Here is a 56674-nt window from a genome sequence, read left to right on the forward strand (position 1 = left end):
CGCGCCGGCGCGCGCCACCGGGAGCGCGTGCTGCGCGCCATCGACCTCACCCGGGCGACCGGCACGGCGTTCCAGCGCGTCCGTTCGCCCCGGCTGTCGCCGGGCGCGCTGGTGTACGTCCTGGCGACGTTCCTCGACGACCAGCCCGCGACGCTGGCCCTCACCTGGCGCGCGGCCGGGCACCGGGTGATCGCGGTGGATGTGCTCCCGGCGCGCGATCCGGGCGACCTGGCCCCGCGCGACGTGCTGGCGCTGCGGACCATCGAGCTCGAGCGCCGGCTGCGGCTCGACCAGCTGCAGGGCGGAGGCGTCGAACTGCTGCGCTGGCAGGACCCGGCGGCGCGCGAGGCGGCCCTCCGCGCGCTGACCGCGGGACGGAGACGCCGATGAGCGCGGCGCGCGACCACGACGCCCTCTCGGGCACCGTCCCCGGCTGGTCGCTGCGCGCGCTCTTCGCGGCGATCGGGCTGGTGCTCGTCTTCGTCGGGGTTCCGGACGGCCCGTGGACCGCTATCGCCGCCCTCCTGATCGGCGTCGCGGTATGGCGGCCGCGCTGGCTGACGGCGTGGGTGGTCATCGGGGTGCTGATGCTGTCCGCCCTGGTGGAGCCCGGGACGTTCACCCCGCGGCTTCTCGGGCTCATCGCGGGCGTGCACGCGCTGCACCTCGTCGCCGCCTGGATGCTCACCGTCCCGGCCGCCGCCCGGCTGCAGCCCGCCGTGCTGCTGCCGTCGCTGAAACGGTTCGTCCTCGTCCAGCTCCCGGTGCAGGCGGCGGCCGTTCTGCTCCTGCTGCCGGGCGCCCGAGCGTCCGTCCCCGCTCTGGCGATCCTCTCCGGGATCGCGCTGGCCGGACTGGTCGGCATGTTCGTCCCGCCGCTGCTCCGGCGGCCGCGGCGGACGGACCAGCGATGAATGTCGGAGGTCGCGCTTAGACTCCGGCGTGCGGGAGAGCCGCATCCCGGGCAGGATAGAATCGAACAGACGTTCGACGGCTCGGGCGTGGTGCGCGGTGGGCGAACAGCCCCCGGAATCCCAGCATGGATGGCGGAGAATAGAGCGAGTGAGCAGCGGGCGAGTGAACAGCGAACGAGTCGGGGACGACCGCACCAGGGGCGAGGTGGGATCGATTAGCAGAGTGACGACGGGCTCGCACCTCAGCGTGCGCGGAGCACGGGTGCACAACCTCCACAACGTCGACCTGGAGATCCCGCGCGACTCCATGGTCGTCTTCACCGGCCTCTCGGGGTCGGGCAAGTCGTCGCTGGCGTTCGACACGATCTTCGCGGAGGGGCAGCGCCGCTACGTGGAGTCGCTGTCCGCCTACGCGCGGCAGTTCCTCGGCCAGGTCGACCGGCCGGACGTCGACTTCATCGAGGGCCTGAGCCCTGCGGTGTCGATCGACCAGAAGTCGACGAACCGCAACCCCCGTTCGACAGTCGGGACGATCACCGAGATCTACGACTACATGCGTCTGCTCTGGGCGCGCATCGGCGTGCCGCACTGTCCGATCTGCGGTGAGCGCATCCAGCGCCAGACCGTGCAGCAGATCGCGGACCAGCTCATGGAGCTCGAGCCCGGCACGCGCTACATGGTCGTCAGCCCCGTCGTGTCGCAGAAGAAGGGCGAGTTCGTCGACCTCTTCAAGGAGCTCGCCGCGAGCGGCTACTCGCGTGCGCTGGTCGACGGCGAGCAAATTCAGCTCTCCGACCCGCCGACGCTGAAGAAGCAGTACAAGCACGACATCTCGGTCGTGGTCGACCGCCTCGTGGCCGGCCCCGACATCCTGGGCCGCCTCACCGACTCGCTCGAGACGGCGCTCCGCCTCACGGACGGTCTCGTGCAGGTCAACTACGTCGACCGTGAGGGCTCGGCCGCGTGGCAGAACTTCAGCGAGAAGCTGTCGTGCCCGAACGGCCACCCCATCCAGCTCACCGAGATCGAGCCGCGGACGTTCTCCTTCAACGCGCCGTTCGGCGCCTGCCCGGAGTGCTCCGGTCTCGGAACCCGCATGTCGGTCGATGACGAGCTGCTGCTCGGCGACGACGAGCTCAGCATCGCCGAGGGCGTCATCGTCCCGTGGACCACGCAGGGCAAGGGCCTCTTCAACTACTACGAGAAGCTGCTCGACGGTCTCGCCCGCGACCTGAAGTTCTCGCTCAAGACGCCGTGGAAGAAGCTCCCGGAGAATGTCCGCGACGCGGTGCTGCACGGCGACAACTTCGAGGTCAAGGTGCGGTGGAAGAACCGCTACGGCCGCGAGATGTCGTACACCTCCGGCTTCGAGGGCGTCGTGCCCTACATCGAGCGCCAGTACCTGCAGGCCGAGACCGACACGCAGCGCGCCCGCTGGGCCGAGTACCTGCGCGAGGTTCCGTGTCCCGTGTGCGGCGGCAAGCGACTCAAGCCCGAGGTGCTCGCGGTCCTAGTGCACGGCAAGAGCATCGCGGACGCGTCCCTGCTCAGCCTGAGCGACGCGCGCTCGTTCATGGAGAAGCTGCACCTGACCGAGCGCGAGCAGAAGATCGGCGCGCAGGTGCTGCGCGAGATCAAGATCCGCCTCGACTTCCTCATCCAGGTGGGCCTGAGCTACCTCGACCTGGCACGCGCCGCGGGGACCCTCTCCGGCGGAGAGGCCCAGCGCATCCGCCTGGCCACGCAGATCGGCTCCGGCCTGACGGGCGTGCTCTACGTGCTCGACGAGCCGAGCATCGGCCTGCACCAGCGCGACAACCGACGCCTCATCGACACGCTGGTCGCCCTGCGCGACCTGGGCAACACCCTGATCGTGGTCGAGCACGACGAGGACACCATCCGGACCGCCGACTGGATCGTCGACATCGGCCCGGGCGCCGGCGTGAACGGCGGCCACGTCGTCCACTCCGGCTCGTACGACGACCTGCTCAAGAACACCGAATCGCTCACCGGCGACTACCTCGCAGGCCGCCGCGAGATCGCGATCCCGGCGAAGCGCCGCAAGATCGACAAGAAGCGGGTGATCCGGGTCGTGGATGCGGAGGCCAACAACCTGAAGAAGGTGACGGTCGACTTCCCGCTCGGCGCGTTCGTGGCGGTCACCGGCGTCTCCGGATCCGGCAAGTCCTCGCTGGTCAACGACATCCTGTACCGGGTGATGGCCAACAAGCTCAACGGCGCCAGGAAGGTGCCGGGCAAGCACCGCTCGGTGACCGGCCTCGAGAACCTCGACAAGGTCGTGCACGTCGACCAGGCGCCGATCGGCCGCACCCCGCGGTCCAACCCGGCGACCTACACGGGCGTCTTCGACCGCATCCGGACGCTGTTCGCGGAGACGCCGGAGGCGAAGACCCGCGGCTACCTGCCCGGCCGGTTCAGCTTCAACGTCAAGGGCGGCCGCTGCGAGGCCTGCTCGGGCGACGGCACGATCAAGATCGAGATGAACTTCCTGCCCGACGTCTACGTCGCGTGCGAGGTGTGCGGGGGAGCGCGGTACAACCGCGACACGCTCTCCGTGCACTACAAGGGCAAGAACATCGCCGAGGTGCTCGACATGCCGATCAGCGAGGCCGCCGAGTTCTTCAAGCCGATCTCGGCCATCCACCGCTACCTGCAGACTCTCGTCGACGTCGGGCTCGGCTACGTCCGACTCGGGCAGAGTGCGACCACGCTCTCCGGCGGCGAGGCGCAGCGCGTCAAGCTCGCGACCGAGCTGCAGCGCCGCTCCAACGGCCGCAGCGTGTACGTACTCGACGAGCCGACCACGGGTCTGCACTTCGAAGACGTGCGGAAGCTCCTGCTGGTGCTGAACGGCCTGCTCGACAAGGGCAACACCGTCATCGTCATCGAGCACAACCTCGACGTGATCAAGTCGGCCGACTGGATCATCGACATGGGTCCCGAGGGCGGCGCGGGCGGCGGAGAGGTCATCGCGACCGGCACGCCGGAGCAGGTGGCCGAGGCGCCGGGCAGCCACACGGGCTTCTTCCTCAAGGAGATCCTGCAGGGCGAGTCGGCCCGGGGCGCCGCGTAGCACCGTGGCCGACACCGTCAGCTACCGGCCGAAGGCCGGCGAGATCCCGACCCAGCCGGGGGTGTACCGGTTCCGCGACAAGAACCGGCGCGTGCTCTACGTGGGCAAGGCGAAGAACCTGCGCGCGCGGCTGAGCAACTACTTCCAGCCGCTCCGCAGCCTCCACGAGCGCACGCGCCGCATGGTCACCACGGCGTCCAGCGTCGAGTGGACGGTCGTCGGCACCGAGTACGAGGCGCTCCAGCTCGAGTACACGTGGATCAAGGAGTTCAACCCGCCCTTCAACGTCAAGTTCCGCGACGACAAGACGTACCCGTACCTCGCCGTCACCCTCGGCGACCGTGTCCCGCGCGTGATGATCACCCGCAACCGCAACATCAAGGATGCGCGCTACTTCGGGCCGTACACGAAGGTCTGGGCCATCCGCGAGACGGTCGACCTGATGCTCAAGGCGTTCCCGATGCGCAGCTGCTCGGACGGCGTCTACCGCCGCGCCGAGCTGACGGGCCGGCCGTGCCTGCTCGGCGACATCGGCAAGTGCGCCGCGCCGTGCGTCGGCCGCATCACGCCGGAGGACCACAAGTCCCTCGCCATCGACTTCGCCTCCTTCATGGCGGGCAACGACAGCGGCTACCTGCGCGACCTGACCGACAAGATGAAGCAGGCCGCCAGCACGATGGACTATGAGGCCGCCGCCCGGCACCGTGACGCCATCCAGGCGCTGGAGGGCGTGCTCGGCAAGAGCGCGGTCGTGCTCACCGAGAGCGTGGACGCGGACGTGTTCGGCATCGCCCACGACGAGCTGGCCGCGGCGGTCACCCAGTTCATCGTCCGCGGCGGCCGCGTGCGCGGTGTTCGCAGCTGGGTGGTCGACAAGGAGCTCGACGTCGGGCTGGGCGAGCTTGTCGAGACGGTCGTGCAGAACGCCTACGACGGGCCGGATGCGCCGCCGCGCGAGATCCTCGTTCCGGAGCTGCCGGAGGACACGGCCGAGCTGGAGCAGTGGCTCACCCAGCGCCGCCGCGAGACGCCCGATCCGTCGGCGCCCCGCGGCCGGCTGACCGGCCGCGTCGAGCTGCGCACCGCGCAGCGCGGCGAGAAGGCGGCCCTCGCGCAGACGGTCGAGATGAACGCGAAGAACGCGCTCGTGCTCTACAAGACCCGGCGCAGCTCCGACTTCGTCGCGCGCTCGCAAGCGCTCAACGACATCCAGGACGCCCTCGGCATGGCCGACGCCCCGCTCCGGATGGAGTGCTACGACGTCTCCCATCTCAGCGGCACGAACATCGTCGCCTCGATGGTGGTGTTCGAGGACGGGCTGCCGCGGAAGGACCAGTACCGGCGCTTCAGCATCCCCGAGTCGACCGACGACACCGAGTCGATCTACCAGGTGATATCGCGCCGTCTGGCCTACCTCAAGGAGACGCCGGCACCTGCGGACCCGGCTGCCGACGCGCTCGACGAGGAGACCGCGCTCGACGCCGAGGGCGCGGCCGGAGCCGACGAGGTGGTGGATGCCGCCGAGCGGCGCCGGCGCAAGTTCTCGTATCCGCCGAACCTGCTGATCGTCGACGGCGGCCAGCCGCAGGTCGCGGCGGCCAAGCGCGCGCTCGACGAGTCGGGCGTGACGGGCATCCAGCTGGCCGGCATCGCGAAGCGGCTGGAGGAGATCTGGCTGCCCGACTCCGACTTCCCGGTCATCCTGCCGCGCAACAGCGACGCCCTGTTCCTCATCCAGCGCCTCCGCGACGAGGCGCACCGCTTCGCGATCACCTACCAGCGGGCGCGCCGCAAGCGCGACATCGGGACGGTTCTGGGGGAGATCCCCGGGCTCGGCCCGTCGCGGGTGAAGGAGCTGCTGAAGCATTTCGGCTCGGTCGCCCAGCTCCGGAAGGCGACGCCCGAGCAGATCGCGGAGGTGCGCGGCGTGGGGCCACGGCTCGCCGCGGCCGTCTACGAGCGGCTGACGGATACGGCGCGCAGCGACGACCAGGCGGCGGAGGCGCAGCCGGAAGGCGGGCGGGAGGCCGGCGTCAGTCGCTAGGCTGGGTGCACACAGGAGCAGCGGAGGAGACCGGTCGATGGCCACCGACGGCGACACAGTCGCAAGCGCCGAGCAGCAGGAAGTGCTCATCGTCACCGGGATGTCGGGCGCCGGGCGCTCGACCGTCGCGAACGCCCTGGAGGACCTCGACTGGTACGTCGTCGACAACCTCCCGCCGCAGATGTTGCGCCCGCTGATCGAACTCGCCAACCGTGCGGAGTCCGGGCTTCCGCGCATCGCGGCGGTGGTCGACGTGCGCGGCCGCAACTTCTTCGTCGACCTGCGCGAGATGATCCAGAGCCTGCGCGAGGGCACCAAGGTGCGCGTCCTGTTCCTCGAGGCGTCCGACGCCGTGCTGGTGCGCCGCTTCGAGCAGGTGCGCCGCCCGCATCCGCTGCAGGGCGACGGCACGATTCTCGACGGCATCTCGGCCGAGCGCACGCGGCTCCGCGAGATCCGCGAGGCGAGCGACATCATCGTCGACACCTCCGACCTCAACATCCACCAGCTGGCGACGAACATCACGGACACCTTCGCCGCGGAGGACGCGGCCGGCGTGCAGGTGACCGTGATGAGCTTCGGGTTCAAGTACGGTCTGCCCGCCGACGCCGACCTCGTCGCCGACGCCCGGTTCCTCCCGAACCCGTTCTGGAACGCCGAACTGCGGCCGCACACCGGCCTCGAGGAGGTCGTCCGCGACTACGTCCTCACCCGCGACGGCGCCGAGGAGTTCATCTCCGGCTACGTCTCGGCGCTGCGCCCGATCATGGCGGGCTACCAGCGTGAGAACAAACGGCACGCGATGATCGCGATAGGCTGCACTGGCGGAAAACACCGGTCCGTCGCGATTGCGGAAGAGCTCGCGGCACGGTTGCGCAGTTTCCCCGGTCTCGCGGTGAACACCAAACACCGAGACCTCGGCCGTGAATGATCCCGGCCCATCCATCCACGGCACCACCCCCGCCTTGAGACAGTAAGGAATCCGATTGGCTCTCACCTCCGACGTCAAGGACGAGCTCACGAAGGTCGAGGTCAGCAAGACCACGGTCCGCGCTGCAGAACTGGCCACCATCCTCCGGTTCTCGGGCGGACTGCACCTGATCGGCGGGCGCATCGCGGTGGAGAGCGAGCTGGACACGCCCGAGCTCGCCCGCCGGGTGCGCAAAGACCTCGCGGAGCTCTACGGGGTCCGCAGCGAGGTGTCCGTGATCTCCGCGTCCGGGGTGCGCCGCACCAGCCAATACCTGGTGCGCGTGCTCGACGGCGGCGAGACGCTCGCGCGCCAGACGGGCCTGCTGGATGCGCGCCGCCGGCCGATCCGCGGCCTCCCGAACCGCCTGACCACGGGCTCCCGCGACGAGCTCGCCGCCGTCTGGCGCGGCGCGTTCCTCGCGAACGGCTCGCTGACCGATCCCGGCCGCTCCGCCGCGCTCGAGGTGACCTGCCCGGGCAACGAGGCCGCGATGGCGCTCGTCGGCGCGGCCGGCCGCCTCGGTATCGCCGCGAAGGCCCGCGAGGTGCGCGGCGTGCACCGTGTGGTCATCCGCGACGGCGAGGCGATCAGCGCGATGCTCGTCGCCATGGGCGCCGCGCAGACGGTCGCGAACTGGGAGGAGCTGCGGCAGCGCCGCGAGGTCCGCGCCAACGCGAACCGGCTCGTGAACTTCGACGACGCCAACCTGCGCCGCTCCGCGCAGGCCGCCGTCGCCGCCTGCGCCCGCGTCGAGCGCGCGCTCGAGATCCTCGGCCCGGAGGTGCCCGAGCACCTGCGTTACGCGGGCGAGCTGCGCCTCGCGCACCGCGACGCCAGCCTCGACGAGCTCGGCCACCACGCCGACCCGCCGATGACCAAGGACGCGGTCGCCGGCCGCATCCGCCGCCTGCTGGCCATGGCCGACAAGCGGGCGAGCGACCTGGGCATCCCCGGCACCGAAGCGAGCCTCCCGGCCGATCTCGACGAGGTGTAACTTCGGGAGGGGACTTGGGGCCGCAGGAAGCATCCGCGGGCCGCTCGGGTTGCTGTAAACGACTCGACGAGTCGCTCGAATCACAACAACAGTGGAGATGAGTAATGGCTGACTACACGCTGCCGGACCTTCCGTACGACTACTCGGCCCTCGAGCCGAACATCAGCGGCCGGATCATGGAGCTGCACCACGACAAGCACCACAAGACCTACGTGGACGGCGCCAACACCGCGCTGGCGAAGCTCGCGGAAGCCCGCGACGCCGACGACCTGACCTACGTCAACAAGCTCGAGAAGGACCTGGCGTTCAACCTCGCCGGCCACGTCAACCACACCGTGTTCTGGAACAACCTCTCCCCGGACGGCGGCGACAAGCCGGTCGGCGAGCTGGCGGCCGCGATCGACGAGTTCTTCGGCTCGTTCGACAAGTTCCGCGCCCACTTCACGGCGTCGGCGCTCGGCATCCAGGGCTCCGGATGGTCGATCCTCGCCTGGGACTCGCTGGGCCAGAAGCTCATCATCGAGCAGCTGTACGACCACCAGGGCAACCTCGCAGCGGCTACCGTCCCGCTGCTCATGCTCGACATGTGGGAGCACGCCTTCTACCTGGACTACGTCAACGTGAAGGCCGACTACGTCAAGGCGTTCTGGAACATCACCAACTGGTCCGACGTCAACGACCGCTTCCTCCGGGCGCGCGAGAAGACCGCGGGTCTGCTGCTACTGTCGTAATCAGGCCGGCGTCCCGGGAGGATGCCTCCCGGGACGCCGTCGTCCGCAACAACCACCCACCACAGTGCGCCGTGCGGCGCCCATCGAGTAACTGGAGACATCTGTGTCCGTAAAGATCGGAATCAACGGGTTCGGTCGCATTGGTCGGAACTACCTGCGCGCGGCCCTCGCCAAGGGCAGCGACCTCGAGGTCGTCGCTGTGAACGACCTCACCGACAACAAGACGCTGGCGCACCTGCTGAAGTACGACTCCATCACGGGCCGGCTGGACGCCACCGTGGAGCTCGACGGCGACAACATCGTCGTCAACGGCAACCCGATCAAGGTCCTCGCGGAGCGCGACCCCGCCAACCTCGGCTGGGGCGACCTGGGCGTCGACATCGTGATCGAGTCGACCGGCCGCTTCACGAAGGCCGACGACGCGCGCAAGCACATCGAGGCCGGCGCCAAGAAGGTCATCATCTCGGCCCCCGCCACCGGCGAGGACGCCACCTTCGTCATGGGCGTCAACGAGCACCTGTACGACCCGGCGTCGCACAACATCATCTCCAACGCCTCCTGCACCACGAACTGCCTCGCGCCGCTCGCCAAGGTCTTCAACGACGAGTTCGGCATCGAGCGCGGCCTCATGACCACGGTCCACGCGTACACCGCCGACCAGAACCTGCAGGACGGCCCGCACTCCGACCTGCGCCGCGCCCGCGCCGCCGCGATCAACATCGTCCCGACCTCCACGGGCGCCGCGAAGGCCATCGGCCTGGTGCTCCCGGAGCTGAAGGGCAAGCTCGACGGCTTCGCGCTCCGCGTTCCGGTCCCCACCGGCTCCATCACCGACCTCACCGTCACGGCCTCGCGCCCGGTCACGGTCGACGAGGTGAAGGCCGCCTACAAGAAGGCCGCCGAGGGTCCGCTCAAGGGCATCCTGAAGTACACCGAGGACGAGATCGTCTCCAGCGACATCGTCTCCGACCCGCACTCCTCGATCTTCGACTCGGGTCTGCTGCGCGTCATCGGCGACCAGGTCAAGCTGTCGAGCTGGTACGACAACGAGTGGGGCTACTCCAACCGTCTCGTCGACCTCACCGAGTACGTGGCCGAGCGCCTCTAAGCACAGGGAACCGACGTGACGCTCCGCACACTCGACGCACTCGGTTCGCTCGCCGGCAAGCGCGTCATCGTCCGCTGTGATCTGAACGTGCCCCTCGAGGGCTCGAAGATCACGGACGATGGCCGTGTGCGAGCGTCGATTCCCACCCTCAACGCCCTGATCAACCAGGGCGCGAAGGTGATCGTCATCTCCCACCTGGGCCGCCCCGACGGCGCGCCCGACGCGAAGTACAGCCTGGCGCCGGTGGCCCAGCGGCTCTCCGAGCTGCTGGGTCAGCCGGTGACCTTCGCCCAGGACACGGTCGGCGGCGGCGCGCAGTCGGCCGTCGACGGGCTGAAGGACGGCGACGTCGCCCTGCTCGAGAACCTCCGGTTCAACCCGGGGGAGACCGCGAAGGACGAGGGCGAGCGCCGTGCCTTCGCCGAGAAGCTGGCCGCTTTCGGCGACGCCTTCGTCTCGGACGGTTTCGGTGTCGTGCACCGCAAGCAGGCGAGCGTCTACGAGCTCGCCCAGCTGCTGCCGAGCGCCGCGGGGACGCTGATCCAGGCCGAGCTCGAGGTGCTCGACCGGCTGACAGAGAACCCGGAGCGTCCGTACGCGGTCGTGCTCGGCGGCTCGAAGGTCTCCGACAAGCTCGGCGTCATCGGCCACCTGCTGCCGAAGGTGAACTCGCTGCTCATCGGCGGCGGGATGCTGTTCACCTTCCTCGCGGCCAAGGGCCTCAAGGTCGGCTCCAGCCTCCTCGAGGCCGACCAGATCGACACCGTGAAGGGCTACCTGGCGAAGGCCGAGGAGCTCGGCGTCGACCTGGTGCTCCCGCGCGACGTCGTCGTGGCCTCGAAGTTCGGCGCCGACGCGGAGCACGTGGTGCGCCCGGTCGACGCGATCGAGGACACCGACTGGGGCGAGAAGGGCCTCGGGCTCGACATCGGCCCGGAGACGGCGGAGCTGTTCTCCGAGTACGTGCGCGGCGCCAAGACGGTGTTCTGGAACGGCCCGATGGGCGTGTTCGAGCTCGCGCCGTTCGCAGCGGGTACCAAGGCGGTCGCCCAGGCCCTCACCGAGGTCGACGGCCTGAGCGTCGTCGGCGGCGGCGACTCGGCCGCGGCCGTGCGTGCGCTCGGCTTCCGCGACGACCAGTTCGGTCACATCTCGACGGGCGGAGGCGCGAGCCTCGAGTTCCTCGAGGGCAAGCGACTCCCCGGACTGGAGGTCCTCGGATGGCAGCAGTGAGCCCCACAGTGCGGCGCGTCCCGCTCATCGCCGGCAACTGGAAGATGAACCTGGACCACCTCCAGGCGATCGCCTTCGTGCAGAAGCTGGCGTGGACGCTGAAGGACGCGAACCACGACTTCTCCGCGGTGGAGGTGGCGGTCTTCCCGCCGTTCACCGACCTGCGCAGCGTGCAGACGCTGATCTCTGCGGACAAGCTGCCGCTCGCCTTCGGCGGGCAGGACGTCTCGGAGCACGAGTCCGGCGCGTACACCGGCGAGATCTCGGCCGCCTTCCTCGAGGCGCTCGAGACGCGCTACGTGATCATCGGCCACTCCGAGCGGCGCACGCTGCACGGCGAGACCGACGAGCAGGTGGCCGGCAAGGTGGCGGCCGCGGTGAAGCACAACATCGCGCCGATCATCTGCGTGGGCGAGACGGCGGAGGACCTCGAGGTGCACGGCGCGAGCGCCGTCCCCGTGGCCCAGCTCCGTGCCGCACTCGCCCGGGTGGACTCCGCGGCCGACATCGTCGTGGCGTACGAGCCGGTCTGGGCCATCGGCTCCGGCCAGGCCGCCACGCCCGAGCAGGCGGAGCAGGTCGCCGCGGCGCTGCGCGGCGTGATCGCCGAGGTGCTCGGCCAGGACGTCGCGGCCAAGACGCGCATCCTGTACGGCGGATCCGTGAAGTCCGGCAACATCGCGGGCTTCATGCGCGAGCCGAACGTCGACGGCGCACTGGTGGGCGGCGCCAGCCTCGACGTGAACGAGTTCGCGGCCATCGTCCGGTATCAGAAGCACGTCGGTCTCTGACCGGCGCCTCAGGTTATACTGAACGTTGGCTTTCCCCGGGCCCGGCCCGGTCGCTTCCCGAAAGGTTCCCCGTGCTCATTCTCCAGGTCGTCCTGCAGGTGCTGCTGGGCATCACCAGCCTGCTGCTGACGCTGCTCATCCTCCTGCACAAGGGTCGCGGTGGCGGTCTGTCCGACATGTTCGGCGGTGGCGTCACGTCCAACCTCGGTGCGTCCGGCGTCGCCGAGCGCAACCTCAACAGGATCACCGTCATCCTCGGGCTCATCTGGATCACCTGCATCGTCGTGCTGGGCCTGATCACCAAGTTCAGCGCGTAAGCGCGTCACTGTAGAAGGAGAACAGCATGGCTTCCGGAGGCAGTGCAATCCGCGGCTCGCGCGTCGGCGCGGGTCCCATGGGCGAGCAGGACCGCGGTTTCCACGCGGACCGCATCGCCGTGTCCTACTGGGACGCGCTCGGCAACGAGACCGTCCGGTACTTCGCGGCGAACCTGCCCGAAGAGGAGATCCCCGACGTCATCGACTCGCCGTCGACCGGTCTGCCGGCCGGGCGCGACAAGGAGAACCCGCCGTCGGTGGCGAAGACCGAGCCGTACAAGACGCACCTCGCGTACGTGAAGGAGCGCCGCAGCGAGGAGGAGGCCGAGCAGCTGCTCGAAGACGCCCTCAACCAGCTGCGCGCCCGCCGGGGTCGCCCCACCAGCAACTGAGCGTTCGCGCCCGAAGGCCGTCCACCGCGTGGTGGGCGGCCTTCGTCGTTGCCCCCGCCCCCGTCTGCACGATTTGTGCCAAATCGTGGTTATCGCGCCCCCATAACCACGATTTGGCACAAATCTCCGAGCGCGGGGGCGGCTACACTGCGAGTCAAGCAGGAGGTGGGGGATGCGCGGAGCACGGGACGACCGGGCGGACACGCCGCGCGCCCTCGGCCACGAGGTCGGCAGGCTGAGCCTGCTGGCGCTGCTGGAGGAGGCCGTCACGGCCGCCGAGAAGGCCGACGTGCTCCTCGCCCGCTGCGACGACATCGACGTGACGACGGCGGCGGATGCGCGGCTCGCGCTACGGCTGCGCGTCGCGTTCGCCGATCTGCAGCGCTGGGCGGACGACCTCGAGCTCGACGGCAGGGAAGCCGAGCTCCGGGACGAGGCGGCCCGGCTCTGCGCGTTCTACCTGCACCTGCTGACGCACGCATTCGACCGACGTATCGCCTCGGCCGGCCACGACCGCCGCACCATCCGCAGCCGCGGACCGCTGACCGGCGCGCCCTGCGCGCGGCTCGCGCTCCTGCGCGACCGCCTCCGCTCCCTCAGCGCCGACTGACCAACCCCGGATACGCGACTGCGGCCGTCCGTCACGTCTGCTGCGCGGCGCGCAGGCGCAGACGTGACGAACGACCGCAGTCAGTCCCCGCAGGGACGGGGTCAGTAGCTCGGCGCGATGAGGTTCTCGGGCACGTCGACCGCCGCTTCCTTGTCCACGAAGAACACGGTGCGCTTGCGGCCCTTGGCGCCCGCGACCGGCACCTCGGTGTAGCTGGCGCCGGCGAGGGCGAGGCCGAGGGCGCTCGCCTTGTCGCTGCCCGCCAGCACGAGCCAGATGCGGTCGGAGGAGTTGATCACCGGGCGGGTGAGGCTGAGCCGCTCGGGCGGAGGCTTCGGCGAGTTGCGTTCGGCGATCACCGACAGCTTCTCCTCGCGGATGCCCGCACGGTCCGGGAACAGCGACGCGATGTGGCCGTCCGGGCCGACGCCGAGGAACGTGATGTCGAACTTCGGCACCGGCCAGCCCTCGGCTCCGAACGCCTCGAGCTCGGCCGCGTACACGCGGGCGGCCTCGTCGATGTCCGGAATCTCGTCCGACGACGGGAAGGGGTGCACGTTCTCCGGCGGCACCGCGATGTGGTCCAGCAGGGCCTCGCGGGCCTGGCGCTCGTTCCGGTCGGGGCTGTCCCGCGGCACGAACCGCTCGTCACCCCACCAGAAGTGCACCTTCGACCAGTCGATGGTGTCGCGGGCGGGGGAGGCGTTGACCGCCTCCAGCACCGCGATGCCCATCGTGCCGCCGGTCAGCGCGATGTTCGCGCGGCCGAGGTCGTCGAGGATGTCGATCGTCTTGGTGAGGAAACGCGCGGCCACCGATGCGGTCAGCGCCTCCTTGTCCGGGTGGACGAGCACCCGCCGTTCGTTCGTCATGCCCTGGCGCCTGCTCCTTCGTCGGAGGTCTCCAGCAGTGCGAGACCCTTCGTGATCACCTCGCCGTAGAGGTCGTCCGGGTCCAGCCTACGCAGTTCCTCCGCCAGGCAGTCGCGCAGACTGCGGCGTGGCAGGGAGAGGTCGTGCGACGGCTGGCCCGGCTGCGACAGGCGGGCGACGTTCGGGATCTCGCGCTCCAGCTCGATGACGCCGCTGGCGCGCTCCATCTTGACGCCGTGGATGCCGCCGGAGCCGATCGCGCGCGACGCGAGGTCGTACTGCACCGGCACCTGCAGCTGCAGGCGCAGCCACGCGGCGAGCAGGAGGGTCGACGGGGAGTCGGCTGCGCCGGCCACGTCGACGCCCGTGATGGGCTCGTACGGCGGCTGGTCGAGCACCGCGGCGAGCTGGGCGCGCCACAGCGTGAGCCGCGTCCACGCGAAGTCCGTGTCGCCCGGGGCGTAGGTCTCGCCGAGGTGGAACAGGAACTCCTGCGGGTTCGGCTGCGCCGACGCGTCGGTGATCCGCCGGGTCGCGATGCGGCCGAGCGGCGAGGTGGAGGCCTTCTCCGGCGCGATGCCGGGCCACCAGACCACGACGGGCGCGTCGGGGAGCAGCAGGCCGGTGACCAGCCCCTCCTCGTCGCTCGCCGTCTCACCGTAGGCGCGCAGCACGATGACCTCGCTGGCGCCCGCGTCTCCGCCCACGCGGATCTGCGCGTCGAGGCGCGCGTCGCTCGCCTTGTGGTCGCGGTGCTCCTCGGTCGACACCACGATGACGCGCATCGGGTGCTCGCGGGAGGCGTCGTTGGCGGCCTCGATGGCCTCCTCCTCCTGCCCGAGGTGGGTGGCGATGATCAGGGTCAGGACCCGGCCGAGGGCGACCGCGCCGCCCTCCTCACGGATCTTGACCAGCGCCTTCGAGATGTTGCTGACGCTCGTCGCGGGAAGATCGACGATCATGGACGCCTCCAAACGCGGCCGTCACGGGCGAGGAGCTCGTCGGCCGACTTCGGGCCCCAGGTTCCGGGGCGGTACTGCTCGGGCTGGCCCTGCGTGGCCCAGAAGTCCTCGATCGGGTCGAGGATCTTCCAGGACAGCTCGACCTCCTCGTGCCGGGGGAACAGCGGCGGGTCGCCGAGCAGCACATCCAGGATGAGCCGCTCGTACGCCTCGGGGCTGGCCTCGGTGAAGGCGTGGCCGTAGCCGAAGTCCATGCTGACGTCGCGCACCTGCATGCCGGCGCCGGGGACCTTCGAGCCGAAGCGGATAGTCACACCCTCGTCCGGCTGCACGCGGATGACGAGCGCGTTCTGGCCGAGCGCGCTGGTCTGCGACTCCGCGAAGAGCTGCTGCGGGGCGCGCTTGAACACGACCGCGATCTCGGTGACGCGACGGCCCAGGCGCTTGCCCGCACGCAGGTAGAACGGCACGCCGGCCCAGCGGCGGGTCCCGATCTCCAGCTTGATGGCCGCGTAGGTCTCCGTGGTGGAGTGGGGGTTCATCCCGTCCTCCTCCAGGAAGCCGACGACCTTCTCGCCGCCCTGCCAGCCGCTGCCGTACTGGCCGCGGGCGGTCGAGGTCGCCAGGTCCTTCGGCAGCCGCACGGCGGCGAGCACCTTCTCCTTCTCGGCGCGGAGGTCCGCGGCGTTGAACGAGATGGGCTCCTCCATCGCGGTGAGCGCGAGGAGCTGCAGCAGGTGGTTCTGGATGACGTCGCGCGCCGCACCGATGCCGTCGTAGTACCCGGCCCGGCCGCCCACGCCGATGTCCTCGGCCATGGTGATCTGCACGTGGTCGACGTAGTTGGCGTTCCAGATCGGCTCGTACAGCTCGTTCGCGAAGCGCAGCGCCAGGATGTTCTGGACCGTCTCCTTGCCGAGGTAGTGGTCGATGCGGAACACCGAGTCCGGCGGGAACACCGTCTCGACGACCGCGTTCAGCTCGCGCGCCGACTGCAGGTCGTGCCCGAACGGCTTCTCGATCACGACCCGCCGCCAGCCCTCTCCGGACTGGTCGGCGAGCCCCGAGCGCTTCAGCTGCTCGGTGACGATCGGGAAGGCCTTCGGCGGGATGGACAGGTAGAACGCGTGGTTGCCCATGGTGCCGCGCTCCACGTCCAGCTGCTCGACGGTCTCCTTGAGGCGCTGGAACGCCTCGTCGTCGTCGAACTCTCCCGGGACGAACCGGATGCCCTGCGCCAGCTGCTGCCACACGTCGTCGTCGAACGGCGTGCGTGCGTACTGCTTGACCGCGTCGTAGACGACCTTCTCGAAGTCCTGGTCCTCCCAGTCGCGCCGGGCGAAGCCGACGAGGGAGAACCCGGGCGGCAGCAGGCCGCGGTTCGCGAGGTCGTACACCGCGGGCATCAGCTTCTTGCGGGACAGGTCGCCCGTCACGCCGAAGATGATGAGGCTGCTGGGCCCCGCGATGCGGTTGAGGCGGCGGTCGGAGGGCAACCGCAGCGGGTTGAACTCCGGGGTGATCTCCACCGGTGACAAGTGTTGGTCTCCTTTATCGATGGCTCAGTTGACGGCCTCGAACAGCGAGACGACATCCGCCTCGGGGTTCGTGAGCGTCAGAGTCAGCACCGGGCGCCCGTGCTCGCCGAGGACGCTCGCGTCGCCGGCGGCCTGAGCCTGGATGAGCTGCCCGAAGGTGAAGGGACGGCCCGGGATCTCGAGGTCCTCGGACGGCGTCGCCGTGATCTGCAGGAACACGCCGACCGCCGGTCCGCCCTTGTGGAACTGACCCGTGGAGTGCAGGAAGCGCGGGCCCCAGCCGAACGTGACCGGGCGTCCCGCCTTCGCCGCCAGCAGGTCGCGGATGCCCGCGAGCTGGGGGAGTGCGAGACGGTCGACGTAGGCCTGCACCGCGACGTAGCCGTCCGGTCCGAGCTGTGCGAGCAGCGCGTCCACGGCGGCGTCGAGGGTGCTCGCGTCGCCGAGGAAGGACCCGGTGGTGCGCACCTCGATGCCGCCGGCGGTGAACGCGGGGGAGACGGGCTCCGGCCGGTTGTCGAGCAGCGAGCGGGCGGCCACCTTGGCGGCCTCCACGTCCGGCTGGTCGAACGGGTTGATGCCGAGCAGGCGTCCGGCGACGGCCACCGCGTACTCCCACACGAGGAGCTGCGCGCCCAGGCTGCCCGAGACGAGGATCTCGCCCTCGTGGCGGTCGGCCGGGAACAGGTGGTGCGCCTCCGCGTTCGCGACGAGGCGGACGACCTGCAGGTCGGCCGGCTTCGACTCGAGCTCGGGGGCGAGCTTGTCGAGCACGACCGGCAGCAGGCCGGTGCCCTCCTTGCCGGTGGACTCGGCGATCAGCTGCTCGGCCCAGTCGGCGAACCCGACGATGTGGGTGCCGTCCGCGACGATGCCCAGCTTGTCCTTGAGCGGGTTGGTGCCGGCGATCGCGGCGCCCAGCACGAGGCCCGGGTTCTGCTCGTTGTCGACGGCGAGCTCGATGGACGTGGCGTCGGCCTCGTCGAGCAGCTCCTGGATGTCCACGCCGGCGAGACCGGACGGCACCAGGCCGAACGCGGTCAGCGCCGAGTAGCGGCCGCCGACGTTCGGGTCGGCGTTGAACACGCGGTAGCCGGCCTCACGGGCGGACTGGTCGAGCGGGGAACCGGGGTCGGTGACGACGACGATGCGCTCGCGCGGGTCGATGCCCGCATCCTGGAACCACTTCTCGTAGACGCGCTTCTGGCTGTCCGTCTCGAGGGTGGAGCCCGACTTGGACGAGATGACGACCGCGGTGGCCTCCAGCCGGTCGCGCAGCGCGGAGAGCACCTGGCCCGGGTCGGTCGAGTCGAGCACGGTGAGCTCGGCCTCGGCCGTCCGGGTGATGACCTCCGGCGCGAGCGAGGAGCCGCCCATGCCGCCGAGGACGATGTGGTTCACGCCCTTCGCGTGCAGCTCGTCGCGCAGCGCGACGATCTCCGGAACCAGCGGGCGCGAGATGGAGACCGCCTCGGTCCAGCCGAGGCGCTTGCTCGCCTCGGGCTCGGCGGCCGGGCCCCAGAGGGCCGGGTCCTGGGCGGTGATGCCGGACGCCACCTTGTCGGCGACGAGCTGCGGCACCACGGTGCGGACGGCCTCGGCCGCCGCACCGGTGACGTGGATGCGGAACGTCACTTGGCCGCTCCCTCGAGGGCGTTCTTCACGGTCTCGACGAGCTCGCCCCACGAGACGACGAACTTCTCGACACCCTCGCGCTCGAGGGTCTCGGTGACGTCGTCGTAGCTGATGCCGAGATCGGCGAGCTTGTTGAGCACGTCGTTCGACTCGGCGTAGGTGCCGGTGACGGTGTCGCCGGTGATGTTGCCGTGGTCGAAGGTCGCGTCGAGCGTCTTCTCCGGCATCGTGTTGACGACGTTCGGGGCGACGAGCGCCTCGACGTACAGCGTGTCGGGGAGGCTCGGGTCCTTGACGCCGGTGGAGGCCCACAGCGGGCGCTGCTCGTTGGCGCCGGCCTCGACCAGGCGCTTGGCGCGCTCGGTCGCGAACTCCTTCTCGTACACCTCGTAGGCGAGGCGGGCGTTGGCGATGCCGGCCTTGCTCTTGAGGCCCTCGGCCTCGTCGGTGCCGATCGCGGTGAGGCGCTTGTCCACCTCGGTGTCGACGCGCGAGACGAAGAACGAGGCGACCGAGTGGATGCCGGACAGGTCGATGCCCGCCTCCTGGGCCTTCTCGAGACCCGTGAGGTAGGCGTTGATGACATCGCGGTAGCGCTCGAGGCTGAAGATCAGGGTCACGTTGACGCTGATGCCCGCGGCGATGGTCTCGGTGATGGCCTCGAGGCCCTCGACCGTTGCCGGGATCTTGATCATCACGTTCTGCTTCTGGATCTTGTCCGAGAGCTTCTTGGCGGCGGCGATGGTCGCCTGGGTGTCGTGCGCGAGCCCCGGGGCGACCTCGATCGACACGCGGCCGTCGACGCCGTTGGAGCGCTCGAAGACCTCGTGGAAGATGTCGCTGGCGTTCGCGACGTCGTCGGTGGTGATCTCGAAGATCGCGTCGTCGACGTCCACGCCGGCGGCCGCCAGCTGGCGGACCTGCTCGTCGTAGGACTCGCCCTTGGAGAGGGCGGCGGCGAAGATCGTCGGGTTGGTGGTCACGCCGACCACGTTCTTCTCGGCGATCAGCTTCTGCAGGCCGCCGCTGTTGATGCGCTCGCGCGACAGGTCGTCCAGCCAGATGCTGACGCCCGCGGCGGACAGCGCCGCCGTGGGGGACTGGGTGGTGGAGGTGGTGTCGGTCATCTTCTTCTTCTCTTCTCTTCTGCCCGCGCTCAGAGCGACGCGAGCGATTCCTTCGCGGCGGACACGGCGTGCTCGGTGGTCATGCCGAACTCGCGGAACAGCGTCTTGTAGTCGGCCGAGGCACCGAAGTGCTCGATCGAGACGCTGCGTCCGTGGTCGCCGACGATCTTGTCCCAGGCGAGGGCCAGGCCGGCCTCGATGGAGACGCGGGCCTTGATCGCGGCGGGGAGCACCTTCTCCTGGTACTCGGCGGGCTGCTCGGCGAACCACTCGAGGCTCGGGGCCGAGACGACGCGGGCGTTGATGCCCTCGCCGCGCAGCTCCTCGCGGGCCTCGAGGGCGATCTGCACCTCGGAGCCGGTGGCGATGAAGATCACGTCCGGCGTGCCGCCCGGCGCCTCCGCCAGGATGTACGCGCCCTTGGCGACGTTCTTGGCCGAGGCCAGGGTGTCGCCCTCGGCGTCGCCCTCGCCGCGCTCGAACACCGGGATGTTCTGGCGGGTCAGCGCGATGCCGGCCGGGCCGTTACGACGCTCCAGGATGGTCTTCCAGGCCCAGGCGACCTCGTTGGCGTCGCCGGGGCGGACCACCGTGAAGTTGGGGATGGCGCGGAGCGTCGAGAGCTGCTCGATCGGCTGGTGCGTGGGGCCGTCCTCGCCGAGCGCCACGGAGTCGTGCGTCCAGACGAAGATCGACGGGATGTTCATCAGCGCGGACAGGCGGAGGGACGGCCGCTGGTAGTCGCTGAAGATCAGGAACGTGCCGCCGAACGGACGCGTCGGGCCGTGCAGCACGATGCCGTTCAGGATGGCCGCCATGGCGTGCTCGCGGATGCCGAAGTGCAGCACGCGCCCGTACGGGTTGCCGGTCCACTCGTGGGTGGAGCGGTCCGACGGGACGAAGGACGCGGCGCTCTCGATGGTCGTGTTGTTCGACTCCGCGAGGTCGGCCGAGCCGCCCCACAGCTCCGGCATGACCGGGGCGATCGCGTTGAGCACCTTGCCGCTCGCGGCGCGGGTGGAGACGTCCTTGCCCGGCTCGAACACGGGGAGCGCGCTCTCCAGCTCCTCCGGGGCGGCGCCGCTCAGCAGGCGGTCGAGCAGCTGCTTGCGCTCGGGGTTCGCCTCGGCCCAGGCGTCGAAGCCCTTCTGCCACTCGGCGCGCTCCTCGGCGCCGCGCTGGATCGCCTTGCGCGTGTGCTCGATGACCTCGTCGGCCACCTCGAAGGTCTGCTCGGGGTCGAAGCCGAGCACCTCCTTGACGGCGCGCAGCTCGTCGGCGCCCAGGGCGGAGCCGTGGATCTTGCCGGTGTTCTGCTTCTTGGGGGACGGCCAGCCGATGATGGTCTTGAGGATGATCAGCGACGGCTTGTCGGTGACGGCCTTCGCGTTCTCGATCGCCTGGTAGAGCTCCTCGACGTCCTCCTGGTAGACGCCGGTCTTCTTCCAGTCGACGACCTGCACGTCCCAGTGGTACGCCTCGTAGCGAGCCTTGACGTCCTCCGTGAAGGCGATGTCGGTGTCGTCCTCGATCGAGATCTGGTTGCTGTCGTAGATCGCGATCAGGTTGCCGAGCTCCTGGTGGCCGGCGAGCGACGAGGCCTCGGAGCTGACGCCCTCCTCCAGGTCGCCGTCGGACGCGATCACGTAGACGTGGTGGTCGAACGGGCTGGTGCCGGGGGCGGCGTCCGGATCGAACAGGCCGCGCTCGAAGCGCTGGGCATAAGCGAAACCGACGGCGGAGGAGATGCCCTGACCGAGAGGTCCGGTGGTGATCTCCACGCCGTCGGTGTGTCCGTACTCGGGGTGGCCGGGGGTGAGGGAGCCCCACGTGCGCAGCTTCTTGAGGTCGTCGAGCTCGAGGCCGTAGCCGCCCAGATAGAGCTGGATGTACTGGGTCAGGGACGAGTGGCCCGCCGAGAGGATGAAGCGGTCGCGACCGAGCCAGTGCTGGTCGCGCGGGTCGCGGCGCATCACCTTCTGGAAGAGCAGGTAGGCCGCGGGGGCGAGGCTCATGGCGGTGCCGGGATGCCCGTTGCCCACCTTCTCCACCGCGTCGGCCGCGAGGACGCGAGCCGTGTCTACTGCCTTGTTGTCAATGGGATCCCACTGCAGTGCTGCCACGTGAAAACTGACCCTTCGTAGATGTGGTGAGGGTCGTCGTGGAACCCGCACCGGTTGAGGTAGTGCGCGCCGTGGACGTCATCGGCGCCGGGCTGCCCGTATCCGTCACGGTCCTACAAAAAGGGCCTGTGGGAAAGGGGTCCGGCTGGCGAGCATCTCCAAGTATAGGTAACACGCACGAAACGTGGGGTGTTCCCCCAGCCGGTTGTGCCAAGGGCGTACAGGGGGTAGCCCGGGATGCGCGACCTCTACGTGCCGTAGACTTGCCGAGGGCCGTCGCGCCCATCCGCCGACACATCACGAGGAGCAATGGACGTCGCTGTAGAGAGCCGTGTCGAACCGGGCCGCATCGGCGTCGCTCGCAAGGCGAAGGCGTACATCGCGCTGACCAAGCCGCGCGTCGTCGAGCTCCTGCTCGTGACGACCGTGCCCACGATGATCCTCGCGGCGAACGGCATCCCGAACCTGTGGCTCGTGCTGGCGACGGTCGTCGGCGGCTACATGAGCGCGGGCTCGGCGGGCGCGTTCAACTGCTACATCGACCGCGACATCGACCGCGTGATGCGCCGCACGAAGAACCGCCCGCTGGTGACCGGGGAGCTCTCCGACCGCGAGGCGCTCGTCTTCGCCTGGGCGCTGGGGATCGCCTCGGTGCTGGTGCTCGGCTTCTTCACCAACTGGCTCGCCGCCGCGCTCTCGGTCGCGGCCATCCTGCTCTACGTCGTCTTCTACACGCTCATCCTGAAGCGCCGCACCCCGCAGAACATCGTGTGGGGCGGCATCGCGGGCTGCATGCCGGTGCTGATCGGCTGGGCCGCCGTGACCGGTTCGCTCGACTGGGCCCCGTTCATCCTGTTCGGCATCATCTTCCTCTGGACGCCGCCGCACTACTGGCCGCTGTCGATGAAGTACCGCTCCGACTACCAGGAGGCCGGCGTGCCGATGCTCGCCGTCGTCCGCGGACGCGCGGTGGTCGGCCTGCAGGTCATCCTGTACGCGTGGGCGATGGTCGCGTGCTCGCTGCTGCTGATCCCGGTCGCGCACATGGGGCTGCTCTACACGGCGATCTCCCTGGTGACCGGCGGCTGGTTCCTTTACGAGTCGCACCGCCTCTACAACCTGGCCATCCGGCACGAGACGGTGTCCCCGATGCGGGTGTTCCACGGCTCGATCGCGTACCTGACGCTGATCTTCCTCGCGGTCGCGATCGACCCGCTGCTTCCCTTCTGAGGATTCTTCAGTCAATCCGTGCACTCCGGGGGTGACCGGCTCTAGCATGTGCGCATGAGCGCACCGTTGCTGGCGACGCGTCTGCGGACGCCGCGCCTCGTGCTCGACGCTCCGACGGACGACGACATCCCGGACGTGCTGGCCGCCTGCCTCGACGCCGAGACGCAGCGCTGGGTGCCGCTGCCCTCGCCGTACACCCGCGAGAGCGCGGAGTTCTTCGTCCGCAGCTACTGCCCGCACGGGCTCGCCAGCCGGCGCTACACGGTGTGGGCGCTGCATGAACGCTCGGGCGGCCGGATGCTCGGCGCCCTGGAGGTGCGGCGGGACGAGCGCGCCGGGTCCGCCTCGCTCGGCTGCTGGTCCGGTCCGTGGGCGCGCGGCCGCGGCTTCATGCGCGAGGCTCTGGGCGCGGTCGCNGCGCTACGCGCTGGATCCGGACGGCCTCGGCTTCACCAGCCTGAACTGGGAGTACGTGCCGGGCAACGACGCCAGCCGACGCCTCGCGGAGGCGGTCGGATTCGATTTCGGCGAGGGGATGCGCACCCTCGTCAGCCTGCACGGCGAGCCGCGCGAGGCGCGGGTCGGGACGCTACGCCGCGACGACGTCCGCCGCTGACGCCTCGCGGGCGTCCCGTGCGGCGACCGGAGCCTTGAGCGACAGGATCACCGCGGTCATCGCGGAGGCCAGCAGCGCCGCCAGGGTCATGTGCACGCCGACGAGGATGCCCGGCAGCCCGGTGTTCGCCTGGATGAGCCCGACCGCGATCTGGAGCACCTCGACCGCCAGCAGGTACTGCGTGAAGCGGTGGACCGCGGTCGCGCGGTAGCGCCACGAGCCGATCACCAGCACCAGGGTGAGCCCGAAGGTCACGTAGGCGGGGATCGCGTGCACGTGCTGCAGGATCTCGGGGTTGAGGCCGTTCCGCGGGGCGTTCGCGTCGCCGGCGTGCGGACCGCTGCCGGTGGTGAGGATGCCGACCAGGATGGTGACGGCGACGACCGCGCTCGTGACGTGCGCGACGGCGGCGAACCAGCCGGGCACGGCGCGGACGCGGGGACCGGGCACCGCGTAGACGCGGAAGACGAAGCCCGTGCAGGTCGCGACGAGGGCGATCGACACGACGAAGTGCAGCCCGACCACGTAGGGGTTGAGCCCGCTGAGCACGCTGAGGCCGCCGATGACCGCCTGCGCGGGGATGGCGAGGCCGGCGACGAGGGTCAGCCAGAACAGGTCCGGGCGCTGCTTGCGCATCCGCAGGATGGCGACGAACGCGACGATCGCCACGACGGCGAGCAGGGCGCTGAGCACACGGTTGCCGAACTCGATGAAGCCGTGGATGCCCATCTCGGGCGTGTTGACGATCGAGTCCGCCGTGCACTTCGGCCAGGTGGGGCAGCCGAGGCCGCTGGCCGTCAGCCGCACCAGCCCGCCGGTGCCCACCAGCACGACCTGGCCCACCAGGTAGACCCACGCGATCACCTTCAGCCGCGTGTCCACACGGTCGGGCAGCCAGGCGATGATGCGCTTCATGGTTCGGGGGCTTCCTCGGGTCTCGGACGGCGGTGCGGGTGCGGATACTCGGGCAATGCGCAGGCGCGCCTCTACTAATACCGTGCCGCACCTGTAGAATTGGTGGGTTCGAGGAACGCGCCATCCGGCGCGTGCGCGCGTCCGGTTTCTCCGGCCGTGGCCGGGGCATCGTGGCCCGTCTCCCCGAACAGTCTAGGTACGCACGTGGTACGCAGTCACCGCCACCCGCACAATCAGGACGCTCAGGAGCGACCGGCGTGAGCCGTGCGCTCCGAGGGGAATGAGCCGGACTGATATCCGGTTACGAGTGGAAGGAAACGAGGTAGATATGTCAGACATCCTGATCGATCGGCCCGAGCTCGCCTCTTTGGGGCAGTACGAGTTCGGCTGGGCCGATTCCGACGCCGCGGGATCCCTCGCACGTCGTGGTCTCTCGCCCGAGGTGGTGAAAGACATCTCGGCGCTCAAGAACGAGCCCGAGTGGATGCTGCAGCGCCGCCTCAAGGCCCTCCAGCTGTTCGAGCGCAAGCCGATGCCCACCTGGGGCGCCGACCTGTCGGAGATCGACTTCGACAACATCAAGTACTTCGTCCGCTCCACCGAGAAGCAGGCGCAGAGCTGGGAAGACCTGCCGGAGGACATCCGGAACACCTACGAGAAGCTCGGCATCCCGGAGGCGGAGCGCCAGCGCCTCGTCGCCGGCGTCGCGGCCCAGTACGAGTCCGAGGTGGTCTACCACCAGATCCGTGAGGACCTCGAGGCGCAGGGCGTCATCTTCATGGACACCGACACCGCGCTGCGCGAGCACCCCGAGTTCTTCGAGGAGTACTTCGGCACCGTGATCCCCGCCGGCGACAACAAGTTCGCCGCGCTGAACACCGCCGTGTGGTCGGGCGGCTCGTTCGTCTACGTGCCCAAGGGCGTCCAGGTCGAGATCCCGCTGCAGGCCTACTTCCGCATCAACACGGAGAACATGGGCCAGTTCGAGCGCACGCTGATCATCGCCGACGAGGGCAGCTACGTCCACTACATCGAGGGCTGCACCGCGCCGATCTACAAGTCCGACTCGCTGCACTCCGCGGTCGTCGAGATCATCGTGAAGAAGAACGCCCGCGTGCGCTACACGACGATCCAGAACTGGTCGAACAACGTCTACAACCTCGTCACCAAGCGGGCGACCGCCGGTGAGGGCGCGACGATGGAGTGGATCGACGGCAACATCGGCTCCAAGGTGACGATGAAGTACCCGTCGATCTACCTGATGGGGGAGCACGCCAAGGGCGAGACCCTGTCCGTCGCGTTCGCGGGCCCCGGCCAGCACCAGGACGCCGGCGCCAAGATGATCCACATGGCGCCGTACACGCAGTCGTCGATCGTCTCCAAGTCGATCGCCCGCGGCGGCGGTCGTGCCGGCTACCGCGGCGAGGTGCGGATGGATGCGAACGCGCACCACTCCGCCAACACCGTGCGCTGCGACGCCCTGCTCGTCGACACGATCTCGCGGTCGGACACGTACCCGGCCATCGACATCCGCGTCGACGACGTGCAGCTCGGCCACGAGGCGACGGTGTCGCGCGTGAGCGAGGAGCAGCTGTTCTACCTCATGTCGCGAGGGCTCCCGGAGGACGAGGCCATGGCGATGATCGTCCGCGGCTTCATCGAGCCGATCGCCCGCGAGCTCCCCATGGAGTACGCACTGGAACTCAACAAGCTCATCGAGATGGGCATGGAAGGCTCTGTCGGATGACGCAGATCGAGACGACGCAGACCACCGCGCCCGCCCCGACCCACATGCGAGCACCGGTTCCGGTGCAGAGCCGCGCCGAGCGGTTCACCTCCACCGAGGTCTCGGACTTCCCGGCCGTCACAGGCCGGGAGCCGATGTGGAAGTACACGCCCGTCGCGCGCATCCAGGAGCTCACCTCCGGTGACCTCGACGGCTCGCCGTACCCGTATTCTTTGACAAACGCAGGCGACGCGACCGCGGCGCCCGGAGTGACGACCGCCTGGATCCCGCGCGACGACGCCCGCGTCGGAGCCGCCGGAACGCCGGAGGACCGGGCGTCGGCCAACGCCTGGACCGCCTTCGACCAGGCGCTCCTCGTCTCCATCGGCGCCGACCTCAGCGGCGACCGCCGCGAGGTCACGATCGCCCGCACCGCCCTCGGCGGCGCGCCCCGCGCGGCGCACACCGTCGTGGAGGTCGCCCCCGGCGCGGTCGCGACGCTGATCCTGCAGAACACCGGCTCGGCGCACCTGACGGAGAACGTCGAGTTCCTGCTCGGGAAGGACGCCGACCTCACCGTCGTGTCCCTCCAGGAGTGGGACGACGACGCGCTGCACGTGGCCGCCCACTTCGCCGAGCTCGGCGAGGGCGCCCGCATCAAGCACGTCGCGATCACCCTCGGCGGCGGCGTCGTCCGGCTGAACCCGTCGGCGCACCTCGCCGGTGCACGTGCGGACGCCGAGCTGCTCGGCGCGTACTTCGCGGACGCGACGCAGCACCTCGAGCAGCAGGTGTACGTCTACCACGACGGTCCCGAGACCCGCAGCCGCGTCACCTACAAGGGCGCGCTGCAGGGCCAGGGCGCACGCACGGTCTGGATCGGCGACGTGCTCATCGGCCCGAAGGCCGTCGGCACCGACACGTACGAGCAGAACCGCAACCTCGTCCTCACCGACGGCGCTCGCGCCGACTCGGTGCCGAACCTCGAGATCGAGACCGGCGACATCGTCGGCGCCGGTCACGCGAGCGCCACCGGCCGTTTCGACGACGAGCAGCTGTTCTACCTGCAGTCACGAGGCATCCCCGAGGAGGAGGCGCGCCGCCTGGTGGTGCGCGGCTTCCTCGCCGAGATCGTCCAGCAGATCGGCTCGCCGGCGCTCCAGGAGCGCCTGCAGGCGAAGATCGAGGACGAGCTCGAGTCCTCGACGGTTACCGCGTCGGCGCCGTCCGACCCGACCGCCGGGGCCGAGAACTGATGGCGGGACAGCGCGCCGCAGCCGTCGCGGAGCTCGTCGAGAACCAGGCGACGCGCGTGGTGCTCGACGGCGTCCCGATCGCGGTCGTCAAGGACTCGTCCGGTGCGGTGCACGCCATCGGCGACACCTGCACCCACGGCGAGATCTCGCTCTCCGAGGGCTTCGTCGAAGACGAGTCCCTGGAGTGCTGGGCCCACGGCTCGCAGTTCTCGCTCCTAACCGGCAAGCCCCTCAACCTCCCGGCCTACGAGCCGGTCCCCGTGTTTCCCGTCGAGATCATCGACGGAGACGTCTTCATCGACCCCAGCGCCCCGAAAGTGAACCAGTAACCATGTCAGTCCTCGAGATCCGCGACCTCCACGTCACCGTCGAGACGGACCAGGGCACCAAGCCCATCCTGAACGGCGTCGACCTCACCATCAACGAGGGTGAGATCCACGCGATCATGGGCCCGAACGGGTCCGGCAAGTCCACCCTGGCGTACACGATCGCCGGGCACCCGAAGTACACCGTCACCCAGGGCAGCATCACGCTCGACGGCGAGGACGTCCTCGCGATGACCGTCGACGAGCGCGCCCGCGCTGGCCTGTTCCTCGCCATGCAGTACCCGGTCGAGATCCCCGGTGTGACCAACACGAACTTCCTCCGCACCGCCAAGACCGCGATCGCGGGCGAGGCGCCGTCCATCCGCACCTGGGTCAAGGACGTTCGCGAGTCGATGAACGCGCTGCGGATGGACTCCTCGTTCGCCGAGCGCAACGTCAACGAGGGCTTCTCGGGCGGCGAGAAGAAGCGCAACGAGATCCTCCAGCTCGAACTGCTGAAGCCCCGCTTCGCGGTGCTCGACGAGACCGACTCGGGCCTCGACGTGGATGCGCTGAAGATCGTCTCCGAGGGTGTCAACCGCGCCAAGGCGAACACCGGCCTCGGCATCCTGCTGATCACCCACTACACGCGCATCCTGCGCTACATCAAGCCGGACTTCGTGCACGTCTTCGTCGCCGGCCGCGTCGCCGAGCAGGGCGGCCCGGAGCTCGCCGACCGCCTGGAGGAGGAGGGCTACGACCGCTACGTCGACGCCCCCGAGCCCGCGTCGGCCTCCGCGGCCGAGCTCGCCGGCTCCTGAGGCCCGAGAGGTAGAATCCACACATGCCCGCCACGCTGAGCCCAGCGCTCTTCGACCAGGTCGAAGAGGCGCTGAAGAACGTCATGGATCCCGAGCTCGGGATCAATGTCGTCGACCTGGGCCTCATCTACGACCTGGCCTGGGACGACGAGAACAACGCCCTCATCATCTCGATGACGCTCACGAGCGCCGGCTGCCCGCTGACCGACGTGCTCGAGGAGCAGACCGCCGAGGCACTCGACGGCATCGTCGAGGCGTTCCGCATCAACTGGGTGTGGATGCCGCCGTGGGGTCCCGAGCGGATCACCGATGACGGGCGCGACATGATGCGCGCCCTCGGCTTCGCCATCTGACAACTCTCCCCAGCCATCCGTTCCTCAGTTTCTCCGCTGCACGCTCGGCGTGTCCCGGACTAACCGAGGAACGGATGGCTGCTGAACGAATGGAATCACTGTGCTTGCCGTGCAGGGCCTCGAACTGCGCGTAGGCGCACGCCTCCTGATGGAGGACGTGAGCTTCCGCGTCGCCGACGGCGACAAGATCGGCCTCGTCGGGCGCAACGGCGCCGGCAAGACGACGCTGACCAAGGTGCTCGCGGGCGACCTGCTGCCCACGGCGGGCAAGGTCGACCGCTCCGGCGAACTCGGCTACCTGCCGCAGGACCCGCGGTCCGGCAACCTCGACGACCTCGCGCGCACGCGCATCCTGGACGCCCGTGGCCTGGGGTCCATCGTGCTCGGGATGCAGCAGGCGACGCTCGACATGGCGAGCAGCGACTCCGGGGTGTCCGAGGCCGCGATGAAGAAGTACGGCCGGCTGGAGGAGCGCTTCCACCTGCTCGGCGGGTACGCGGCCGAGGCGGAGGCGGCGTCCATCGCGTCCAACCTGAACCTGCCCGACCGCATCCTGGACCAGCCGCTGAAGACTCTCTCGGGCGGTCAGCGCCGCCGCATCGAGCTGGCGCGCATCCTGTTCTCCGACGCCCGGACGATGATCCTCGACGAGCCGACCAACCACCTGGACGCCGACTCGGTCATCTGGCTGCGCGACTTCCTCAAGAACTACAGCGGCGGCTTCATCGTGATCTCGCACGACGTCGAGCTCGTGGGTGAGACGGTCAACCGCGTCTTCTACCTGGATGCGAACCGCCAGGTCATCGACATCTACAACATGGGCTGGAAGAACTACCAGCGCCAGCGCGCCGCCGACGAGGAGCGCCGCAAGAAGGAGCGCGCGAACGCCGAGAAGAAGGCCGGTGCGCTCCAGCTGCAGGCCGCGAAGTTCGGCGCGAAGGCCACGAAGGCCGCCGCCGCCCACCAGATGGTGGCGCGTGCGGAGAAGCTGCTCGCCGGCCTCGAAGACGTGCGCCAGGTCGACCGCGTCGCCAAGCTGCGCTTCCCGACGCCCGCGCCGTGCGGCCGCACGCCGCTGCAGGCCAGCGACCTGTCGAAGAGCTACGGTTCGCTGGAGATCTTCACGGCCGTCGACCTCGCGATCGACCGCGGCTCGAAGGTCGTCGTGCTGGGCCTCAACGGCGCCGGCAAGACCACGCTGCTACGGATGCTCGCCGGCGTGGATGCGCCGGACACCGGCCAGGTGGAGCCGGGGCACGGGCTCCGCATCGGGTACTACGCGCAGGAGCACGAGACCATCGACGTCGAGCGCACGGTGCTGCAGAACATGGTGTCGTCGTCGCCCTCACTGACCGAGACCGAGGCGCGGAAGGTGCTGGGCTCATTCCTGTTCACCGGCGACGACGCGCACAAGCCCGCCGGGGTGCTCTCCGGTGGTGAGAAGACCCGTCTGGCGCTGGCGATGATCGTCGTGTCGGGTGCGAACGTCCTGCTGCTCGACGAGCCGACGAACAACCTCGATCCTGCCAGCCGCGAGGAGATCCTGGATGCGCTCGCGCACTACGAGGGCGCGGTCGTGCTGGTCAGCCACGACGAGGGCGCCGTCGAGGCGCTCAACCCCGAGCGCGTGCTGATCCTCCCCGACGGCACCGAGGACCACTGGTCGCCCGACTACCTCGACCTCATCTCCCTCGCCTGAGCGCTTCCGCCCCCGTCGAGTACACGAAAAGTGCACGCCCCAAGCGTCTCGGNGGCGTGCACTTTTCGTGTACTCGACGGTGGGGGCGCGGACGAGAGCGTCAGCGGGTGGCGTCGAGGAGCTCGTCCTCGACGTCGGCGTCGGTGCGCTTCGCGCGACGGCGGCGCTCCCGCTCGGCGGCCCGCGCGCGCTCGGCGGGGTCGTCGGAGTTGCGGCGCCGGTACTCGGTGACGAGGGCGTAGCCGAGACCGAAGAAGCCGATCAGCGCGAAGATGATCCACTGGATCATGTACGACCAGTGCAGCCCCTCATCCTGCGTCGGGGGAGCGGTCACCGTGGGCGTCGGGGCGGTCGCGGGCGCCGGGTCCTCGCTGTCGAGCAGTCCGTAGGCGGACGTGTACATGTCCGCGCCGTCGAGCTTCTGCTTCACGACCGAGAGCTGGATGGTCCCCACCTGATCGCCGACCGCCGTGCGCCCGGCGATGGCCGGCTCGCTCGCCTTCAGCCGCGCCACCACGGTCACCGTGCCGGACGGCGCGGCGGGGACGTGGTCGGGGGAGTCGGTGCGGTTGCCGGTCGGCACCCATCCGCGGTCGACGATGAACAGCGAGCCGTCCGCGGTCCGCAGCGGGGTGAGCACCTCGAAGCCGGGACTGCCGTTGAACGGGCGGTTGCGCACGAGCAGCTGCTTGTCGCGCTCGTACGTTCCCGTGACCGTCACGCGGGTCCACTCCTGCTTGGGCGAGTACGCGCCGAGCGACGGCAGCTCTTGGCTGAGCGGCACCGGCCGCGAGTCGAAGTTCGCCGTGATCAGCGCGTTCGCCGCCGCGGCCTCCTTGCTGCGCGACAGCTGCCAGTTGGAGAGGAAGCCGCAGGCGATGGCGAACGCGATCGCGAACGCCAGGTAGCCCAGCCAACGGCGCGAGAAGGCGAACCGCCAGCCGGCGGTCTTCTGCTCGCTCACGCCGACGTCCTCGTGTCGTCGACCGCGACCATCCGCAGCGGGAAGTCTCGCGCGGCGAGGAACTCACGCAGGAAGTCCACGTGCTCCGGGCACGCGAGCCACACCTTGACGCGGTCCTCCGAATGGATGCGCGGGTTGCGCCACTCGATGCGCCACTCGGCGGTCTCACGGCAGCCGGCGCGCGAACAGGTCAGCGGCTCCGGCTCGCCGATCCCGATCACTGGCCCTCCCGAGGCTCTTCTCCGGGCGCCCGAGGTGGTGGTGGCGCCACAGGAACGATACTGCCTGGACGCTGAACGTCGACTCGACCCTGCTCCACCGACACGTTCGCGATGACCACCGCGAAGTAGGGGAGAAAGATCGCGAGGACCAGGGGGATGGCAGCCCACCATCCCGGCACGATGACCGCCGCGATCAGGCAGAGCACGCGCACTCCCATGGCGACCGAATACTTGATCATCCGGTGCCGTCGCTCCTCGTCGGGAGAGAGGGGGAGACTCGTGATCGACGGTGCTGAGGGTTTTTTCATGTGCGTTGCCTTTAGCGTACGTCCATAAACTGGGGTTGGGTCCCGCTCGGGACGAATCCGCAGGAAGCATCATTTCCAGAAAGGAAGCGCATGACCACGCCACGCACCGTCCTCGTCACCGGAGGCAACCGGGGGATCGGCTATGCCATCGCCGAGGAGTTCGTCGCGCAGGGGCATCGCGTCGCCGTGACCGCGCGTTCGGGCGAGGGGCCGGAGGGTGCGCTGACCGTGCGGGCGGACGTGACGGACGCCGCATCCGTCGACGCCGCCTTCACCGAGGTCGAGGAGAAGCTGGGTCCGGTGGAGGTCGTCGTCGCGAATGCGGGCATCACGAAGGACACCCTGCTGATGCGCATGACGGACGAGGAGTTCGACTCGGTCGTCGAGACCAATCTGGGCGGGGCGTTCCGCGTCGTGAAGCGCGCGAACAAGGGGATGCTGAAGGCGCGGTTCGGCCGCATCGTGCTCATCTCGAGCGTGGTCGGGCTGTTCGGCGGCGCCGGCCAGGTCAACTACGCGTCGTCCAAGGCGGGGCTCGTCGGCATGGCCCGCTCGATCACCCGCGAACTCGGGGCCCGCGGCATCACGGCGAACGTCGTGGCGCCCGGCTTCATCGAGACGGACATGACGGCGGCTCTGCCGGAGGCGCAGCAGGCCGAGTACAAGAAGAGCATCCCCGCGGGCCGGTTCGCCTCGGCCGGCGAGGTGGCGAAGGTCGTCACCTGGATCGCGGGCGACGACGCGGGCTACATCTCCGGAGCGGTGATCCCCGTCGACGGCGGACTCGGGATGGGGCACTAGCCCGAAGCGGGAGCCGTCGACGCCCGCCGTCAGCCGCGCAGGCCGAGCAGGGGCAGCACCTGGGAGAGGTCGGTGCGGTCGACGACGACGTCGGCCTCCGCCCGCACCTTCGGCTTGGCATTGAACGCGACGGCGAGTCCTGCCTCCGCCATCATCCGGAGGTCGTTCGCCCCGTCGCCGATGGCCACGGTCTGGCGCAGGTGCACGCCCGCGGCGGCGGCCCAGAAGAGCAGCGCCTGCGCCTTGGCGGCGGCATCCACCACCGGACCGTCGACCTCGCCGGTGAGCACTCCGTTGCGCACCACCAGGCGGTTGGCCCGCCAGTGGTCGAGGCCGAGCCGTTCGCCGATCGGGTCGAGCAGCTCGTGGAACCCACCGGAGACGACGCCGACGACACCGCCGGCCTGCTGGACGCCCGCGATCAGCTCCGGCACGCCGTCGGTGACGCGGATGCGCTCGCCCACGTGCTGGAAGACGGAGGCCGGCAGCCCCTTGAGGGTGCGGACGCGCTCACGCAGGCTGCGCTCGAAGTCGAGTTCGCCGCGCATGGCACGCTCGGTGATGTCCGCGACCTCGGTGCGTGATCCCGCCTCCTCGGCGAGCAGCTCGATGACCTCGTCCTGGAGCAGCGTGGAGTCGGCGTCGAGCACGACGAGCAGCGAAGCGGTTCGGCGGTGTTCGGTTGTGGTGGGTGGCGTGGCTGGCGTCATGGAACGACGTGCACTCCCTTGCCGACCACGGTGATGCCCGAGTCGGTCACGGTGAAGCCGCGCGCGCGGTCCCGCTCCGGATCCACGCCGATCTGCGCGCCCTCGGCGACCACCACATCCTTGTCGAGGATGGCGCGGCCCACGAACGCGTTCGGCTCGATGATCGCGCGCTCGAAGACGACCGAGTCGATCACCTTCGCGCCCGAGTCCACCTTCGCCCACGGGCCCAGCACGCTGCGCTCGAGGTGGGCGCCGGAGATCACCGACCCCAGGGAGACGATCGAGTCGATGGTCGTGCCGAGCGCGCCGCGCCCGTCCCGCACGATCTTCGCCGGCGGCGAGTTGAGCACCTGGCTGAAGATCGGCCAGCTGTTGTTGTAGAGGTTGAAGACAGGAAGCGCCGAGATCAGGTCCTGGTGCGCCTCGAAGAACGAGTCGATCGTCCCGACATCCCGCCAGTAGTAGCGGTCGCGGTCCGTCGACCCCGGCACGTCGTTGTTGTTGAAGTCGTAGACGGCCGCCTCGTTGCGCGACACGAAGTCCGGGATGATGTCGCCGCCCATGTCGTGGTTGGAGTCGGGCCGGTCGCCGTCCCGGATGACGGCGTCGATCAGGGCGTCCGCGTCGAAGACGTAGTTGCCCATCGAGGCGAGCACCTCGTTCGGCGAGTCGGGCAGGCCGATCGGGTCGCGCGGCTTCTCGCGGAACGCGCCGATGCGCGTGGGCCGCTCGGGCTCCACCTCGATGACGCCGAACTGGTCGGCGAGCCCGATGGGCTGACGGATGGCGGCGACGGTCGCGGGGGCGCCGGAGTCGATGTGGGCCTGGATCATCTGTCCGAAGTCCATCCGGTACACGTGGTCGGCGCCGACGACGACCACGATGTCGGGCTTCTCGTCGCGGAGCAGGTTGAGGCTCTGCAGGATGGCGTCCGCCGACCCGCTGAACCAGCGCTTTCCGAGGCGCTGCTGCGCCGGGACGGAGGCGATGTAGGAGTTCGTGATGCCGTCGAGCCGCCAGGTCTGCGACACGTGGCGGTCGAGGCTGTGGGACTTGTACTGGGTGAGCACGACGATCTGGCGCAGCTGCGAGTTGATCAGGTTCGACAGGGCGAAGTCGATGAGGCGGTACTGCCCGCCGAACGGGACAGCGGGCTTGGCCCGGTCCGCGGTCAACGGCATCAGCCGCTTGCCCTCTCCGCCCGCGAGGACGATGCCGAAGATCTTCTTGCCTGCTGCCATGTCCTCCACAGTAGAGGCGAAGTGTTCGCTGTACTAGCGTTTTGGTCATGCGCGTCGATCTTCTGACCAGGGAGTACCCACCGGACATCTACGGGGGTGCCGGGGTCCACGTGACGGAGCTCGTGCGGGCGCTCCGGAACGACACCGAGGTGATCGTGCGCGCCTTCGGCGAGCCGCGCGACGAGCCGGATACCGCGTCGTACCGCGTGCCCGCGGAGCTCGCCGACGCCAACGGCGCGATCGCCACGCTCGGCGTCGACCTTCAGATGGCGCAGGACTGCGGGGGAGCGGACGTCGTCCACTCGCACACCTGGTATGCGAACGCCGGCGGTCACCTGGCGAAGCTGCTGCACGGCATCCCGCACGTCGTGACGGCGCACAGCCTGGAGCCGCTGCGGCCGTGGAAGGCCGAGCAGCTCGGCGGGGGATACCGCGTCTCCAGCTGGATCGAGAAGACCGCGTTCGAGGCCGCCGACACCGTCATCGCGGTGAGCGACGGGATGCGCCGCGACATCCTCGCCGCGTACCCCGCGCTCGACCCGACCAAGGTCATCACGATCTACAACGGCATCGACCTGGAGCGCTGGCAGCCCCTCCGCGACGACGACCGCGCCCGCGCGCTCGGGATCGACCCGGACCGTCCCGCCGTCATCTTCGTCGGGCGCATCACCCGCCAGAAGGGCCTCCCGTACCTGCTGCGCGCGGCGCGCGCGCTGCCGAAGGACGTGCAGGTCATCCTCTGCGCCGGCGCGCCGGACACGCCCGAGATCCTCGCCGAGGTGACCGGACTGGTCGAGCAGCTGCAGGCCGAGCGCGACGGCGTCGTGTGGATCGACCGCCTGCTGCCGAACGACGAGCTGCGGATCGCGCTCACCGCATCCACCGTCTTCGTCTGCCCGTCGATCTACGAGCCGCTCGGCATCGTCAACCTGGAGGCCATGGCCTGCGGGCTCCCGGTGGTCGGGACGGCCACCGGCGGCATCCCCGAGGTGATCGTGGACGGCGTCACGGGACGGCTGGTGCCCATCCAGCAGCTGCAGGACGGCACCGGCACGCCAACCGACCCGGAGCGCTTCGTGAACGACCTCGCGGCAGCGCTCACGGAGGTCGTCAGCGACCCGGCCCGGGCGGCCGAGATGGGCCGCGCGGGGCGCGAGCGGGCGCAGACGTCGTTCAGCTGGGCGACCATCGCCGAGCAGACCCGCGACGTGTACCGCTCGCTGGCCGGTCGTCACTGATCGCCGCGCTGCGCAGGTAGGCTGGAAGGCATGGCCGACAGCGTTCTCCGACTTACCGACGTGTCCGTTGTACGGGACGGCAACCCCGTCCTGAAGGGTATCGACTGGGCGGTCGAGCCGGACGAACGGTGGGTCATCCTGGGCCGAAACGGCGCCGGCAAGACGACGCTGCTGCAGGTCGCCGCCGCGGCGCTGCACCCGTCCTCGGGCGAGGCGGTCGTGCTCGGCGAGTCGGTCGGCCACACCGACCTGGCGGAGCTCCGTCCGCTGCTCGGCTTCGCCTCGAGCGCGCTGGCCCGGCGCATCCCGCGCACCGAGCGCGTGCTCGACGTCGTGATGACCGCCGCCTATGCGGTCACCGGACGCTGGAACGAGCTCTACGAGGAGATCGACGAGCGGCGCGCCCACCGCGTGCTCGCCGAGTGGCACCTCGACCACCTGGCCGAGCGCGCCTTCGGCAGCCTCTCCGACGGTGAGCAGAAGCGCGTGCAGATCGCCCGCTCGGTGATGACCGACCCCGAGATCCTGCTGCTGGACGAGCCGGCGGCGAGCCTCGACCTCGGCGGCCGCGAGGAGCTGCTGCAGCTGCTCGGCGGCTACGCCAGCGACCCGAAGTCGCCCGCGATCGTCATGGTCACCCACCACGTGGAGGAGATCCCGCAGGCGTTCAACCGCGCGCTGCTGCTCAAGGACGGCGAGATCATGGCCAAGGGCCCGATCGCCGAGGTGCTGACGAGCGAGAACCTCAGCGCGACGTTCGACATCGACGTCGAGATCGCCGAGTCCGACGGCCGCTACACCGCCCGGGCGCGCCAGGCCGTCGCGGACTGAGCCACCTGGCCTGATCTGCTAGACTCGATAGCTGGCCCCCGAACCGATCATGCCGTCACGGCGACGTTCGTTTCATCGGGTCTGAAGCTTCCCGTCCACGCGGTCTGCGCGGACACGACCGAACCGACTACTAGCTGCAACAAGGAAGTCCTGATGAAGACTGGCATCCACCCCGACTACGCCCCGGTGGTTTTCCGCGACCTGGCCTCGGGTGCGACGTTCCTCACCCGCTCCACCGTCTCGAGCGACAAGACGATCGAGTGGGAGGACGGCAACACCTACCCGGTGATCGACGTCGAAATCTCGTCCGAGTCGCACCCGTTCTACACCGGCAAGCAGCGCATCCTCGACTCCGCCGGTCGCGTCGAGAAGTTCAACTCGCGCTACAAGAACTTCGGCAAGTAAGCCGCAGCGCCCCCGGGCGCGCATGAAGGCCCCCGTCCAGCGGACGGGGGCCTTCATCGTGCGCCGGGTGCGTGGGGGTGTGGGGTTCGGCGCGGTACGTCGGAGATCCGCGCGTGTGCGTCGGAGATCCGGCCGGATCGGGCCCCGGTCTCCGTACCGTCGGAGATTCGCGACCGTGTGTCGGAGATCCGGCCGGATCGGGTCCGGATCTCCATCCGCAGAGCGTTGCGTCGGAGATTTGAGATCCGTTCTCCGACGCAAGCAGGTTGGCGTTCCGGGCGCGGTGCCCGCGCCTGCGGCCTCAGTCGCCAGTAGGTAGGAGACGCGGCTGGATCGGGCCTAGGTCTCCGTACCGTCGAAGATTCTCAACCGTGTGTCGGAGACCCGGCCGATTTCGACCCAGGGCTCCGTACCGTCGGAGATTCGCAACCGTACGTCGGAGATCCGGCCGGATGGGGTCCGGATCTCCGTCCGGAGAGCGTTGCGTCGGAGATTTCGGACCCGTTCTCCGACGCAAGCATGCGCTCGGGCCAGCACGCACGAAGGCCCCCGTCGAGCCGACGGGGGCCTACGCGGTAAGTCTGAGGTCAGGAGCCCTGGTAGGTCACGTTCGGGTTGGCGGCGATGGCGGCCACGATGATGATCGTGAAGATGATGCCGAGGGCGAGCGCGATGAAGCCGATGATGATGGCCGCGAGGGCGAGGCCGCGACCCTGCTCCCCGGTGCGCTTGATCTGCGACAGGGCGACGAAGCCCAGGATGATGCCGAGGATGCTGATGAAGAAGGTCGCGACGAAGGCGACGATCGACATGGTGTTCCAGCCCGGCTGTGCGCCGCCGTAGGGCTGCTGGGCGTACTGGGGCTGCTGGGGCGGGAGGGGCTGCGGGTTCAGATTCGAGTCGCTCATGCCGCAGACACTATCGGTCCCGGTAGACGCAGGAGTAGCCCCCAGGTGAGGGAGAAGCGGAGCGCGGGTGCCGGGCGGGGCCTCAGCGGATCGGCCAGGCGCCCGAGGTGGTGAACTCCGGGTCGCGCTCCCGGCGCATGTACTCCTGGAAGTCTGCGGCCTGCTCGCGGCACCAGTCCACCTGGCGGCGGTGCAGCTCGGCGGCCTCGAGGGCCAGGGCCTCCGCGTGGATGCGCGCGAGCGCCTGGGCGACACGGCCGGCGGCGATCGCGTCGGCGCCCGCGTCGTGAGCGGCCAGCAGGTCGACGCCGTAGTGCGTCGCGGTGACGGTGAGAGTGCGCTTGCCGCGGCGGTACTTGTCGACGGCCTTGTCGATCACGAGCGGGTCGATGATCGGGCCGGGGGAGACGAGGGGCTCGACCTGATGGCGGCGGGCCTCCCGGTCGAGCAGGGTGAAGTCGTAGGGCGCGTTGTAAGCGACCACGGGGATGCCGCGGTCGAACAGGCTGCGCAGCTGCGCGACGATCGCGGCCACGCCGCGGGCCGCATCCATGCCGTGCTCCCGGGCCTGCTCCGTGGTGATGCCGTGCACCGCGGTGGCCTCGGACGGGATCTCGACCTGCGGGTCGAGCAGCCAGTCCCGGCGGTGCAGCACCTCGCCGGACTCGTCGAGGAGCCCGACGTGGGCGGTGACGATCCGGGCCGATTCGACGTCGATTCCGGTGGTCTCGAGGTCGAAGACCCCGAGACGCTGGTGCCACGTGCTCATGCCTTCACGCTAAGCGGACCCACCGTCATCCCCGGGGAACGGCACGCCGAGGTGCACGTACTTGCGCTCGACACGCCGCGGAAGTGCACAACAAGGTGCACTTCGGCGAAAGGGGCGGAGCCCCTCAATCGCGGCGCGGCTCGATGTGCAGCCAGTAGAAGTTCTGGGTGCCGAGCGTGAGGGTGAAGCGGCCGTCCTCGGCGACGGTCGGGAACTCCGCGCCGCCGAACAGGTCGTAGAGCGCGCGGCCGGCGAGCTCCGGGGCCTCAAGCGTGACCGACACCGGGTTGTGCGCGAACGAGAACACGCACAGCACGTCCTCCGGCTGGTCGCCGAAGTGCGTGCCGCTACCGGCGTACGAGCGGACGAACGCGAGCACGGACTCGTGGTCGGTCGGCAGCACGCGGATGTCGCCCAGGCCGAACACGGGATGCGCCTTGCGCACGTGGATGACGTTGCGGATCCAGTGCAGCAGCGAGCGCGACTGCGCGAGCTGCGCCTCCACGTTCACCTGGTTGTAGTGGTAGACCAGCGACTGCACGACCGGCAGGTAGAGCTTGCCCGGGTCGGCGCTGGAGAAGCCGGCGTTGCGGTCCGGCGTCCACTGCATCGGCGTGCGGGAGCTGTCGCGGTCCGGCAGCCAGATGTTGTCGCCCATCCCGATCTCGTCGCCGTAGTAGAGGAACGGGCTGCCGGGCAGGGAGAAGAGCAGCGCGTGCGCCAGCTCGAGCTCGGCGCGGGAGTTGTCGAGCAGCGGCGCGAGGCGGCGGCGGATGCCGATGTTGGCGCGCATCCGCGGGTCGTAGGCGTACCAGCCGTACATCGCCTGCCGGTACTCCTCGCTCACCATCTCGAGCGTGAGCTCGTCGTGGTTGCGCAGGAAGACGCCCCAGGCCGCGCCCTCGGGCACGTCGGTGGTCTCGGAGAGGACGCGGACCAGCTCGCCGGCCTGCTGCGACCGGAGCGCGTAGAAGATGCGCGGCATGACCGGGAAGTCGAACGCCATGTGGCACTCCGGCTCCTCCTCGGTGCCGAAGAAGGCCGCGACCTCGCGGGGCCACTGGTTGGCCTCGGCGATCATCACGCGTCCGGGGTACTCGCGGTCGACCCACTCGCGCAGCTTGATGATGAACTCGTGCGTCTTGGGCTCGCCCTCGCCGTTGCCCTCGTCGGACTCGTAGAGGTACGGGATGGCGTCGAGCCGGAAACCGTCGACGCCGAGGTCGAGCCAGAACTTGACGATGTCGTACATCGCCTCGTGCACCGCGGGGTTCTCGAAGTTGAGGTCGGGCTGGTGCGAGAAGAAGCGGTGGAAGTAGAACTGCCGGCGCGCCTCGTCGAAGGCCCAGTTGGAGTCCTCGGTGTCGACGAAGATGATGCGGATGTCCGGCCACTTGTCGTCCGTGTCGTTCCACACGTAGAAGTCGCCGTACGGGCCCTCGGGGTCGGAGCGGGACTGCTGGAACCAGTCGTGCTGGTCGGAGGTGTGGTTGATCGGCAGGTCGATGATGATGCGCATGTTGCGCTCGTGCGCCTTGGTGACCAGCTCACGGAACTCGTCGATGGTGCCGAACTCGGGGAGGATCGCCTTGAAGTCGGAGACGTCGTAGCCGCCGTCGCGCAGCGGCGACTGGAAGAACGGCGGGAGCCAGAGCGCGTCGATGCCGAGCCACTGCAGGTAGTCGAGCTTGGAGGTGAGCCCGGAGATGTCGCCGGAGCCATCGCCGTTGCTGTCGACGAACGAGCGGACCATGACCTCGTAGAAGACCGACCGGCGGTACCACTGGGGATCGAGGGCGAGCCCGGGCAGCGTGATGGGCGCGGTGAAACTCACGGTTCTCCTTGGGGGGCGGAGCGGCGGCGGGGGACTGCGGGGGTGGGGACTGCGGGGTGGTGCAAGCGATTGCAACCAGTGAAGTCTAGGGCGTGGCGACCCCGGCCTGTCCAGTCCTCTTCCCGCCACGCCGCCTAGACTGTCTGGCGATGCTCGTCTCGTCCCCCTATGCCGCCGCTCTGGAGCGCGTCCCCGTCCGCGAGGGGGAGGTCCGCCTCCTCGGTTCGTCGACCCGGTACTGGGACTACGGCGATCCGGATGCGGCCACCACGCTCGTCCTCGTCCACGGGTTCCGCGGCGACCACCACGGCCTGGAGCCGGTGGTCGCGCAGCTCGACGGCGTGCGGATGGTGTCGCCCGACCTGCCCGGTTTCGGGGCGTCCACGCCGATGACGGAGGCGGCCCACGACATCGGCGGCTACGGCCGCTGGCTGGCGGAGTTCGTCGCCGCGCTCGGCATCCCCGCCGACGCCCGCCTGGTGCTGCTCGGCCACTCGTTCGGGTCGATCGTGGTTGCGGGATCGCTCGCGGCATCCGGCGCCGGCTCGGCGGACGACCGCCGCCCCGACGACGTGGTGCTGGTGAACCCGATCGGGCAGCCGGCGCTGGCAGGTCCCCGCGGCATCCTGACCCGGCTCGCGATCTTCTACTACTGGCTCGCCGCCGTGCTTCCGGAGCGGCTCGGGTTCGCCCTGCTGCGCAACCGCCTGATCGTGCGCGTCATGAGCGTCGCGATGGCGAAGACGAAGGATGCGGCCCTGCGCCGCTGGATCCACGACCAGCACGACCGCTACTTCTCCGCGTTCAGCGACCGCCGTGTGGTGCTGGAGGCGTTCCGCGCCTCGGTCTCGCACGACGTGAGCGAATACGCCGCGCGCGTTCCGGAGCGCATGCTGCTGGTCGCCGCCGAGAAGGACGACATCACGCCGGTCGCGGCCGAGTACCGGCTGCAGACGCTGTTCCCGTCGGCCGAGCTGGTCGTCATCCCGGAGGTCGGGCACCTCATCCACTACGAGACCCCGGCGGCCGCGGCCGACGCCATCCGCCGGTTCCTGGACGAGGGGACGACGGCGTGAGGATCCTGTTCGACTGCCGCTACACGCGCATCGGGCGGCACGACGGCATCAGCCGGTACACGGCCGAGCTGGTCGGGACCCTGGCGAAGCTGCATCCCGTCACGATGCTGATCAACGACCACCGCCAGCTGGAAATGCTGCCCGACCTGCCATGGGAGCTCATCCCGTCGCCGACGTCGGCCGGCGAGCCGTGGGTCGCGCGCAGCGTCAACAAGCTGAACCCGGACATCGTGTTCACGCCGATGCAGACCATGGGCGGTTTCGGTCGCCGCTACAAGCTCGTGCTCACCGTGCACGACCTGATCTACTACCGACACCCGACGCCGCCGCGCGACCTGCCGGCCTTCGTGCGCGGCCTGTGGCGGCTCTACCACCTGGCCTGGTGGCCGCAGCGGATGCTGCTGAACCGCTCGGACGCGGTGGTCACAGTGTCCGAGACGACCAAGGCGCTCATCGCCGAGCACCACCTGACGAAGCGGCCGGTCTCGGTCATCTCGAACGCGGCGCAGATGCCGGAGCTCGCCCCCGGGCGGCGGGAGCGCACGGCGCCGGAGACGAAGAGCCTCGTCTACATGGGCTCGTTCATGCCGTACAAGAACGTGGACACGCTGGTGCGCGCCGCCGCCCTGCTGCCGGACTACACGCTCCACCTGATGAGCCGGGTGACGGATGCGGAGCGCGCGCGTCTGACCGAGCTGGCCCCGGGCGCCTCACTGGTGTTCCACAACGGCGCGAGCGACGAGGAGTACGCCGAGACGCTCGCCGCCGCGACGGCCTTCGCGTCGGCCTCCCATGACGAGGGATTCGGCATCCCGCTGCTGGAGGCGATGACGGTGGGGACGCCGGTGCTGGCCAGCGACATCCCGATCTTCCGCGAGATCGGCGGGGATGCGGCGCTGTACTTCGAGCCCGACTCGGCCGAGCAGGTCGCCGCGAACGTGCGGCGGCTGGAGCAGGGCGACGAGTGGGCCGCGCGCTCGGCCGCCGGTCGCGCCCAGGCCGCGCGGTACACGTGGGACGAGTCGGCGCGGCGGTTGCTCGCGGTGCTGACGGACACCGTGGCGGGTGCGGACGCCGAGGCCGTTCGCCGGCGCTGAGCCGGCGCGGCACCGCTGATGCGCGCCGGTGAGCGCCGTCGCGTCACATGACGGACGCGGTGAACAGGTCGCGGTCCTCCGGGCCGAGGTTGAAGCGGTCGAGGGTGAGCGCGCCGTCCTCGTAGATGAACCGGTGCACGGAGCCGTTGGGGATCAGCTCGCCGGGACCCGGCAGCGCATGGTCGGTGACGTGCCGGACCAGCGACGAGATGACGCCGCCGTGGCTCACCACGATGACGTTCTCATCGGGATGCCGCTCGCCGAGGTCGCGCAGCGCCGGTAGGGCGCGGGCCACGACCTCGTCGCGCGTCTCCCGTCCGGGAACCGGGGTGCCCTCGGGCCAGCGCGCGAGGATCTGCTCGCCGGTCATCCCCTCGGCCTCGCCGTAGTTGCGCTCGGCGACCGCCGCGAGGGCCCCCGGGCGGCCGAGGCCGACGTGCCCGGAGATGATCCGGGCCGTCTCCATCGCGCGGGAGAGCGGGCTGGCGTAGATCGCGTCGAACCGGCCGCCAGCGAGCGCCCGTCCCGTCGTCTCGGCCTGCTCGCGGCCGGTCGCGTTGAGCGGGATGTCGCTCGAGCCCTGGATGCGCTTGGCGAGATTCCAGTCGGTCTGTCCGTGCCGCACGAGGGAGATGAAGGTCACACGCGTCCTTTCGCTGCGGGACGCGGTGCCTATCGCCGCCCCCGGTCGCCGTCCCCGGTCGCCGACCTCGGTCGCCGGACCGGGACCCCGGCTCAGGGGAGCCGCTTGGCCAGCTCGACCAGCGTCTCCGTCGTCCCGCCGTCCAGCTTAATGGTCGCGCGCGCGTCGCCCTTGGTCTGGCCGCGGTTGACGATGACGATCGGGAGGCGGCGGCGGCGCGCCTCCTCGAGCAGGCGGATGCCGGAGTTGACGACCAGCGACGACCCGGCGATGAGCAGCGCATCCGCCGACCGGACGAGAGCGCTCGCCTCGCGGTACTTCTCGGCCGGGACGAACTCGCCGAAGAAGACGACGTCGGGCTTCAGGTGCCCGCCGCAGACCGTGCAGTCGGGCACGACGAACGCGTCGATGTCGGTGACGACGGCGTCGCCGTCCGGTGCGATCTCGACCGCGCCCTCGGTGTCGAGCCATGGGTTGGCCGCGTCGATGCGCGCGGTGATCGCCTCGCGCGCGAAGATCTGGCCGCAGACCAGGCAGAGCACCCGGTCCATCGCGCCGTGCAGGTCGACCACGCGGCGGGACCCGGCCTGCTTGTGCAGCCCGTCCACGTTCTGCGTGATGACGCCGTTGGCGGCACCCGACTCCTCCAGCCGCGCCAGCGCGCGGTGCCCCTCGTTCGGATGCGCCGCGGCGAACCGGCGGTAGCCGAGGTGGCTGCCCGCCCAGTACCGCTTGCGGTAGCGGTCGTCGGAGAGGAACTGCTGGAAGGTCATCGGCGTGCGCTTGGGCGCGCCCTCGCCGCGGTAGTCCGGAATGCCGGAGTCCGTCGACACGCCGGCGCCCGTCAGCACCGCGAAGCGACGGCCGGCGAGCAGGTCGACGGTCTGGTCGATGCCGCGCGCGAGCTCCGGCGGGAGCGCGGTCGTCAGGGTGGTCACAGGCACCTCCAGGTTGTCCCTGAGTCTAAACACCCCAGTTTTCCGTTTTGTTTCGGGCGGCTGGATGTCGCGGCCCGCGTCCGTCCTCCGCGCCCTTCGCGGACTGGCAGGCTGGAGGCATGCAGCTGCACCGCATCCACGATCTCGACGCCGACGGACTCGCCGACTACTCCCGCCTCACCGACGTCGCCCTGCGCCGCGTCAGCGAGCCGGCCGGCGGCCTCTACATCGCCGAGTCGACGAAGGTGATCACGCGCGCTCTCGCCGCCGGGCACATCCCGCGCTCGGTGCTGCTGCAGGAGCAGTGGCTGCCCGACGTCGAGCCCCTGCTCGCCGGTTTCCCGGACGTGCCCGTCTTCGTCGGCGACGCCGCGCTTCTCGAGCAGCTGACCGGCTACCACCTCCACCGCGGCGCCCTGGCGGCGATGCACCGGCCGGAGCTGCCGGACCCGGCCGAGCTGCTCCGCGACGCGCGCCGGGTCGTGGTGCTGGAGGACATCGTCGACCACACGAACGTGGGCGCGATCTTCCGCGCGGTCGCCGGGCTCGGCGCGGACGCCGTGCTCGTCACGCCCCGCTGCGCCGATCCGCTGTACCGCCGCAGCGTGCGGGTGAGCATGGGCACCGTGCTGCAGGTGCCGTGGACGCGGCTGCCGGAGTGGGATGCGGCCGTGCCGCTTCTGCACGGGGCCGGGTTCGACATCGCCGCGCTGGCGTTGGCCGACGACGCGGTGACGCTCGACGCGTACGCGGCCGAGCCGCCTGAGCGGATCGCGATGGTGTTCGGGGCCGAGGGCGACGGCCTGAGCCGGCGTGCCCTCGCGGCGGCGGACACGGTGGTCACCATCCCGATGCTGCACGGGGTGGACTCGCTCAACGTCGCGTCCGCCTCCGCCGTCGCGTTGTGGGCGCTGCGCGCGCGTTCTCAGGCGTCGCATCGGTAGCGCCCGCTAAAATCCGACCGTGCCCCAGCAAGTCCTCGCCGATCCGCCGCGCCGTGTCTCACGCAAGGTGTACCGCCGCCGGCGCATCGTGGTCTTCGGGCTGCTGACGGCCATCCTCGTCGCGTTCGTCTACGTCGTCGGTTCGCTCGTTGCGCCGATCCCGGCGACCGCCGCGGTGACCGCGCACGACAAGACGATCGCCCAGCCCGCGGTGCAGCTCGCCTGGCCCGGGTACGGGTCGTCCGCGATCGTCGCGCCCGACTATCCCGGCGCGTCGGCGTCGCACGGCACCGAGGCGAGCGTGCCCATCGCGAGCATCACGAAGACCATCACCGCTCTGGTCGTGCTGGAGAAGAAGCCGCTCAACGGCAATGATCAAGGTCCGGACATCGCGTTCACCCAGCGGGATGTCGACATCTGGAACCAGGTGATCGGCGCCGGCGGCTCGTGGGCGCCGGTGGTCGCGGGCACGTCGATGACCGAGAAGCAGGCGCTCGAGGCGATGCTGCTGCCCTCCGCCAACAACTACGCCATCTCGCTGGCGAACTGGGCGTACGGATCCACGGACGCGTTCGTGAAGGCGGCGAACGCGTGGCTGGCGCAGAAGGGCTTCACCGGAACGAAGATCGTCACGCCCGACGGCCTCGACCCGGGCAACGTCAGCACCACGAAAGACCTGATCGGGATCGGCAAGCTGGTGCTGGCATCCCCGGCGCTCTCGTCCATCGTCTCCCAGAAGAACGCGACGCTTCCGGGCGCCGGGTCGCAGGACAACACCAACACTCTGCTCGGCTTCGAGGGCATGGACGGCATCAAGACCGGCAACACCGACGAGGCCGGCAACTGCCTGCTGTTCTCGGCGCAGGTGCCGGTCGGGTCGACCAAGGTGCGGGTGCTCGGCGTGGTGCTGGGCGCGCCGACCCACGACGACCTGTGGGCGGGCGTGCAGGCGCTCCTGACGAGCGTGAAGGCGGGCTTCCACGAGGTGACGCCGGTGCAGAAGGGCCAGGTGTTCGGCACCTACACCACGGCGTGGGGCGCGTCGTCGAAGCTCATCGCCACCGAGTCGAAGTCGTTCGTCGTGTGGTCGGACACGCCCATCCAGGTGGACCTCCAGACGCGTCCGCTCTCGTCCGGGTTCACCGGCGACATCCTGGGACAGGGGACGTTCACGCTCAACGGGAAGACGACGACCGTGCCACTGGCGCTCGCCAAGGATGTGCCGGATCCCGGATTCGGCTGGCGCCTGGCGCACCCGGGCGGGCTCGGGAGCTGAGCTGCGCGCTCGGGCGCGCGTCCGGGCGGGCGCTCAGTCGCGGGTCAGCAGGAACGGACCGGCGTCCGGGCGCTTCGGCGTGACGTGATCGCCGGACGACTGGTGCCGGATGCGGCGGAGCACCCACGGCACGAGGTACTCCCGCGCCCACGAGAGGTCCTCGGACCGCGCCTGGCGCCAGTTCCGCGCAGGGAGCGGCTCGGGCTGCAGCGGCTGCAGGTCGTTCTCGACGTTGAGCGCCGCGAGCACCATCCGGGCGACGGTGTGGTGGCCGAGCGGCGCGAGGTGCAGGCGGTCGGGCGCCCACATCCGCTGGTCCTGGATCTCGGTCAGCGCCCACTGGTCGGCCACGATGCAGTCGTAGCGGGCGGCGATCGCGCGGACGTTCTCGTTGTAGATCGCCACCTTGCCGCGGATGCCGCGGAACACGGGGGAGAATCCCACGTCGACGCCGGTGAAGACGACCACCGTCGCGCCGTCCGCGCTGAGACGGGCGACCGCCTGGTCGAAGAGGGCGGCGATCTGGTCGGGGTCGGTGCCGGGGCGGATCACGTCGTTGCCGCCCGCCGAGATGGTGATGAGGTCCGGCCGGAGCGCGACCGCGGGATCCACCTGCTCGTCGAGGATCTGCTTGATCAGCTTGCCGCGCACGGCCAGGTTGGCGTAGGCGAAGTCGTCGGTCTTGCTGCTGAGCACCTCGGCCACCCGGTCCGCCCAGCCGCGATGGCCGCCCGGGCTGCCCGGCTCCGGGTCGCCGATGCCTTCGGTGAACGAGTCGCCGAGGGCGACGTAACGGGACCAGGGATGCTGTGCTTCGGCCATTGCTCCATTCTGCATCGGACGGCGGTGTCGGTGCTCTCGGGTAGATTTGATCCAAGTGGAGACGACAGAACAACCCGAGCCGATCACGTCCGCCGGAGACGGTGAGCGGGCCGGCGGCGAGCGGGCCGGCGGTGAGGGAAACGGCGGCGAGGGACACGGCGGCGAGCGGCCCGGTGTGCACGCCGGCAGCTTCGCCGCGGAGCATCTCTCGCCCTCCTTCCCGGAGCGTGCGGCCTGGGGCACGGCGAACAAGCTGCGCGCCTGGCAGGCCGAGGCCCTCGACGCGTACTTCGTCCACGAGCCGCGCGACTTCCTCGCCGCGGCGACCCCCGGCGCCGGTAAGACGACCTTCGCGCTGCGCCTCGCGACCGAGCTGCTGTCCCGGCGCGTGGTCGAGCGCGTCACCGTGGTCGCGCCCACCGAGCACCTGAAGCGGCAGTGGGCGGAGGCGGCCGCGCGGGTCGGCCTGCACCTCGACCCGGAGTTCAAGAACTCCGACGGCCGGTACGCCCGCCACTACCGAGGCGTCGCCGTGACCTACGCGCAGGTCGCGATGCGTCCCTCCCTGCACAAGGACATCACCGAGGCACACAAGACGCTGGTCATCCTCGACGAGGTGCACCACGGCGGCGACGCGCTCAGCTGGGGCGACGGCATCCGGGACGCGTTCGAGCGGGCCACCCGGCGGCTGTCGCTGACGGGTACGCCGTTCCGCTCCGACACCGCGCCGATCCCGTTCGTCACCTATCTGCCCGACCGTCAGGGCATCCGTACCTCCGTCACCGACTACAACTACGGCTACGGGCGCGCGCTCGAAGACGGCGTCGTCCGTCCCGTCATCTTCATGGTCTACGCCGGCCACATGCGCTGGCGCACCAAGACCGGCGACGAGATGGAGGCGCGGCTCGGCGAGGGCAACACGAAGGACATCACCTCGCAGGCCTGGCGCACGGCGCTCGACCCGCGCGGCGAGTGGATCCCGGCGGTGCTGTCGGCCGCGGATAGGCGGCTCACCGAGGTGCGCAACTCCATCCCGGACGCCGGCGGGCTCGTCATCGCGACCGACCACTACGCCGCCCGCGCGTACGCGGACCTGCTCCAGCAGATCAGCGGCGAGCCTGTGACGGTCGTGCTCTCGGACGAGAAGGAGGCGAGCGACCGGATCGAGCAGTTCTCGAAGGGCGACTCGCGGTGGATGGTGGCCGTGCGGATGGTGTCGGAGGGCGTGGACGTGCCCCGGCTGGCGGTCGGCGTGTACGCGACCAGCGCATCCACCCCGCTGTTCTTCGCGCAGGCCATCGGACGCTTCGTGCGCGCCCGCCGTCGCGGCGAGACGGCCTCGGTGTTCCTGCCGAACGTTCCGACCCTGATGGCGCTGGCGAACGCCATGGAGCTCGAGCGGGACCACGCCCTTGACAAGGTCACCGACGAGAACGCCGAGGGCGACCTGTGGAACCCCGAAGACGCGATGGTCGCCGAGGCGAACCGCGAGGAGCGGGCGTCGGAGGCGCTGACCGAGGAGTTCGCGTTCGAGGCGCTGGGATCCGAGGCGAACTTCGACCGCGTCCTCTACGACGGCAAGGAGTTCGGCAGCTTCGCGGTGCCCGGAACGGACGAGGAGCACGACTTCATCGGCCTGCCCGGCATCCTCGAACCCGAGCAGGTGCACGAGCTGCTGCTGCAGCGGCAGCAGCGTCAGGCCCGGCGGCACTCGTCGCGTCCGCCCGCCGCAGAGGGGCATCCGCCGGCGCCGCTGCACCGGACGCTCAAGGAGCAGCGGCAGCTGCTCAACAGCCTCGTCGGCCTGTACGCGAAGAACACGGGCGAGGCGCACGGGCTCATCCATGCGGAGCTGCGGCGCGTGTGCGGCGGGCCGGCGGTCGCGCAGGCGAGCGTGACGCAGCTGCAGGCGCGGATCGACTACCTGCGCAAGCGGCTGGGGTCGCACTAGGGCGGCTCGGCGCGCTCTAGCGTGGCTCGGGGTGCTTCTCGGGCGCGTTAGGGTCGCCGAACCTTCCTGGCGGAGGTGCGCGCGGGTTCCTAGGCTGGGCGCATGGCCGACAGCATGGGAAGCGCAGCATCCGCCCCGGAGCAGCACCCGGACGAACCGCACCGCGGCGGCCTCGCCCAACGGCTCAACTGGCTGCGTGCCGGCGTGCTCGGCGCCAACGACGGCATCGTGTCGGTGGCCGCGGTTGTGGTCGGCGTCGCCGGAGCGACGACGTGCGTCCCGGCGATCGTCACGGCCGGCCTCGCCGCGCTCGTCGGCGGTGCGATCTCGATGGCGCTCGGGGAGTACGTGTCGGTGAGCAGCCAGCGCGACAGCGAGCGCGCCTTGATCGCCAAGGAGCGCCGGGAGCTCGCGGAGATGCCCGAGGAAGAGCTCGAGGAGCTGACCGGACTGTACGAGCAGCGCGGGCTCTCGCCCGAGACGGCGCGGCAGGTGGCGATCGAGCTCACCGAGCACGACGCCCTCGCGGCGCACCTCTCGGCGGAGCTCGGGATCGACCAGGACGACGTGGTCAGCCCGTGGCACGCGGCGCTCGCGTCGGCGGTCGCGTTCACGTGCGGCGCGATCCTTCCGATGCTGACCATCCTACTGCCGCCGGAGCTGCGCATCCCGGTGACGTTCGTCGCGGTGCTCATCGCGCTGGCGCTCACCGGCTACGTCGCGGCGTGGATCGGCGGCAGCTCGCGGGGACGTGCGATGATCCGTGTGGTCATCGGCGGGGCGCTGGCCCTGGCGGCGACGTTCGCGATCGGTTCGCTGCTGGGCACGATGGTCGCCGGGTAGCCCGCCCCGCCCGGTACGGCCGCTGAGGAACGAGAGGGACGACAGATGGTGGATGCGGAGAACACGGTCGACACGGCGGCGGTCGCGCCACCGGCGTCGACGATGAAGGACAAGGCCGCCATCGTCCGCGACTGGCTGCCGCGCTACACGGGGACGCCGCTCGAGGAGTTCGGCGAGTACGTGCTGCTCACCAACTTCGGCGACTACGTGGAGCGGTTCGCCGAGTGGTACGGCGCGGAGGTCCGCGGCCGCGACCGGTCAATGCCCAACGCCACGGCCGACGGAATCACGATGATCGACTTCGGGATGGGCAGCCCGAACGCCGCGACCGTGATGGACCTGCTCTCGGCGGTGTGCCCGAAGGCGGCGCTGTTCCTCGGCAAGTGCGGGGGAGTGAAGAGCAAGAGCCGGGTCGGCGACCTGGTGCTGCCGATCGCGGCCATCCGCGGCGAGGGCACGTCGAACGACTACCTGCCGCCGGAAGTGCCGGCGCTGCCCGCGTTCCAGTTGCAGCGGGCGGTCTCGTCGAGCATCCGCGACGTCAAGCAGGACTACTGGACTGGCACCGTCTACACGACGAACCGCCGGGTGTGGGAGCACGACGACACGTTCAAGGAGTACCTGCGCCGCACGCGCTGCATGGCGGTCGACATGGAGACGGCGACGGTGTTCGCCGCGGGCTTCGCCAACCGCATCCCGAGCGGCGCCCTGCTGCTGGTCTCGGACCAGCCGATGACGCCGGAGGGCGTGAAGACGGCGCAGAGCGACCTCGGGGTGACGCGCGACTTCGTGGAGCGGCACATCCGCATCGGCGTGGAGGCGCTGCGGCTTGTGCGCCGCAACGGCCGCAGCGTGCGGCACCTCCGCTTCGAGGACGACTGACGCGGGCGCCCTGTTGCCTGCCGCTGACCGACATTCGTGCCGAATGTCGGTCTCGGGCCTCGGGGAGCCGACATTCGTGCCGAATGTCTGCTGGCTGCGCTCCCTGGTCCGCGGGACATTGGTGCCGAATGGCGGGATAGAGAGCACGTGAGGCGACATTCGGCACGAATGTGGGCCGGAGCGCGGCGCGCGGCGGGCGCGGCGACGCCGCGGGTCAGCGGAAGTCGCGGGAGACGGTGCGGATGCCCGTGTCGAGGGCCTCGAGGCGGTCGGCGACCACGTTGACCACACCCTCCTCGCTGCGCTCCAGGATGCCGCGGACGATCATCGCGGGAGCCTGCCGGGCGACGCGGCGGTAGCGGTTCCACACGCCGACCGGGCACACCACGTTGATCATCCCGGTCTCGTCCTCGATGTTGAGGAACGTCACCCCCGCCGCCGTCGCCGGGCGCTGGCGGTGCGTGACCACGCCGCCGATCTCGATGCGGCGGCCGGACTCGCTCGACGCGAGCGTGTCGGCGGGACGCACTCCACGTGCGGCGAGCGCCGGGCGGAGGAACCGGATGGGGTGGTCGTCGGTCGAGATCCCGGTCGACCACAGGTCGCTGGCGAGCTGCTCGGCGGGGGAGAGCAGCGGCAGGAGCGGCGGCTGGACCGTGATCGCGGTGCCCGCCAGGAACTCGGGGCGCTCCTGGGCGGCGTTGCCGGCCTCCCAGATCGCCTGCCGCCTGCTCAGGTCGAAGCCCTCGAAGGCTCCGGCCGCGGCGAGCGCCTCCAACTGGCCGGTGTTGAGGCCGGTGCGGCGGGCGAGGTCGGCGAGGTCGCGGTACGGGCCGTCCGCCTCCCGCTCGGCGACGATCCGCTCGGCGACCTTCTCGCCGATGGAGGTGACGGCCGCGAGCCCGAGGCGGACCGCATGGCCGGCGTCGCGCCGGTGCGCCGCGAAGTCGAGCGGCACCGCCGGGTCGAACCGCTCGATCGGCGGCTGGTCGGGCTCCCGGCACGCGTCGGCGCCGGTCGGGCCGGGCTGCGCCGCATCCAGCGGCTCGAGCAGCGGGAAGACGCCGGAGCGCTGGATGTCGGGCCGGTGCACGACCACGCCGTGGCGGCGGGCGTCGGCGGTGAGGGTGCGCGGCGAGTAGAAGCCCATCGGCTGCGCGCGGAGCAGGCCGGCGAGGAACGCGCCGGGGTAGTGCAGCTTCATCCACGAGCTCACGTAGACCAGCAGGGCGAAGCTGATCGCGTGGCTCTCGGCGAAGCCGAAGTTGGCGAACGCCTCGATCTTCTCGTAGATCGCGTCGGCGTCGGCTCCGGTGATGCCGTTGTGCGCCATCCCCGCGTACAGCTTCGCCTTGAGCGCGTCGATCTTCTCGACCCCGCGCTTCGAGCCCATCGCGCGGCGCAGCTGGTCGGCGTCCTCCGCCGTGCAGTCGCCGACCGCGACCGCCATCTGCATCAGCTGCTCCTGGAACAGGGGCACCCCCAGCGTCCGCTCCAGCACCGGAACCAGCGACGGGTGCAGGTAGGTGACCGGCTCCTTGCCGAGCTTGCGGCGGATGTACGGGTGCACCGCGCCGCCCTGGATGGGTCCCGGGCGGATCAGGGCGATCTCGATCACCAGGTCGTAGAAGCTGCGCGGCTGGAGGCGCGGCAGCGTCCCGATCTGGGCGCGGCTCTCCACCTGGAACACGCCGATGGAGTCGGCCCGGCAGAGCATGTCGTAGACGCCCGCCTCTTCTTTGGGGATGGTCTCGAGCGTCCAATTCTCGCCCAGCGACGCCTCGATGGTGCGCATCGAGTAGTCGAGCGCGGAGAGCATCCCGAGCCCCAGCAGGTCGAACTTGACCAGACCCATCCACGCGCAGTCGTCCTTGTCCCACTGCAGCACCGTGCGCCCCTCCATGCGGGCGTGCTCGATCGGGCACACCTCGCCGACGGGACGATCGGTGAGCACCATCCCGCCCGAGTGGATGCCGAGGTGCCGCGGGAACTTGAGCACCTGCTGGGCCATCCCCACCACGTCGTCCGGGATGTCATGATCGTCGCTGGTCTGGACGCTTCCCCAGGCGTCGATCTGCTTGCTCCAGGCGTCCTGCTGACCGGTGGAGTAGCCGAGCGCCTTCGCCATGTCGCGCACGGCGTTCTTCGGGCGGTACGTGATGACGTTGGCGACCTGTGCGGCGTTGTGCCGGCCGTACTTGGCGTAGACGTACTGGATGACCTCCTCGCGCCGGTCGGAGTCGAAGTCGACGTCGATGTCGGGCTCCTCCTCCCGCATGCTGGAGAGGAACCGCTCGAACGGCAGGTCGTACTTGATCGAGTCGACGGCGGTGATGCCCAGGAGGTAGACGACGGCCGAGTTCGCGGCCGACCCGCGACCCTGGCAGAGGATGCCGCGGCTGCGGGCGAAGCGCACGATGTCGTGGACGATGAGGAAGTAGCCGGGGAAGTCCTTCGCCTCGATCACGTCGAGCTCCCGCTCGATGCGCTCCCGCTTCGCCGGGTTGCGGTCGAGGTCGGGGTAGCGCTCCGCTGCCCCGCGCCAGGTGAGCTCGCGCAGCCAGCTCATCGGGGTGTGGCCGTCGGGGACGTCCTGCTTCGGCAGCCGCGGACGCGCGCTGCGGAGACGGAACGCGAGGTCGTCGGCGATGTCGACGGTCCGCTCCACCGAGCCCGGGTAGCGCGCGAAACGGCGGGCCATCTCCGCGCCGCTGCGCAGGTGCGCCGCCCCGGCGGCCGGAAGCCAGCCGTCGAGCTCGTCGAGGCTGCGGCGGGCGCGCACGGCGGAGACGGCGGTCGCGAGCGGGTACTGCGCGGGGCTCGCGTAGTGGACGTTGTTCGTCGCGACCGTGGGCAGGCCCAGCCGCCCGGCGATGCGGGCCAGGATGTCGTTCTCGGTGGAGTCGCGCGGGCCGCCCTGGTCGATCAGCTCGACGAGCACGTTGTCGCGCCCGAACAGCTCGGTCAGGCGCGCGACCTCGCGCTCGGCGGCGCGTTCGCCCCCGCCGGCGAGCGCCAGCCGCACGTCGCCCTTCCGGCAGCCGGTCAGCACCATCCACTCGCCGGCGGACTGCTGGGCTAGCTCGTCGAGGCGGTACACCGGGCGGCCCTTCTCGTCGCCGGCGAGCTGACCGGCGGTGATCGCGGCGGCGAGCCGGTGGTAGCCCTCCTGCTGCCGGGCGAGCACGACGAGGTGGCTGCCCTCGGGGTCGGGCTCGCCGTTCTGCGGCTTGGAGAGCGAGAGTGAGAGCTCGGCGCCGAACACGGTCTTCACCCGGTCGTACGCCTCGGCGGCCTCGGCCAGGTGCACGACGCCGTAGAGCCCGTCGTGGTCGGTGAGCGCGAGCGCGTGCAGGTTCAGCCGTGTCGCCTCCTCCAGCAGCTCCTCCGGGGAGGAGGCGCCGTCGAGGAAGCTGAAGTTGCTGTGCGCGTGCAGCTCCGCGTACCGGACGGCCTCCTCCGGAGCCTCCGGGATGGGCTGCGGGACGTACTTCTGCCGTTTGCGCGACGACGGCCGCTCGTCGGCCTGCTGACCGGTGCGCCGGCCGGAGAGCCGCCGCTCGAACTCGGCCCACGGGATGGGCGGGTTGTCGAATCCCATCAGTCGTACCGCGCTTCCGCGAACCAGCCGGAGCCGGCGAGGGAGAGCAGCCACGCCGTACCGTCGGCGTCGACCAGCTGGAACCGGTGCATCGCCCGCGCGAGCGACGCATCCCACCACCGTTCGCGCACCGGCCACGGGCCCGCCCAGGAGTCGACGGGCCGCGCATCCCGCGGCGTGCCGGTCGCCGAGAACAGGGCGATCGGCGCGGTGACGTCGCCGCGGTCGGTCACCTCGACCGGTGCGCCCTCCACCGTCAGCACCGCGACGGGACGCGGCACCTCGAACACCGTCGACGGCGCCGGGGCGGGGAGCGACCCGGGCCACGGCCGGTCCGCGCGCGCGACCCCGACCGGACGGTCGCCCCACGGCACCAGCACCTGCCGCTCCGCGGGGGCGCGGCCGCCCGCGATCGTGGCGGTGACCACCGCCTCGTGCCCGAGCATGCTCTGCACCCGGGTGAGGCCGTGGTGGATGCGCTCGTCGGCGCCGCCGCCCCACAGGCCGTCCTCGTGGTGGCCGATGTCGTCGACCGCCTCCGGCGCGAGGGCGACGCGGGAGATCGGCGACGCCAGGCCGGAGTCGATGGCGCCCGCGCCCTGCAGATGCCAGCGCACCCGGTCGACCACGTCCGGCGCCGAGAACAGCCGGGGGTGCAGCCAGGTGCGATCGCTGACCCGCCCGGACTCGTCGGTCACCTCCACCCGCAGCGACGTGCACACCAGCCCGGCCTTGGTGAGGCCGGCGATGAACTGCTCGGCGGCGCCGCGCACCGCGAAGGTCACCTGGTCGACCCGGTCGAGGGGAGGCTCGAACTCGATCGCGCGGTCGAGCTGCTTCGGCGGGGTGCGCGGCACCACGGCGGTGCCGTCGAGCCCGCTGGCCAGGGTGTGCGCCTGCTCGCCCCGCTCGCCGAACCGCTCGCGCATGTCGACGCGGGAGAGCGCGGCGATGTCGCCCAGCGTGTGCAGCCCGAGCCGGCGCAGCAGCGGCGTGAGGTCGGAGAGTCCGAGCTGTGCGACCGGGAGCGGCGCGAGGAACGCGGGGGAGCCGCTCGCCGGGATGACCCGCACGCGGGTGCGGGTGCCGCCGGTGGAGCGGGCCGCCTGCTCGGCGGCGAACGGTCCGTCGGCGACGCCGACCCGCGCATCCGGCAGCCCCAGCTCTTCGAGGCAGCGCAGCAGCTCGGCGGCCGCCTCCTCCTCTCCGCCGTAGTAGCGGGCCGGGCCGCGCGCCCGCAGCACGAACGTGCCGGGACGGACCGGCTGGACGCCGGGCGTGATCTCCTCCACCCGGGCGAGCACCGGGTCGAAGGCGCGCGCATCCTGCACCGGGTCGTACGGGACCACCTCCAGCTGGGGGCAGCGGGCCTGCGCCTCGCGCATCCGGAGCCCGCGCTTCACGCCGTCGGAGCGCGCCGCCTCCGAGCACGCGAAGACGAGGCCCTTCTCGACCAGGGCGAGCGGCAGCTCCGGCGCCAGGTCGAGCGCCTGTTGGGCCGCGATCACCGGCCAGTCGGGGCACCACACCACGATGGCGCGGGTCACGGCCGGCTCGTACCCCTTGGTGGCGGCCATCAGCCCACCGCCTCGAGCCGGGTGGGGGCGGTGGCGCGGAAGCTCTCGTCGACCGCCGGCAGCCACAGGTCGGCGGTGCGGCGCGGGCCGGACCCGCCGCGCGGCGCGGACTCCACCGTCACCCGTCGGGACGAGAGGTAGCCGTACCCGGCGCCCAGCCCGTCCCAGCCGCTCCGCGCGACCCGCAGCGTGGCCTCGACCTGAGGCCAGTCGCCCGCGACGATGAGCGTCGCCTCGCGCTGCCGCAACCGGGCGCTGAGCCGGGCCACGTCGCCGCCCGTGGCGCGGGACGGCGGGGCGACGACGACCACGCTGAGCACGTCGACGACGGCCGCGGTGACGGTCAACCAGTCGTCGCCGGGATGCGGCACCAGCACCAGCCGCTCGAGGTCGATGCCGAACCGGCTCGCGGCCT

At 70.3% G+C, this 56674-nt stretch carries 52 protein-coding genes and 2 pseudogenes (1 of these 54 cut by a window edge); 33 read left to right on the forward strand and 21 right to left on the reverse strand.

Going from position 1 to position 56674, the window contains the following annotated elements; genetic code table 11:
• The 13 genes and pseudogenes from ACTJI1_RS06760 to ACTJI1_RS06820 all read left to right on the forward strand — a co-directional run.
• Nucleotides 1-390, forward strand: a pseudogene (locus ACTJI1_RS06760) (DUF58 domain-containing protein); the annotation flags it as partial.
• Complete coding sequence (locus tag ACTJI1_RS06765) at nt 387-914, forward strand: hypothetical protein (RefSeq protein WP_440742007.1); 528 nt, start codon at nt 387-389, stop codon at nt 912-914. The pseudogene ACTJI1_RS06760 and the gene ACTJI1_RS06765, both read left to right, overlap by 4 nt.
• Nucleotides 915-1137: 223 nt before the next feature.
• The gene (uvrA, locus tag ACTJI1_RS06770) at nt 1138-4008 is read left to right on the forward strand and encodes an excinuclease ABC subunit UvrA (RefSeq protein ID WP_440742008.1); all 2871 of its coding nucleotides are present in this window, start codon (nt 1138-1140) and stop codon (nt 4006-4008) included.
• Between the two features lie 4 nt (nt 4009-4012).
• Nucleotides 4013-6052, forward strand: a complete 2040-nt coding sequence (gene uvrC, locus ACTJI1_RS06775) for an excinuclease ABC subunit UvrC (RefSeq protein WP_310129492.1) — start codon at nt 4013-4015, stop codon at nt 6050-6052.
• Between the two features lie 37 nt (nt 6053-6089).
• Nucleotides 6090-6983 (forward strand): RNase adapter RapZ, encoded by an 894-nt coding sequence (gene rapZ / locus ACTJI1_RS06780; RefSeq protein ID WP_310129490.1) that lies wholly within the window; start codon nt 6090-6092, stop codon nt 6981-6983.
• Nucleotides 6984-7038: 55 nt separating this feature from the next.
• Entirely contained in the window at nt 7039-8019 is a 981-nt protein-coding gene (gene whiA / locus ACTJI1_RS06785) for a DNA-binding protein WhiA (RefSeq protein ID WP_310129487.1), read from the forward strand.
• Nucleotides 8020-8123: 104 nt separating this feature from the next.
• A complete protein-coding gene (locus tag ACTJI1_RS06790) occupies nt 8124-8750 on the forward strand; it encodes a superoxide dismutase (RefSeq protein WP_121261116.1) in 627 nt (208 codons plus the stop codon).
• A 103-nt stretch (nt 8751-8853) separates the two neighbouring features.
• Entirely contained in the window at nt 8854-9858 is a 1005-nt protein-coding gene (gap, locus tag ACTJI1_RS06795; protein WP_309859882.1) for a type I glyceraldehyde-3-phosphate dehydrogenase, read from the forward strand.
• 15 nt (nt 9859-9873) lie between these two features.
• Complete coding sequence (locus tag ACTJI1_RS06800; RefSeq protein ID WP_440742009.1) at nt 9874-11091, forward strand: phosphoglycerate kinase; 1218 nt, start codon at nt 9874-9876, stop codon at nt 11089-11091.
• Complete coding sequence (tpiA, locus tag ACTJI1_RS06805; RefSeq protein ID WP_440742010.1) at nt 11079-11882, forward strand: triose-phosphate isomerase; 804 nt, start codon at nt 11079-11081, stop codon at nt 11880-11882. The genes ACTJI1_RS06800 and tpiA overlap by 13 nt, the downstream gene beginning before the upstream one ends.
• 71 nt (nt 11883-11953) lie before the next feature.
• A complete protein-coding gene (gene secG, locus ACTJI1_RS06810; protein ID WP_018191139.1) occupies nt 11954-12199 on the forward strand; it encodes a preprotein translocase subunit SecG in 246 nt (81 codons plus the stop codon).
• 26 nt (nt 12200-12225) lie between these two features.
• Nucleotides 12226-12591 (forward strand): RNA polymerase-binding protein RbpA, encoded by a 366-nt coding sequence (locus ACTJI1_RS06815; RefSeq protein ID WP_310129478.1) that lies wholly within the window; start codon nt 12226-12228, stop codon nt 12589-12591.
• A gap of 172 nt (nt 12592-12763) precedes the next feature.
• The gene (locus ACTJI1_RS06820; RefSeq protein WP_440742011.1) at nt 12764-13201 is read left to right on the forward strand and encodes a hypothetical protein; all 438 of its coding nucleotides are present in this window, start codon (nt 12764-12766) and stop codon (nt 13199-13201) included.
• A 101-nt stretch (nt 13202-13302) separates the two neighbouring features.
• Here the strand turns inward: ACTJI1_RS06820 and pgl are convergent, their stop codons facing one another.
• From pgl to tkt, 6 genes are read right to left on the reverse strand one after another with little or no spacing between them, the layout of a single operon-like run.
• Nucleotides 13303-14073: a 6-phosphogluconolactonase gene (gene pgl, locus ACTJI1_RS06825; RefSeq protein ID WP_310129475.1), complete on the reverse strand. Its 771-nt coding sequence runs from the start codon at nt 14071-14073 to the stop codon at nt 13303-13305.
• Complete coding sequence (locus ACTJI1_RS06830; RefSeq protein ID WP_310129474.1) at nt 14070-15035, reverse strand: glucose-6-phosphate dehydrogenase assembly protein OpcA; 966 nt, start codon at nt 15033-15035, stop codon at nt 14070-14072. The genes pgl and ACTJI1_RS06830 overlap by 4 nt, the downstream gene beginning before the upstream one ends.
• Nucleotides 15032-16573, reverse strand: coding sequence for a glucose-6-phosphate dehydrogenase (zwf, locus tag ACTJI1_RS06835; RefSeq protein WP_310129472.1), 1542 nt, complete (start codon nt 16571-16573; stop codon nt 15032-15034). The genes ACTJI1_RS06830 and zwf overlap by 4 nt, the downstream gene beginning before the upstream one ends.
• A gap of 24 nt (nt 16574-16597) precedes the next feature.
• Complete coding sequence (locus ACTJI1_RS06840; RefSeq protein WP_440742012.1) at nt 16598-18208, reverse strand: glucose-6-phosphate isomerase; 1611 nt, start codon at nt 18206-18208, stop codon at nt 16598-16600.
• Nucleotides 18205-19335 (reverse strand): transaldolase, encoded by a 1131-nt coding sequence (gene tal / locus ACTJI1_RS06845; protein ID WP_440742013.1) that lies wholly within the window; start codon nt 19333-19335, stop codon nt 18205-18207. The genes ACTJI1_RS06840 and tal overlap by 4 nt, the downstream gene beginning before the upstream one ends.
• A gap of 29 nt (nt 19336-19364) precedes the next feature.
• Nucleotides 19365-21458: a transketolase gene (tkt, locus tag ACTJI1_RS06850; protein WP_440742014.1), complete on the reverse strand. Its 2094-nt coding sequence runs from the start codon at nt 21456-21458 to the stop codon at nt 19365-19367.
• 309 nt (nt 21459-21767) lie between these two features.
• On the opposite strand from tkt, the gene ACTJI1_RS06855 reads away from it, so the two are divergent.
• From ACTJI1_RS06855 to ACTJI1_RS06865, 3 genes and pseudogenes are all read left to right on the forward strand, one after another.
• On the forward strand, nt 21768-22688 hold the full coding sequence (locus tag ACTJI1_RS06855; protein WP_310129464.1) for a heme o synthase: 921 nt from the start codon (nt 21768-21770) through the stop codon (nt 22686-22688).
• A 54-nt stretch (nt 22689-22742) separates the two neighbouring features.
• Nucleotides 22743-23048 (forward strand): annotated as a pseudogene (locus ACTJI1_RS06860) (GNAT family N-acetyltransferase); the annotation flags it as partial.
• A gap of 112 nt (nt 23049-23160) precedes the next feature.
• Nucleotides 23161-23304 (forward strand): hypothetical protein, encoded by a 144-nt coding sequence (locus ACTJI1_RS06865; RefSeq protein ID WP_440742194.1) that lies wholly within the window; start codon nt 23161-23163, stop codon nt 23302-23304.
• Here ACTJI1_RS06865 and ACTJI1_RS06870 read toward each other — a convergent pair.
• A complete protein-coding gene (locus tag ACTJI1_RS06870; RefSeq protein ID WP_440742015.1) occupies nt 23278-24219 on the reverse strand; it encodes a COX15/CtaA family protein in 942 nt (313 codons plus the stop codon). The genes ACTJI1_RS06865 and ACTJI1_RS06870 overlap by 27 nt on opposite strands.
• Nucleotides 24220-24547: 328 nt before the next feature.
• Here ACTJI1_RS06870 and sufB point away from each other — a divergent pair, with 328 nt between their 5' ends.
• The 6 genes from sufB to abc-f all read left to right on the forward strand — a co-directional run bounded on the left by sufB (nt 24548) and on the right by abc-f (nt 30379).
• Nucleotides 24548-25966 carry a Fe-S cluster assembly protein SufB gene (gene sufB / locus ACTJI1_RS06875; RefSeq protein ID WP_310129460.1) on the forward strand — a complete coding sequence of 473 codons (1419 nt, stop codon included), beginning with the start codon at nt 24548-24550 and terminating at the stop codon, nt 25964-25966.
• Nucleotides 25963-27201: a Fe-S cluster assembly protein SufD gene (gene sufD / locus ACTJI1_RS06880; RefSeq protein ID WP_440742016.1), complete on the forward strand. Its 1239-nt coding sequence runs from the start codon at nt 25963-25965 to the stop codon at nt 27199-27201. The genes sufB and sufD overlap by 4 nt, the downstream gene beginning before the upstream one ends.
• Nucleotides 27201-27530 (forward strand): non-heme iron oxygenase ferredoxin subunit, encoded by a 330-nt coding sequence (locus tag ACTJI1_RS06885; RefSeq protein ID WP_440742017.1) that lies wholly within the window; start codon nt 27201-27203, stop codon nt 27528-27530. The genes sufD and ACTJI1_RS06885 overlap by 1 nt, the downstream gene beginning before the upstream one ends.
• A 2-nt stretch (nt 27531-27532) precedes the next feature.
• Entirely contained in the window at nt 27533-28327 is a 795-nt protein-coding gene (sufC, locus tag ACTJI1_RS06890; RefSeq protein WP_310129455.1) for a Fe-S cluster assembly ATPase SufC, read from the forward strand.
• A 23-nt stretch (nt 28328-28350) separates the two neighbouring features.
• Nucleotides 28351-28680, forward strand: a complete 330-nt coding sequence (locus ACTJI1_RS06895; RefSeq protein ID WP_301208424.1) for a metal-sulfur cluster assembly factor — start codon at nt 28351-28353, stop codon at nt 28678-28680.
• A gap of 100 nt (nt 28681-28780) precedes the next feature.
• On the forward strand, nt 28781-30379 hold the full coding sequence (gene abc-f / locus ACTJI1_RS06900; RefSeq protein ID WP_310129453.1) for a ribosomal protection-like ABC-F family protein: 1599 nt from the start codon (nt 28781-28783) through the stop codon (nt 30377-30379).
• A gap of 100 nt (nt 30380-30479) precedes the next feature.
• Here abc-f and ACTJI1_RS06905 read toward each other — a convergent pair whose 3' ends face one another.
• The 3 genes from ACTJI1_RS06905 to ACTJI1_RS06915 are packed head-to-tail and all read right to left on the reverse strand — an operon-like array spanning nt 30480 to nt 31872.
• A complete protein-coding gene (locus ACTJI1_RS06905) occupies nt 30480-31343 on the reverse strand; it encodes an SURF1 family cytochrome oxidase biogenesis protein (RefSeq protein ID WP_440742018.1) in 864 nt (287 codons plus the stop codon).
• Nucleotides 31340-31564 carry a hypothetical protein gene (locus ACTJI1_RS06910; protein ID WP_440742019.1) on the reverse strand — a complete coding sequence of 75 codons (225 nt, stop codon included), beginning with the start codon at nt 31562-31564 and terminating at the stop codon, nt 31340-31342. Before ACTJI1_RS06910 ends, ACTJI1_RS06905 begins: the two co-directional genes overlap by 4 nt.
• On the reverse strand, nt 31561-31872 hold the full coding sequence (locus ACTJI1_RS06915; RefSeq protein ID WP_440742020.1) for a DUF3099 domain-containing protein: 312 nt from the start codon (nt 31870-31872) through the stop codon (nt 31561-31563). Before ACTJI1_RS06915 ends, ACTJI1_RS06910 begins: the two co-directional genes overlap by 4 nt.
• A gap of 90 nt (nt 31873-31962) precedes the next feature.
• Between ACTJI1_RS06915 and fabG the strand changes: the two genes are divergently transcribed.
• Nucleotides 31963-32673 (forward strand): 3-oxoacyl-ACP reductase FabG, encoded by a 711-nt coding sequence (gene fabG, locus ACTJI1_RS06920; RefSeq protein ID WP_440742021.1) that lies wholly within the window; start codon nt 31963-31965, stop codon nt 32671-32673.
• 29 nt (nt 32674-32702) lie between these two features.
• Here fabG and serB read toward each other — a convergent pair whose 3' ends face one another.
• On the reverse strand, nt 32703-33383 hold the full coding sequence (serB, locus tag ACTJI1_RS06925; protein ID WP_440742022.1) for a phosphoserine phosphatase SerB: 681 nt from the start codon (nt 33381-33383) through the stop codon (nt 32703-32705).
• Complete coding sequence (locus tag ACTJI1_RS06930; protein WP_310129443.1) at nt 33380-34624, reverse strand: glucose-1-phosphate adenylyltransferase; 1245 nt, start codon at nt 34622-34624, stop codon at nt 33380-33382. Before ACTJI1_RS06930 ends, serB begins: the two co-directional genes overlap by 4 nt.
• 47 nt (nt 34625-34671) lie before the next feature.
• Here ACTJI1_RS06930 and glgA point away from each other — a divergent pair, with 47 nt between their 5' ends.
• The 3 genes from glgA to ACTJI1_RS06945 all read left to right on the forward strand — a co-directional run bounded on the left by glgA (nt 34672) and on the right by ACTJI1_RS06945 (nt 37098).
• The gene (gene glgA / locus ACTJI1_RS06935; protein WP_440742023.1) at nt 34672-35862 is read left to right on the forward strand and encodes a glycogen synthase; all 1191 of its coding nucleotides are present in this window, start codon (nt 34672-34674) and stop codon (nt 35860-35862) included.
• Nucleotides 35863-35892: 30 nt separating this feature from the next.
• Nucleotides 35893-36693, forward strand: coding sequence for an ABC transporter ATP-binding protein (locus tag ACTJI1_RS06940; RefSeq protein WP_310129440.1), 801 nt, complete (start codon nt 35893-35895; stop codon nt 36691-36693).
• A 153-nt stretch (nt 36694-36846) separates the two neighbouring features.
• Entirely contained in the window at nt 36847-37098 is a 252-nt protein-coding gene (locus ACTJI1_RS06945; protein ID WP_115696813.1) for a type B 50S ribosomal protein L31, read from the forward strand.
• A gap of 587 nt (nt 37099-37685) precedes the next feature.
• Here the strand turns inward: ACTJI1_RS06945 and ACTJI1_RS06950 are convergent.
• From ACTJI1_RS06950 to treS, 3 genes are all read right to left on the reverse strand, one after another.
• Nucleotides 37686-38006 carry a DUF4190 domain-containing protein gene (locus tag ACTJI1_RS06950; RefSeq protein ID WP_310129439.1) on the reverse strand — a complete coding sequence of 107 codons (321 nt, stop codon included), beginning with the start codon at nt 38004-38006 and terminating at the stop codon, nt 37686-37688.
• A gap of 82 nt (nt 38007-38088) precedes the next feature.
• Nucleotides 38089-38775, reverse strand: a complete 687-nt coding sequence (locus ACTJI1_RS06955) for a 3'-5' exonuclease (RefSeq protein ID WP_440742024.1) — start codon at nt 38773-38775, stop codon at nt 38089-38091.
• 124 nt (nt 38776-38899) lie between these two features.
• Nucleotides 38900-40609, reverse strand: coding sequence for a maltose alpha-D-glucosyltransferase (treS, locus tag ACTJI1_RS06960; RefSeq protein ID WP_440742025.1), 1710 nt, complete (start codon nt 40607-40609; stop codon nt 38900-38902).
• Nucleotides 40610-40758: 149 nt separating this feature from the next.
• Here treS and ACTJI1_RS06965 point away from each other — a divergent pair, with 149 nt between their 5' ends.
• Together ACTJI1_RS06965 and ACTJI1_RS06970 are read left to right on the forward strand one after the other, a co-directional pair.
• The gene (locus ACTJI1_RS06965) at nt 40759-41685 is read left to right on the forward strand and encodes an alpha/beta fold hydrolase (protein WP_440742026.1); all 927 of its coding nucleotides are present in this window, start codon (nt 40759-40761) and stop codon (nt 41683-41685) included.
• A complete protein-coding gene (locus tag ACTJI1_RS06970) occupies nt 41682-42782 on the forward strand; it encodes a glycosyltransferase family 4 protein (RefSeq protein WP_440742027.1) in 1101 nt (366 codons plus the stop codon). The genes ACTJI1_RS06965 and ACTJI1_RS06970 overlap by 4 nt, the downstream gene beginning before the upstream one ends.
• Nucleotides 42783-42825: 43 nt before the next feature.
• Here the strand turns inward: ACTJI1_RS06970 and ACTJI1_RS06975 are convergent, their stop codons facing one another.
• Nucleotides 42826-43425 carry a histidine phosphatase family protein gene (locus tag ACTJI1_RS06975; protein WP_440742028.1) on the reverse strand — a complete coding sequence of 200 codons (600 nt, stop codon included), beginning with the start codon at nt 43423-43425 and terminating at the stop codon, nt 42826-42828.
• Nucleotides 43426-43517: 92 nt separating this feature from the next.
• Complete coding sequence (locus ACTJI1_RS06980; RefSeq protein WP_440742029.1) at nt 43518-44363, reverse strand: Sir2 family NAD-dependent protein deacetylase; 846 nt, start codon at nt 44361-44363, stop codon at nt 43518-43520.
• 119 nt (nt 44364-44482) lie between these two features.
• On the opposite strand from ACTJI1_RS06980, the gene ACTJI1_RS06985 reads away from it, so the two are divergent.
• Entirely contained in the window at nt 44483-45307 is an 825-nt protein-coding gene (locus tag ACTJI1_RS06985) for a TrmH family RNA methyltransferase (protein ID WP_440742030.1), read from the forward strand.
• Nucleotides 45308-45326: 19 nt separating this feature from the next.
• Nucleotides 45327-46583 carry a D-alanyl-D-alanine carboxypeptidase family protein gene (locus ACTJI1_RS06990; RefSeq protein ID WP_440742031.1) on the forward strand — a complete coding sequence of 419 codons (1257 nt, stop codon included), beginning with the start codon at nt 45327-45329 and terminating at the stop codon, nt 46581-46583.
• 33 nt (nt 46584-46616) lie between these two features.
• Here the strand turns inward: ACTJI1_RS06990 and ACTJI1_RS06995 are convergent, their stop codons facing one another.
• Nucleotides 46617-47405 carry an SGNH/GDSL hydrolase family protein gene (locus tag ACTJI1_RS06995; RefSeq protein ID WP_440742032.1) on the reverse strand — a complete coding sequence of 263 codons (789 nt, stop codon included), beginning with the start codon at nt 47403-47405 and terminating at the stop codon, nt 46617-46619.
• Between the two features lie 175 nt (nt 47406-47580).
• Between ACTJI1_RS06995 and ACTJI1_RS07000 the strand changes: the two genes are divergently transcribed.
• From ACTJI1_RS07000 to ACTJI1_RS07010, 3 genes are all read left to right on the forward strand, one after another.
• Entirely contained in the window at nt 47581-49356 is a 1776-nt protein-coding gene (locus ACTJI1_RS07000; RefSeq protein ID WP_440742188.1) for a DEAD/DEAH box helicase, read from the forward strand.
• 102 nt (nt 49357-49458) lie between these two features.
• Nucleotides 49459-50199: a VIT1/CCC1 transporter family protein gene (locus tag ACTJI1_RS07005; RefSeq protein WP_440742033.1), complete on the forward strand. Its 741-nt coding sequence runs from the start codon at nt 49459-49461 to the stop codon at nt 50197-50199.
• Between the two features lie 45 nt (nt 50200-50244).
• The gene (locus tag ACTJI1_RS07010) at nt 50245-51081 is read left to right on the forward strand and encodes an AMP nucleosidase (protein ID WP_310129422.1); all 837 of its coding nucleotides are present in this window, start codon (nt 50245-50247) and stop codon (nt 51079-51081) included.
• A 214-nt stretch (nt 51082-51295) separates the two neighbouring features.
• Here ACTJI1_RS07010 and ACTJI1_RS07015 read toward each other — a convergent pair whose 3' ends face one another.
• The 3 genes in view from ACTJI1_RS07015 to ACTJI1_RS07025 are tightly spaced (each overlapping or abutting the next) and all read right to left on the reverse strand, a layout consistent with a single transcriptional unit that may run on beyond the window.
• Entirely contained in the window at nt 51296-54682 is a 3387-nt protein-coding gene (locus ACTJI1_RS07015; RefSeq protein WP_440742034.1) for an error-prone DNA polymerase, read from the reverse strand.
• Nucleotides 54682-56259, reverse strand: a complete 1578-nt coding sequence (locus ACTJI1_RS07020; RefSeq protein WP_440742035.1) for a DNA polymerase Y family protein — start codon at nt 56257-56259, stop codon at nt 54682-54684. Before ACTJI1_RS07020 ends, ACTJI1_RS07015 begins: the two co-directional genes overlap by 1 nt.
• Nucleotides 56259-56674 carry the 3' portion of a hypothetical protein gene (locus ACTJI1_RS07025; protein WP_440742036.1) on the reverse strand. It continues 277 nt past the right edge of the window, so only the last 416 of its 693 coding nucleotides appear in the window; the start codon falls outside the window, past its right edge; its stop codon occupies nt 56259-56261. Before ACTJI1_RS07025 ends, ACTJI1_RS07020 begins: the two co-directional genes overlap by 1 nt.

Source organism: Leifsonia sp. 22587, assembly GCF_052044215.1.
Classification (GTDB): domain Bacteria; phylum Actinomycetota; class Actinomycetes; order Actinomycetales; family Microbacteriaceae; genus Leifsonia; species Leifsonia shinshuensis_C.

What these genes read in the sequence shown, in the direction of transcription:
- ACTJI1_RS06950 (WP_310129439.1), bottom strand. Translation starts at nt 38,006, where the DNA reads ATGAGCGACTCGAATCTGAACCCGCAGCCCCTCCCGCCCCAGCAGCCC.
- ACTJI1_RS06790 (WP_121261116.1), top strand. Translation starts at nt 8,124, where the DNA reads ATGGCTGACTACACGCTGCCGGACCTTCCGTACGACTACTCGGCCCTC.
- tpiA (WP_440742010.1), top strand. Translation starts at nt 11,079, where the DNA reads ATGGCAGCAGTGAGCCCCACAGTGCGGCGCGTCCCGCTCATCGCCGGC.
- ACTJI1_RS06915 (WP_440742020.1), bottom strand. Translation starts at nt 31,872, where the DNA reads ATGAAAAAACCCTCAGCACCGTCGATCACGAGTCTCCCCCTCTCTCCC.
- fabG (WP_440742021.1), top strand. Translation starts at nt 31,963, where the DNA reads ATGACCACGCCACGCACCGTCCTCGTCACCGGAGGCAACCGGGGGATC.
- sufC (WP_310129455.1), top strand. Translation starts at nt 27,533, where the DNA reads ATGTCAGTCCTCGAGATCCGCGACCTCCACGTCACCGTCGAGACGGAC.
- sufB (WP_310129460.1), top strand. Translation starts at nt 24,548, where the DNA reads ATGTCAGACATCCTGATCGATCGGCCCGAGCTCGCCTCTTTGGGGCAG.
- ACTJI1_RS06855 (WP_310129464.1), top strand. Translation starts at nt 21,768, where the DNA reads ATGGACGTCGCTGTAGAGAGCCGTGTCGAACCGGGCCGCATCGGCGTC.
- glgA (WP_440742023.1), top strand. Translation starts at nt 34,672, where the DNA reads ATGCGCGTCGATCTTCTGACCAGGGAGTACCCACCGGACATCTACGGG.
- ACTJI1_RS06895 (WP_301208424.1), top strand. Translation starts at nt 28,351, where the DNA reads ATGCCCGCCACGCTGAGCCCAGCGCTCTTCGACCAGGTCGAAGAGGCG.
- ACTJI1_RS06940 (WP_310129440.1), top strand. Translation starts at nt 35,893, where the DNA reads ATGGCCGACAGCGTTCTCCGACTTACCGACGTGTCCGTTGTACGGGAC.
- ACTJI1_RS06955 (WP_440742024.1), bottom strand. Translation starts at nt 38,775, where the DNA reads ATGAGCACGTGGCACCAGCGTCTCGGGGTCTTCGACCTCGAGACCACC.
- ACTJI1_RS06985 (WP_440742030.1), top strand. Translation starts at nt 44,483, where the DNA reads ATGCAGCTGCACCGCATCCACGATCTCGACGCCGACGGACTCGCCGAC.
- ACTJI1_RS07020 (WP_440742035.1), bottom strand. Translation starts at nt 56,259, where the DNA reads ATGGCCGCCACCAAGGGGTACGAGCCGGCCGTGACCCGCGCCATCGTG.
- ACTJI1_RS06820 (WP_440742011.1), top strand. Translation starts at nt 12,764, where the DNA reads ATGCGCGGAGCACGGGACGACCGGGCGGACACGCCGCGCGCCCTCGGC.
- ACTJI1_RS06815 (WP_310129478.1), top strand. Translation starts at nt 12,226, where the DNA reads ATGGCTTCCGGAGGCAGTGCAATCCGCGGCTCGCGCGTCGGCGCGGGT.
- serB (WP_440742022.1), bottom strand. Translation starts at nt 33,383, where the DNA reads ATGACGCCAGCCACGCCACCCACCACAACCGAACACCGCCGAACCGCT.
- sufD (WP_440742016.1), top strand. Translation starts at nt 25,963, where the DNA reads ATGACGCAGATCGAGACGACGCAGACCACCGCGCCCGCCCCGACCCAC.
- ACTJI1_RS07010 (WP_310129422.1), top strand. Translation starts at nt 50,245, where the DNA reads ATGGTGGATGCGGAGAACACGGTCGACACGGCGGCGGTCGCGCCACCG.
- ACTJI1_RS06870 (WP_440742015.1), bottom strand. Translation starts at nt 24,219, where the DNA reads ATGAAGCGCATCATCGCCTGGCTGCCCGACCGTGTGGACACGCGGCTG.
- ACTJI1_RS06945 (WP_115696813.1), top strand. Translation starts at nt 36,847, where the DNA reads ATGAAGACTGGCATCCACCCCGACTACGCCCCGGTGGTTTTCCGCGAC.
- ACTJI1_RS06995 (WP_440742032.1), bottom strand. Translation starts at nt 47,405, where the DNA reads ATGGCCGAAGCACAGCATCCCTGGTCCCGTTACGTCGCCCTCGGCGAC.
- rapZ (WP_310129490.1), top strand. Translation starts at nt 6,090, where the DNA reads ATGGCCACCGACGGCGACACAGTCGCAAGCGCCGAGCAGCAGGAAGTG.
- ACTJI1_RS06765 (WP_440742007.1), top strand. Translation starts at nt 387, where the DNA reads ATGAGCGCGGCGCGCGACCACGACGCCCTCTCGGGCACCGTCCCCGGC.
- ACTJI1_RS07015 (WP_440742034.1), bottom strand. Translation starts at nt 54,682, where the DNA reads ATGGGATTCGACAACCCGCCCATCCCGTGGGCCGAGTTCGAGCGGCGG.
- ACTJI1_RS06965 (WP_440742026.1), top strand. Translation starts at nt 40,759, where the DNA reads ATGCTCGTCTCGTCCCCCTATGCCGCCGCTCTGGAGCGCGTCCCCGTC.
- ACTJI1_RS06930 (WP_310129443.1), bottom strand. Translation starts at nt 34,624, where the DNA reads ATGGCAGCAGGCAAGAAGATCTTCGGCATCGTCCTCGCGGGCGGAGAG.
- ACTJI1_RS06830 (WP_310129474.1), bottom strand. Translation starts at nt 15,035, where the DNA reads ATGATCGTCGATCTTCCCGCGACGAGCGTCAGCAACATCTCGAAGGCG.
- pgl (WP_310129475.1), bottom strand. Translation starts at nt 14,073, where the DNA reads ATGACGAACGAACGGCGGGTGCTCGTCCACCCGGACAAGGAGGCGCTG.
- tal (WP_440742013.1), bottom strand. Translation starts at nt 19,335, where the DNA reads ATGACCGACACCACCTCCACCACCCAGTCCCCCACGGCGGCGCTGTCC.
- ACTJI1_RS06885 (WP_440742017.1), top strand. Translation starts at nt 27,201, where the DNA reads ATGGCGGGACAGCGCGCCGCAGCCGTCGCGGAGCTCGTCGAGAACCAG.
- ACTJI1_RS07005 (WP_440742033.1), top strand. Translation starts at nt 49,459, where the DNA reads ATGGCCGACAGCATGGGAAGCGCAGCATCCGCCCCGGAGCAGCACCCG.